Source organism: Paenibacillus phoenicis (assembly GCF_034718895.1).
GTDB lineage: Bacteria > Bacillota > Bacilli > Paenibacillales > Paenibacillaceae > Fontibacillus > Fontibacillus phoenicis.
The window spans coordinates 688930-745921 of sequence record NZ_JAYERP010000001.1; the positions used below are offsets into that span (position 1 = coordinate 688930).

Here is a 56992-nt window from a genome sequence, read left to right on the forward strand (position 1 = left end):
GGAGCAGGCTGGCGACTGGCTGGTCTGGTCGGACGACCTGCCCGTCGCGTTTGGCTTGGAGCAGAGTCCGGCCGATGGTCGGACGGCGCTCCAAGCCTATGATGCGCGCGCGTGCGAATGCGCGCCGCCGGATTCGGCCGCGCTGCAGGAGCGCGCGCGGCAGTGGATCCCGCAGCAGGAATCGCTGGGCGTGCTTGCCTCGGCGATGATCCACTACAAGCAGGCTAACGGTGTATGGCCTGCTAGCCTGCAAGACCTGGTCGGGCCGTATCCCGACAACTGGATTGCCGGGACCGATCCGACCATGGTGCGGGCGTTTAAACCGCTGCTTGCGCAATTAAAACGCGAGGGTACAGGCGCAACGGGAAATGCGAATGCGCAAGAAGTGCTCGCGGAGGGGATGGCTCCGGGGCAGCGGCCTTTTTTTGCCGAACCTTATGAAATTATCGTCGATACGAAAACGCACACATTGGCGGTGGTCAGCGGGAACGTCTTGATTCGGAGTTATCCGGTTGGATTGGGCGGCTCGCGAACGCCGGAGGGCACGTTTGTCATCTCCGAAAAAGTGATCAACCCGAACGGAAGGGATAGCGGGGAATTTGGCAGCCGCGGCATGCAGCTGTCGGATACAAACTACGCGATTCACGGAACGAATGAGCCGGACAGTATTGGAAAGGATGAGTCGCTAGGCTGCATCCGGATGGGCAAGAAGGATGTGGAAGAGCTGTTTGATCTGGTTCCGAAGGGGACGAGGGTGAGGATTGGGAAGGGGATTTTGCCGAAGCTGAAGAACGTCCCGGCGGAGCGTTTCGCCCTGGGCGATAGACAGGATCAGACTAATCCCCACCGCACTTACCATTGGCTGAACTAGCTTAGGTTACGATCAATAGGACGGTAGTCACGATGACCAGCGCGGCAACGATGGAAATGGACCAGATGAGCGCTTTCTTGTTGACTTCGTCCTTTTTCTTCTGGAGTGTAGGCGGTTTGCGCTTGGCAGACATGAACATTTCCCCTCTCTAGCCTAGTTTAAAGCGATATTAGAGATGCTTTCTCCCTTATTGTAACGGCTTTCACAGCAAAATTCCATCACCCTGTTGTTTCTTTCACGTGCGGTTTAGGTTAAACTTTTCTTTTCTAACAGAAACAGCTAAACTGATAATAGCAAAAATGCAAAGCGTAAGATCGGAGTGAATTGTACAACGTGTTGTATCGCGCATTGGGAAAACCGGTGTTTTTCCGGATGGATCCGGAGAATGCCCATCATCTCGTTATCAACGGATTACATACTGCCGCTGCCGTCCCTGGAGTGTTGCCGCTCTTACGCGGAATGTACGGCGTGCCGGAAGCGCCGGAACTGGCGACGGACTTATTTGGAATTCATTTTCCTTCCCCGGTGGGGTTAGCTGCCGGTCTTGATAAAAATGCCGACGCGGTGCCAGGTTTCTCCGCGATCGGATTCGGATTTATGGAAGTGGGTACGGTGACGCCGCTGGGACAGCCCGGCAATGACCGTCCAAGGTTGTTCCGTTTGCCTTCCGACGAAGCGTTGATTAACCGGATGGGCTTTAATAACCGCGGAACAGAGGCGATGGCACAGCGTCTGAAGGCGCTGAAGCACCGCCCGATTCCGATCGCCGTCAACATCGGCAAAAATAAAATCACGCCCAACGAAGAAGCCTACCGTGATTACGAGAAATGCATTTCGGACTTATATGAATACGCCGATTTTTTCGTTGTGAACATCAGTTCACCAAATACGCCGGACTTACGTAAATTGCAGCATGGTAATGAGTTGGCTTCGCTGCTGACTGCTGTAAAGGACCGGATGGCGGCCGAAGCAAAGCGGCATGGCAAATCGAAGGCAGTGCTGGTTAAAATCGCGCCGGACGTGAGCTTTGATGAGCTGGAATATATCGTCGACACCATCCGCAACAGCGGCGTTTCTGGCTTAATCGCCACGAATACGACGTTGTCGCGGGACGGGATCACACACAAGAACGCCCGGGAAGCCGGAGGCCTAAGTGGGAAGCCGCTGAACGCGCGGTCAACGGAGATCATCTCGCGCGTCTATCGGCAAACGGAAGGCCGCTTGCCGATCATCGGATCGGGCGGGATTTTCACGGCGGAAGATGCCTACGCCAAAATCCGGGCTGGGGCCAGCTTGGTTGAAATCTACACTGCGTTGATCTACGAAGGCCCGGAAATCAATCGCAAGCTGCATCGCGGCCTGCGGGAATTGCTGCGCCGGGACGGCTATCGCCATATCTCCGAGGCGGTTGGGGCGGATCACCGATAAGCGGGCCGGCATAGATTTAAGCCGGGGGACAGAAGACAGGAGGCATAAGGATGGACAGTAGGGATTGGGGAACATTTTTGCTTCCATATGAACAAGCCGTAGAAGAACTGAAGGTTAAATTCAAGACGATGCGCTCCGAGCTGAAGAAACGCGAAGAGTATGCACCGATCGAATTCGTGACCGGACGGGTCAAGAAAATCTCCAGCATTTTGGACAAGGCGAAACGGTTAAATGTGTCGATGGAGAATCTGGAGACCGGGATCGAGGATATCGCGGGCATTCGCATTATGTGTCAGTTCGTTGAGGATATCCGCCGGGTTGCGGAATATATTCGCATGCGTAAGGATCTTAAGGTTCTTTACGAAAAAGACTACATCACGAACTACAAAGAAAGCGGCTATCGCAGCTTCCATATGATCGTGGAATACCCGGTGCAAACCGCGCTGGGTCAAAAGCAAGTGCTGGCTGAAATTCAGATTCGTACGCTGGCGATGAATTTTTGGGCGACGATTGAGCATTCTTTGAACTACAAGTATCGGGAAAGTCTGCCTGAAGAAATGCGGGGCCGGCTCAAAAAGGCTGCCGAAGCTGCATTCGTACTGGATAACGAAATGTCCAGCATCCGCCAGGAGATTTTGCAGGCGCAGAAGAGCTTCGAGGATGAATCCAACGTGGTTTCCTCCGTGCTTGCGTCGATTCATCAATTATATTTTTACCATCTGGTCTCAGAAGCCATCGAAGCCCAGGATCGGTTTAACCGGCTGTGGGAGGCGAAGGATTTTGATGGGCTGAAGCAGCTGCAGGTCGAACTGAAGGATCTGATCAAGCTGCACAAAAAAGTGGAGGAGCCCGGGGATGAGCTATGAGCCGCTGTTTGTGGCGTATCTCGTTTACTTCAACCGTGACCGCGATTACTTCGAGTGCCATGAGGTGCTCGAGGAATTGTGGCTGGAGCAGGGGTATGATCCGCTGTACAAGGGGCTGCTGCAGGTCGCTGTCGGCTTGTTCCATGCGCGGCGCGGCAATTTGTCCGGCGGGCGGAAGATGCTTTGTTCCGCTTTAGAGCGGCTAGCACCCTATCCGGAACACACGCTTGGTATTGACCTGGGGAAGCTGCGCCGGGACACGGAAGTGTACGTCCGGCAGCTGACGGAGGGGGATCCCCAAGCCTTTACTTATTACGACCTCACGATCCATGTGCTGGACCCGGAGTTGGTTCGCCTGGTGGCGGAGGCCTCGAAAAACATCGCCCCGAACATTCCGCAGCGGCGCACGCCGCAGCGCGGGGAGAAGCATGAGGAACGACAGCAGAAGCTGGAGCAAAGGAAAGCGCGTGAACAAGGCTGAGAGCGGCCCGTCCCCCGGTGTTGGGGAGACGGGCGTTTTGCGGTATGCCGTATGCTGTTTGCTATTTGCCGTTTGCGCAAGGCTGCAATAGGATTGAGATAAAGATTGGATGGGACAGGCATGGCGGTACAACTACCAAAGGAATTTATAGAACGGATGCGCGAGCTGTTGGGCGAGGAAGAGTTTGCGCACTTTTACGCTTCCTATGACAGTCCCAGGTTTGCAGGAATCCGGGTCAATACGCTGAAGATCGATCCGGAGGCATTTAAGGCGGTGGTGCCGTTTGATTTGCGGCCGATCCCTTGGTGCCAGACAGGGTACTACGTCGAGGAGCAGGCAAAGCCGGGCAAACATCCGTATTATCATGCCGGGCTATATTATATTCAGGAGCCGAGTGCGATGGCGCCGGTGGAGCTGCTGGACGTCACTCCCGGGGAGCGGGTGCTCGACCTTTGCGCGGCCCCCGGCGGGAAGTCAACGCAAATCGCGGCGAAGCTGCGCGGACGCGGTATGCTGGTCACCAACGACATCAACGCGGAGCGGACGAAGGCGTTGGCCAAAAACATCGAGCTGTACGGCGTCCGAAACGCCGTCGTGCTGGGTGAGTCGCCGGAGCGGATCGCGCGGGCGTTTCCTTCTTTTTTCGATAAAATTCTGATCGATGCGCCTTGCTCCGGCGAGGGCATGTTCCGGAAGGACGAGGATATGGCGCGGCATTGGGAACCGGAATGGGTTCGGAAATATGCCGGCATGCAGCAGGAGATTTTGAAATCGGCTGCGTCGATGCTGGCGCCGGGCGGGAGAATCGTGTATTCCACCTGCACGTTTGCGCCGGAAGAGAATGAAGCGACGATCGCCGAGTTCCTGCTGGAGCACCCGGAATTTCGGGTTGTGCCTTTGCGCTTAGATGACGGCATCGCCCCCGGGCGGCCGGAGTGGCTCACTTGGCTCGCTGAGTGGGGTGAGGGCAAGATGTATCCGCCGGAAATCGCCGCACAAACCGCCGGCTGCGGCAGGCTCTGGCCGCACAAAGTGGAGGGCGAGGGACATTTTCTCGCTGTGCTGGAGCGGCATGGGGCGGAGAAGATCCAGAAGGAAGCCGAAGAAGATCGTAACGTCTCCTCGAAATGGGAAGGGGGCGCTCGAGATAAACGGAATCCCCGTCACCCCCATCGGTCCCGTCCCGGTACTGGTCGTGATTCGAAGGCTGTGGATGATCGGGAGGTGCTGGAGAGCTGGCGGACTTTTGCCCAGGAACAACTCGATGGAGCGGAATTGCCGGGGGAACCGTTGCTATTTGGCGGCAACGTCTATCTGTCCCCGCTGGCTAAAGAGCGGCTGGACGGCTTAAAAGTCGTGCGCCCCGGCTGGTATGTGGGAACTGTGAAAAACGGGCGTTTGACGCCTGGACAACCTTTGGCAACGGCGTTGTCGCCAACCGAAGCGGTGCGGGTGCTGGATCTCCCTTCTTCGGACGGCGGGGTGATCCGATACCTGAAGGGAGAGACGCTGCAGGTGGACAAGGAGCGGATTCGCTGCCGGGAAGGCGCCAGCCCCAAAGGCTACGTGCTGGTCACGGTCGACGGCTATTCGCTGGGCTGGGGCAAATGGCAGGATGGCTTGCTGAAGAACGAATATCCCGCCGGGTGGAGGTGGACATAAGATGAGTAAGGGCAAGAAGACGCAGCGGCTGGACAAAATTTTAGGCCATCTTGGTTATGGCACCCGATCGGAGATTAAAAAATACGTCAAACAAGGCCGGGTCACGATCAACGGTGTGGTTGTCAAGGACAGCGGCATTCAATGCAATCCTGATGTCGATGTTGTGGAGCTGGACGGGGAGCAGATTTTTTACCGCGAATTCGTCTATTTGATGTTACATAAGCCGCCCGGCGTCATCTCAGCTACGGAGGATATGAGGGAGAAAACCGTCATTGATTTGCTCCCGGTGGATTTTCAAGTGTTCTCCCCATTCCCTGTCGGTCGGTTGGACAAGGATACGGAGGGCCTGCTGCTGCTGACCAACGATGGTCAGTTGGCACACGACCTGTTATCTCCGCGCAAGCATGTGCCTAAAACGTACGAAGCCGTTGTTCTCGGCCATGTCGGCGATGAGGAAGCCGCCCGGTTCCGGGAAGGCGTAGAGCTCGACGACGGCTATGTTACCTTACCCGCCGAGCTGAAGGTGCTGGAGCACGGCATAGATGCCGACGGAACCCGCATTTCGCGCGTCCAGCTGACCATCTCGGAAGGGAAGTTCCATCAGGTAAAGCGGATGTTCGAGGCCGTCGGCTCGCGGGTCACCTACCTCAAGCGCCTATCGATGGGCCCGCTCGTGCTCGACGAGAGCCTGCCGCTTGGTGCTTTCCGCGAGCTGACCGAGTCCGAGCTACAGTCGCTGCGAACATACAAAAGCCCCGGAGCGACAAAAAAGTAGCCCTCAAAGTAACTCAAACTTAGCACCACAGTAAGCGAATCCCGCAGGGAGAGCGCCGGGTTTGCAGGAATGAGGCAAAGAAGCACGTAGTAGCCCCAACAAACCAGCGGTTTGCTGTACAGTAAGCGAATCCCGTAGGGAGAGCGCCGGGTTAGCAGGGATGAGGGAAAGAAGCACACAGTAGCATCAACAAACCAGCGGTTTGCGCTACAGTAAGCGAATCCCGAAGGGACAGCGGTTTGTTTGCACGGAGTAGAAGGATAAAAAGCCCTACGTCGCAGTGTTCGCCAGTTAGCAGGAGCGCCCCCAAGCAGAGCATGCCTGCAGGGCGACAAGCGGCTAAACGCACGAAGTCTGCCCGGGTGCGCCGACAGGAGCAGAGTTGAGCAGCACGGTTCACCAGGGAACCCGGGAGCGCCAAAAGTAAGACGTACCCGAAGGGGGAAAAGCGTTCCACGAGCCAACCTAAGCGATTCCCCAAAGGGGAGAGCGTGCAGGAGCGCCTCTGTGCCTCCCACGTTCCTCGCCATTGCGGGAGACCAGAGGGCAGCAGGCCCTCGGGCCCCCTCCCTTACGGTAAGGGAGGGATGGGGAGGGTTGAGACAGAAAGGAGACACCACCATACATGAAATATAAACTGATTGCTTTGGATGTAGACGGCACGCTGCTGACGGATGACCATGTTCTGACGCCGGGAACCATCGAGACGATCCGCGCCATCGCGGAGCAAGGGACGGAGTTCGTGTTGTGCACCGGCCGGGCTCCTCGGAGCTCGATTCCGTATATGCGCGAAATTGGCTTGGACGGTTACGTGATTTGCCATAACGGCGCGGCCACGGTGGATGTGCGGACCGAGGAGGTCGTCCACGAATTTGCGATGAATCCGCATGGGCTGGAACCGTATATGGAGTATTGCCGCAAACACAACGTCCATTTTGACGTGAATACTACCTTTGCATTGTATGTGGAAAATTTGGCTGGGCTGACCCAGGAGACTCTGGACGTGTACCACCAATTTTTTATGGAACCGGAGGATATGCCGGCTTGGGCGGATTTCAGCAAACCGATCGTAAAGTTCACCGCGGCCGGCGGGATGGAGGAGCTGGATCGGGTGTACGCCGACTGGAGCCAGTGGACGCAGGAGTTTAATATGCTGCGCAGCGGCGATTTTTTCATCGACTTGATGCATAAAGAGGCCTCGAAAGGAGCGGCTCTGCGGAAGCTGGCGGAAAAACGCGGAATCCCGGCGGAAAACGTCATGGCGATCGGTAATTATTATAACGACTTAACGATGCTCACCTATGCCGGACTGGGCGTGGCGATGGACAATTCTCCGCTCGAGGTGAAAGCTGCCGCCAATGCCGTAACTGCCTCGAATAACGAGGAAGGCGTGAAGCGGGCGTTGGAAAAATATTGTTTAGAAGTCTAACTGCATGAAGATAGATCAAGCCGAGCCCGGAAACGGGTTCGGCTTTTTTGGGTGCTCATAAATGGTCAGTCTAGGGAGATTCGCGGCTGCTCGGCGTCCGGCAGGGGACGGGATTTGGGGCGGTGCAGCAGCCAGACGAGGCCTAGGCCAAAGCCCAGCAAAGCGAGGAACGTTCCCCCGGCGAGTCCCAACGTTCTAGGGGTCACGGCTTCCAGCAGAAAACCGGAAGCGAGCATGGCGACGCCCATTACGGTATTTTGCAGGGTGGCCAGGCCGCCGAAGAACCGGCCTTGCCATTCGCTTGGAATCAACTGCATCAGAACCGTTTCGTTGCAGGCGTTGCCTACGCTGGTGATGACCGCTGAGAAAGTCAGCAGCCCAAGCAGCAGGAGAAATGAAGGCGATTGGCTGCTGATCACTTGAAAGATTCCTTCGAGCCCAAGTGCAAGAACCGCAGCAGTTCGCATATGACGGGCCATCTTGCCAGCGAGTCCGGAACCGATCAGCATCCCGGCCCCCAGCGCCCCATACAACAGCCCAATGCCGACGTCTCCCATGTGGAACACTTCAGAGGCGTATACGCTGATCAGCACATTAAAGATCCCGTCCCCGATCGGCCAAATGGTAAAGACAATCAGCATAATTCGCAAAAAGAAGGATTGGCTCACCAGCCGGCGAAATGCGGTGGACGGGTGAATCGCGGGTTTCGGGCTTGGCTTAGCGGTATTCGTTGCTGTCGCGTCTGCCCGTGCTGCGGGCTGCTCGGCAGGATTCAAACGAAGAAGCAGCAGGCCGGAGACGAGGAAGGACAGGGCGTTAAGCACAAAAGACACCTGGCTGCCAACCGCAGCGGCTAGGATGCCGCCCGTGACAGAGCCGCCGATGAGCACAAAGCCCACCATGGCCTGCTCCAAGCTGTTTACTGCTAGTAAGTTCTCCCGACGGACGAGCCGGGGAATCAGCGACATGCGGGCCGGGGCGTAGATGGCTTCGCCCGCAGACAAGGCAAACGAGCTGACATAGATGATCCAGACGTCTCCGGCATCGTGGACAAGAAGCGGTGTTAACGCAAAGAAGATCCGGATCGCGTCGGTGAAGAGCATGATCGTTCTTTTGGTGAAACGGTCGGCGAGCCACCCGCCAAGCGGTCCGAAGACGAGGTAGGGAACCAGGCGAACCGCAAAGGTGATGCCGACGGCCAGACCCGAGCCGGTCAACGATAATAGCAAGCCGAGGACAGCAACCTGGCTGAATCGGTCGCCGATGCCGTTGACCAGACCAGCCGCAAACAGGCGGCGATAGGAGGGTTCCTGGCGCAGGATTCGTAAAGATTTCATGGGATGAGGCCAACTCCTTTTATATATCAATCTAATTAAATAGTCATCTAATTACTAGTGCAAAAAAAGGCAACAAGGCGAAAAGGCACTGCCTTATTGCATGGCGAGATATAACCCGATGCGCTGCTGCTGCGATCAGGATGGGCTCTTGTCCCAGAGCTCCGGCGGGTTCAGCTCGTAAATATCATTTTCGCGGTACATAAAATGGTTCATGATAAACTCGCGGCGAATCGTAGCATAATCCTCGTGGTATTGCCGAATATATTCGTTGATTTCTTTCTCCGTATATTTGCGGTGCGGCTCCAGGCCCTTGACGAGACGCTCAAGCACGATCAGCTTCTTCTTGCGTTGGGCCGGCAGATGCTTTAAGGTACCGTCTCGATTAAAGAAGTTGTCCTGGATGGCAGCTTTACGTGCCGCCTCATCGTGCTTGTCCTCGGCTGCGGGATTCGCCTTGCCGACTTTCAGAATCGCTTGGGCTTGTTGGGTGAGGCTTTTTTCGTTCAAATAAAAATAAATCGTATTCTTATCGCGGCGTTCGTACACCAAATCCGCCTCCCTTAACTTGGTCATATGATGGGTAATCGTCGGCGGCGTGACGCCAAGCTTTCCAGCCAGCGCCTGACCGTGCAACGGGCCGTTCTGAAGCAAGGCGATAATCCGGATGCGGGTCACATCGCCAACGGCTTTATGAAAATTAACTAACCGGTCGAGCTGCATACTCATCCCTCGCTAATTCGATAATCGTTTAATTAGATGACTGTATTATTTCATCCTCAGCTGTTTCTTGTCAAGGGATAAAAAAATAGCGGTGGAATCCAGGCCGGATTCCAACCGCTTTACAGGCTCATTGCAGCATTAAACCAGAAGCGAACGGGAAACGATAACGAGCAAGATGAAAAGGACCAGAATGGCTGCCGTTGAAGTGAAGCCCCCTCCGTAGATTCCACTCATTGTTATTCCTCCCTTACGTCAGGATGGTTTCCCGTTTAAAAACGAGATAGTGCATTGTATGTTGCCAAGGAGGTATACGTTTGGACATCCGGCAGGAGTGACCTGCAAATAGGCAAATCCGAAATTTTAATGCCGCAATCCTTTGGGCAGGTGATTTTTCAGCTGTCCGCCGCTGGCTTTGCCCCAGCCCAGCGGGTATTGGCCGTCGCCGCAGGCGACGGTCACGAGGTGCCAGCCGCGCAAGGAGGCGGGCACTTCGAGCGTCTCGCCGCGCAGGTAGGCCGCGACGAGAGGCGAATTCTCGTCCAGCGTCCACAGACGCGGGTCGGCTTCGTTCGCGCTCAGCGCCATGGCCAGCGCATGGGCGGGCTCAAACCGGCCTTTGCGGACGTCGCCGAGGTGCAGCCCGGCGCGTGGAACCTTCAGGCCGGTCAGGTGTTCCGGCGTCAGCGCCAAACCGCCGCTGGCTGGCAGCAGATAAAGCGCCTCGCCGAACAGGAGCGGGGTGCCTCCAGCGGGAGGCGCGAAGGCAGGCAGCTCGTCCGCCGCCCAAGCGCGGAAGCTGTCCCAGGCCGCGGCGGCGCTTCGCTCGGACGGACCGGAGCGGGCGCCGCGCTTGCGGTCGCGCTCACGTCCGCCGCTGCGAACTCCGTCTGCCCCCGCCCGTCCGGCGCCGGCAAGTGTGATCGCGCTGTCCCTCTCGTCATTATCCCGTTCGATCAGGGCGACGTAATGGCCTTCCCCTTGCTCGCGGTGCGGCCAGATCCGTTTCTCGGCAATCAGCCGCAGGAACGGGTACTCCGCTAACAGACGGGCGATGGTGTCCTCGTTCTCATGGCGGTTAAACGTGCAGGTCGAGTAGGCGAGCCGGCCGCCGGGCTTCAGCATCGCGACCGCGTCCTGAAGGATGTCCCATTGCCGGGCAGCGCACAGCTCCACGGCCTCCGGCGACCACTCGCTGATCGCGTTGGGATCCTTGCGGAACATCCCCTCGCCGGAGCAAGGGGCATCCAGCATGATGCGGTCGAAGGCAAGCGGGAAGCGGGCGGAGAGCGCCGGCGGTGCCGCCTGCGTCACGACGGCGTTCCGGATGCCCAGGCGCTCCACGTTTTCCGCTAGAATGCGCGCGCGCTGCGGGTGAATTTCGTTGCTGATCAGCAGGCCTTGCCCGGCCATTTTTGCAGCGATTTGGGTCGTTTTGCCGCCGGGCGCAGCCGCTAGATCCAGCACCGTCTGACCGGGCTGCGGGTCAAGCAGCTCCACGGCGGACATCGCTGACGGCTCCTGAATATAATAGAGACCGGCAGCATGGTATGGGTGTTTCCCCGGCCGCGTGGATTCCTCGTAATAATAGCCCGTCCCGCACCAGGGCACCGGACGCAAGGCGAACAGCTCCGCGAGCTGGTTTGCCGCCGGGGAGGACGGGGTGATTTTTAGCGTATTTAATCTTAGTCCATAGGTGCGAGGCGCATCATAGCTTGCCAGAAACGCCTCGGTCTCGGCCGGGCCGAGCAGGGCCGTTACCGCCTCAAGGTATGCGGCCGGCAGGGATGGATGACTCATCGTTGTTGCTCCTTCCAAAATCTAAAAAAGGCCATCGGAGGCCGGATCATCTCTACTTCAGCAGTTTATCATATCGCTTTTTATTCACAAAAGAGGCAGTTGATAAAGCAGTGACTTTTTGATGACTCGCAAAAAAGGGGAATGGATGTTCCTTCCTGCCTATGGCATAATGGAAAAAGAAGCGGACTTTTCGCCAAAACGTAACGACATGCAAAGGAGAAGCACAATGAAACTGCTGCAGGCTTTATTTTTTCCACCGGAACAGCCCGGGGGCGTATCGTCGATGATTCCGTACCTGCAAGACCGGTTTAATCCTCCTCATTGGGAGATGGAGTTGTTTTCTCTGCCAAAACGGATCCGTTCGAAGGGGAGCGATCCCGTTATTTTTCATACCTTTGATTGGCAGCAATACGGGGACAGCCCGATCGTGCAAAAATACGTGCAAACCTATCGCGACTATCTGTGGTGGACCAAGCTGCGACTGAAGCAGCCGTACGATCTCATCCATGCCCATCACCCGATCGCGGGGCTGGCGATGAAGGAAGTGTTTCCGCAGACGCCGGTCATCCAAAGCATTCATTCGAGTTATGAAAAAGAACTTATTCTAAACGGCCGCATCCGGGAGAACGGGCCGGAGCACCGGTTTCTTACGTCGCTGTATCGCGAACTGGAGCATCGCACCGACCGGTTGTTCACCGTATCGAAATCCTTTGCCGAATATTTGGCGCCGTACGTGGACGATCCTGCGGCCATCGGCGTGATTCCCAACGGGTTTGACGAGAAGCGGTTTAAACCGGTCCCTCATGAAAATGAAGTCGCTCAGCTCGTCACCGTCTGCCGTCTCGTGCCGGCCAAAGGACTGGATACGTTGCTGCATGCATGCGCGGAGCTGAAGAAGCGCGGTCATAACTATGTGCTGCACATCATCGGCGACGGTCCGATCCGTCAGGAGCTGGAGCAGCTGGCGCAGCGATTGGGCATTTATGACGAGACGATTTTTTACGGGTATACGTTGCATCCCGAGGAATTTATGCCGTTCTTTGATATCTTCGTGCTGCCTTCCCGGGCGGAGGCATTTGGCAATGTGTTTGCCGAGGCGGCGCTGTGCAGTCTTGCGCTCGTCGGAACGCGGATCGGCGGGATTGCCGAGCAAATTGAGGACGGTGTGAACGGTCTGCTGGTGCCTCCGGAAGATCCGAAGGCCTTAGCCGAGGCGCTGGAGAAAGTGATCGTGGATCCGGATTACCGTTATCAGCTGGCCCGTAGCGGCTCGGAGAAGGCCAAAACTCATTACTCGCTGAACCGGGTGGTCCACGAGTTGAAGAAGCTGTACCTGCAATTCAAATAGGAAAGAGTTGTTGTGCGGATGAAAGCCTTTCGTTTTCTACACGCGGCCGATTTGCACCTGGATACCCCATTTTCGGGGATGTCCGGTGTGCCGGATCGGCTGCGCGAGTTATTGCGGGAATCTACCTTTACCGCGTTCGAGCGGTTGATTCGGCTTGCGATCGAGGAAGCCGTTGATTTCGTGGTGATCAGCGGCGATATTTACGACGCTTCAGATTCTTCGCTGCGCGCACAGCTGCGCCTGCGAGAGGGCTGGGACAAGCTGGGGGAGCACGGCATTCCGGTATATTTGATCCGGGGGAACCATGACCCTTTGTCCGGCCGGAGGCTCAGGTTAGCCTTGCCCGATCATGTGACGGAGTTTGGTCCCAAGGCGGAAAGCGTGATCGCTGTACGGCGCAGCGACGGGGAGCCGGTGGCGGTGCTGACCGGGGCTTCTTATCCGACCCCGGCGGTGCATGAGAATTTGGCGATCCAGTATCGGCGCGAGCCGGGCTCGGCGCTCTACCACATCGGGCTGCTGCACGGCAACGTGGACGGCCAGGAGGGGCATGACGCTTACGCGCCATGCTCGCTTCGCGATTTACAGGCCTCGGGATACGACTATTGGGCGCTGGGTCATATCCATAAGCGGCAGATTCTTTGCGACTCGCCGTGGGTCGTGTACCCAGGCAACATTCAAGGGCGCAGCTTAAAGGAAACCGGCCCGAAGGGCTGCTATCTGGTGGAGGTTGCGGAGAACGGAGAAGCGGAGTTGTCCTTTCGGCGCCTCGATCAAGTGTTGTGGCTGGAGAGCGGCCTGGCGATCGACGGTCTGGCTACGGAAGAAGCGTTGAAGGTGAGCGTCGAGGAGCGGCTGGACGAGCTGCGGGAAGCCGAGCCTGATCGGATCACGGTGGTTCGGTTGATTTTTACCGGGCGCGGGCCGCTGCATGGGATGCTTCAATCAGGACCGGAAGCGGCGGAGCTGCTGCAGGAGCTGCGGCGCAAAGAATTGGGACGCTTCGAGGCTGCAGGGCTGGGCGAAGGAATCGTATGGCCAGCGGGCTTCAAGCTGGAAACCGGGATGGAGCTGGACCGCGAGGGGCTGCTTGCGGAGGACAGCTTCCTCGGTGAGCTGTTCCGGTTAGGAGAACGGACGGCAGCGGAGCCTGAACGGGTGGAGGAGCTGGTTGGCACCGCGTTGGCCCCGCTGGCGGACAACCGGCAGCTGCGGCGTATATTGCAGGAGCTGAATTCGGAAGCCAAGCTGGAGCTGGTACGCCGGGCTGAGGAGCTGGCGGCTACCTTGCTGAATGAAGATACGCCGTCGTCGCGGGAAGGGAGAAGCGTCTCATGAAGCTGGAACGGATGCAGATCAGCGGCTTCGGCCGCCTGAACGGGCTCGACGTGGAGTTGCCCGGCCAGGTGACGGTGCTGTACGGCCCCAATGAAGCGGGCAAAAGCACGCTGCTTGGCTTCGTCCGGGCGATGCTGTTTGGCATCCCCACCCGGGCAGCGGCGGCCGAACGGTATGAGCCGCTGCGGGGCGGAGCGCATGGCGGGGTGCTGACGATCCTGGGCGACGACGGGACGCGCTGGATGATCGAGCGGTATTCGCAGCCGCCGGAGGGGCGGAACCTGCCCGGCACACGCGGCGACCGGCTGCGGATCACGCGCAGCGATGAACGCGGCGGCGTGCGGGAGGCGTCGCAAGAGGAGATGCAGCGGGAGCTCCTCGGCGGTCTGTCCAAGGCGATGTTTAAGCAGCTGTTCGCCGTGTCGTTGACGGAGCTGCAAGAAGTTGGCGCCTTGCAGTCGGAGGAGCTCAGCCGCTACCTGTTCCACGCCGGGATCGGCGGCGGAGCGGCGGTGCTGCGCGGGGAGAAACGCTTGGTCCAGGACATGGACAAGCTGTACCGGCCGCGCGGGCGCACGCAGGAAATCGCTCAGCTCCTCCAGGCGGTGGAGCGGCTGGAGCGCGAGGCCGAGGCGGCCAAAGCGCTGCTGCCGCGGTACAACGACGTGCTGGAGGAGCTGGAGCGGCTGGCCGCGCAGCTGGCGGAAGCCGAAGCCGCCCGCGCGGCGCGGGGCCGGGAGACGGCCCGGCTGCAGCGGGCGGCGGCCAGCCGGGCCGATTGGCTGCAGCGCGAGGCGCTCCGCGCGGAGCTGGCGGCGCTGCCGCCGGTCGCCCGCTTCCCCGCGCAGGGGGCGGCGCGCTGGCAGGCGCTGCAGGCGGAACGCGAGCGCCTGCAGCTCGAGCGCAGCGAGTGGGCCCGGCGGCGGGAAGCGCTGCAGGCGGAGCTGGCGCGGCACCGCCCGGATGCGGCGGTGCTGGCGCAGGAGCCGGCGCTGCGGCAGCTGGCCGGCCGCCTGCCGGGCTACGAGGCCCGGCAGGGCGAGCTCGCCGAGCTGGCGGCGGAAGCGCTCCAGCTCGAAGGGCGGCTGGCCGAGTGCCTGCGCAGCATCAACCCGGCATGGGGCGCGGAGGATCTGCGCGCTTTTGCCGGGACAGTGGGCGAACGGGAGAGCGTTCGCCGGTTTGCGTCGCGGTTTGCCGCGTACGACAAGGAGATGGAGCTGCTGCGGAGCGAGCGTGCCAAGCAGGAGCGGGCCGCGGCAACCGCGGAGAAGGCCGCCGCGGCGGCGGTCGCGCGGGTTGAGGCCAGCGCGGCGGAGGGGCGGCGGCAGTTCGCCATGCTGGTCCCGCAGCAGCCGAGCGAAATCCGCGCGCTCTGGAGCGAGCTGCGCGGCGAGCTGGACCGCTGGCGGGAAGGCCAAGTGCGGCTCGCGTCCGAGCAGCGGGCGGCTGACGCCAGGGCGCTGGCCGCAGCGCAGATGCGTGCGCTGTACCGCAAGCTGCTCGCCGGCTGCGGCCTGCTGACGGTGGCGCTGCCCGTCATCCTGTGGCTGACGGCGGACGCGCCTTGGGCGGCCGCAGCCACAGCGGCGGCGCTGCTGGGCCTGGACGCGGCCCTGGCGCGGGCCGCCTTCCGCAGCGCACCGCCTGCCGGCGAGCGGCGGCTGCGCCGCGGTGCGGCCGCGTTTGGCGCCGGGGACGACGCCGGCCCGGAAGCGCGCCTTGGCGCGCTCCTGTCCCGGCTCGTCCGCCATCCGCAGAGCGCCGCGGCCGCTTCCCGGTCGCGCAGCGGGGCCGCCCCTTCGTCCGGTCCGGTGGACTGGGACGAGGAGGAGCAGCAGCTGCGCCGGCTGATGGAGGCGTGGCAGCTGTGGGATCAGCGCCACGCCGCGCTCCAGGGCGAGGCGGAGGCCGCCTTGAGCCAGGCCTCCGCCGCCCGGGATGAGCTCGCGGCTGCCGAACGCGAGCTGGCGCGCCGCGAAGCCGCCTTTGAGGAGTTGGCCGGGCAGTGGGAGACATGGCTGACCGAACGAAAATTGTCTGCCGATCTGTCCCCGGAGGCGGCTGCGGACGTGTTCCGCCTCGCGGAGCAAGGCCGGGACTGGCTGGCCCGCTTGGATGGGCTGGCGGCCAAGATGGCCGCGCTCCGTGCGGAGAACGAGCGGTTTGAACAGGAATGCTTGGCTTATGGCGACCAAGCAACCTCCGATCAAGCCGCGGCAGTTCTGCGAGCAGCCTTATCTCACCTGGACGGCGCGCTCGAAGCGAAAAAACATCACGACCAGCTTTCCGCCCAGCTGTTACCGCTGGAGGAGGAAGGACAGCGCTTAGACGACCGCTTGCGGCAAGTGCTTGAATCGGAGCAGGCGTTGCTCGCCGAAGCGGGCGCTGCAGACGGCGAAGAGTTGCTGCGTCTTGGTGCTGCGAAAGAACGGCGGGAGGCTTTGGAGCGGGAGCTTCGGCAACTGGAGCTGATGTTGTTCGCGGGACTTGACGACGCCAAGCAGGAGGAGTTGGAGCAGCTTCTGCGGACGACGGAGGAATCGGAGCTCCGCCAGCGCTTGGAAACGGTGGAGCAGGAGTTGGCGCAAGCGGAAGCCTGGCTTGGACAGCTCCAGGAACAACGCGGACGCTTGCTGCAGGAGCAGGAAAGCTTAGCCGCCCGCTGCTTGCAGGACGATCTGATGCAGCAGTTAGAGGAGCAGCGGGCGGCCTTGCGCGATCGTCTCGATCAGTATGCGGTGATGGCGGTTTGCCATGAACTGATCGGCCGCGCACGGCGGGTTTATGAGGAAGAGCGTCAACCAGCAGTGCTGCAAGCCGCCTCGGGATACTTTGCGGAAATGACCGGCGGCACCTATCGCCGCATCGTCATGAAAATCGGCACGCAGGAGCTGATGGCCGAGCATTCGGAGCTGGGTCCGCTCGAAAGCGCGCTGCTCAGCCGAGGGACAGCGGAGCAGCTGTACTTGTCGATGCGGCTGGCATTATCCGAAGCGGTATCGGGTCAAACGCCGCTGCCGTTGCTGCTGGACGACCTGTTCGTTAACTTTGACGAAGGCCGCTTAGTCGGGGCGATATCGGTGCTGCGGAAGGTTGCGGAACGCCAGCAACTCATTATGATGACTTGCCATGAGCATGTGGTTCGGCATGTCCAAAACCTGTTGCCGGAAGCGAAGGTCGTGCACATGTAGACCCATCACATAAGTTAGGCAGCGAAAGCTGCCTGGAGCCCCCGGGGTTAACCCCGGGGGGTTTCTTTTTGCCGATACAACCCGAGTATCAGCGCCCAGATCAAACTGAACAAGCCAAACACGGGATACAGCACCGATAGCAGGGAGCTAAAACCAAATTGGCTGGTGATATAACAGATACACAAAATCGTAACCGAAATCAGCATCGGCGGCACTTGAACCCGCTGCTGCAGCTGGAGGGTCACCCCATACACGTCGGCGACAAAGGTGCTGAAGATTTCCATGAAAATGAGCAGGACATAGATCAGTTGGATGGTTGTCCCCAACTGCTGGGCAATGTTGCCCATCGGGATTTCGTATTGTACGATCCCCGGCATGTAAGCCGACAGGGCAAAATGACCGGCCATTAACATAAAGCCAACGCCCAGCCCGCCGAGAACGCCGCCCAGGACAATGACCCGGCGGCTTTCGGTATGGCTGCCGATCGGCACGAGCACCGCCTGAGCCATGGACAGGTTAAAGGCTGCATACATCAGCGGCGACGCCCAAGCTGCGATCAGCGGAGTATCCGTCTCCAACGTCAGGAAACGGGCCGCCCCCGGCGAGCCCGCGGTATTTATAATGATCGCGAGCGAGAGGATCAGCATCATCGGCACCACGATGGAGTTTAACTGCAGCACTCCGTTGATTCCCCGGCCTAGCAGCAAATAGGTAGCAATCAAAGTGATCCATAGGCCTGTCTGATAATGCAAGCCCAAGTGTTCCATAAAGACGGAGCCGGCTCCCGCCAGCATCACGCTGTTGACGCCGATGAGCACGATCAACGTAAATATGCTGAGCGCACTGCCGATCCGTTCGCCAAACAAGCGGCGGTTCAGGTCTTCATAGGAAGCTGCTTTAATGCTTCGAGCGAGCAGCATCATTTTGGTGCCAAGCCAAACGAACAGCAGCGTGGACAACAGGATCGTCAATACGCCCCATTTGCCGTACCGGGTGAAAAACTGGAGAATTTCCTGTCCCGTCGCGAAACCGGCGCCAACGACGGTGCCGATGTAGGTGAAGGCGATCTGCAGAACTTTTACGGCATTTTTCATGGTTTTCCCCCCGGTTCTTGTGCTATATATAGTACAAGGTATGTTGTCCAAGAACTGGACATGACTTAAAACCTATAGGTCGTCCAAAAAGTCATCTTTCGAGCGCGGCAGGTTTGCTCGCCGTCAATGTAACGGAACTGAGAGACGTTATTCGCCGGAGAATGGGACTATTCAGATTCTAACGGAACGAGCTGACCTTATTTGGGACAAATTCAGCTGATTGACCGTCAAAATGGTCCAATAAGGCCTCTAGGTTCCGTTAGCGCGGGAAATAGCCGGGAAATGGGCAAATAAGGGCCGTACGTTCCGTTACGCCCAGCCGCACACCGCTCCCGCATGAACTCGAAATCTGACTTGTTGGACGAAGCTATAGATCATGATCTTTGGAGGAAATGATATGGAATTGTTAAAACAAAAGATCGTCGAGCAAGGGGTCATCGTCTCGGACCAAGTGCTGAAGTTGGACGGGCTGCTGAACCATCAGGTGGATCCGCAACTGACGATGGAGATGGGCAAGGAATTTGCCAGACGGTTTCGCGACCAAGGGGTTACCCGCGTCATTACGGTGGAGTCGTCGGGGATCGCGGTGGCGTTTGCGACCGCTTATGAGTTAGGCGTCCCGCTTGTATTTGCGCGGCGGAAGAAAACGCTGCTGGCCGAGCCGGACATGCTGTGCGAGCGTGTCCCTTCGTTTACGAAAGGAATCGTGACGGACATTCTGGTGTCACGCGATTTTCTTGGGGAGAACGACCGGGTGCTGTTCATTGACGATATTATCGCGAATGGCGACGCAGCCCGGGGATTGATCCGAATTATTGAAAGATCCGGGGCGGAACTGGTTGGAGCGGGAATCGTCATCGAGAAATGCTTCCAGCCCGGAGCCCAGGCGATTCGGGAGCAGGGGATCCGTCTGGAGACGCTGGCCCGCATCGCATCGTTGGAGGGCGGACAAATCACGTTCGCTGACTGAGGACAAACGGGCGAAGAAAATGCAGCCAAATTACGGTTAATCCTTTGCAGGCCTCCGTTTTTTCGCTATAATGAGGATTACTAGGGAGAGGAGGCTAAAAGAATGGGGAAAGAATTGGCAGTAGACGCGGAGTTTTTTCTTTCGAAATTGTCCGAAGCGAAGGTAACTTTTGAACGTGCCCTGGATTGCAAACATACCGAGTTTGATGACCTTTATCCCTATATGCTTGAACATCCCCAGTTTTTCTGGTACAAACGCTATGTAGCATGGTCGCAATTGTTAACGATAGCCGGGCTGTGCCAAGAGCTCGATGTGCCTTGGAAGGAACAGTTCAGCCCGCAACAAGTAGGGTATTTGGAGCAAAGAGTCATGTCGGCCAAAGTGCTTGATTTCTGGTTTGAAACGAATGACAGCAGGGAGCACGCTTCGCGATAATCCCCTGCGCAAGGTCCAAAGCGACCTGATACTGTCCGGTGCTGCACCGGCTGCTTAAAGCATTCAAAATGATCGAAGTCCCGCTGGTTCGCCGGCGGGGCTTTTTCTTGCATTTCCCTAAGGCGAAGGATGGACGGGACCTGCAACTGTTGTATAATGATTCCCAGGAGGTGGGGTATCCGATGATCTCGGATGAATTATTGGACCAATACCGGCTGTCCGGAGAAAAAATACGCGTCGTACGCGACGGCCTTCCGGAAAACGACGTGCGGGGAATCGTCGTAGCTTGGGACGACACGCATGTGTTAATCCGCAAACCGAACCGCAACGTGGTGAAGCTGGACCGCAATTACATTTATCAGCCTGCGAAAGAGCCTAGAATTTCGCCGGTGGATTAAGATATGAGGGAAAAGGGGAACTTAAGGAAGGAGATGTGCCTTGAGGTTCCCTTTTTCCATGCGTTCTCTCCGGGACGAACCTGCCGCCTGGGCGGTTCCGTTCAAATAAGCGCGCATCCGGGAGGATACCTCCTGTTGCAGGCCGGCCCACAAAATCCTCATCTTTCCGCGATAGCCCCGGCAACGGTATTCCGCCTGAATGCCGTTCTCATCCTGGTGAATGCGTTCGATAGCGATGTTCCGCTCGCGGAGATTGCCGTGGATTTCCGAGAGAACCAGCGCCGCTCGCCGCTCGCCGTTGCGGATGAGTTCAACGTAAGCTTCGGGGCTCTTCAGCAGCCCGCTTTGCTCGAGAATTCGGGCGTCCCTTTGAAATACTTTTTGCAAAAAACCAAGCAGCAACGCGCTCTTGATCAGCGCGAGTTCCTCTTCCTTAATGCCGGGAACGGCCATAGGTCAACACCTCTTTATGCGAACTTATGTTCTTATCATAACCCAATAGATTATTTTTAATCAAGGGGGCTTATCCGAAAGTTGGGCATTGACTTTTTTGGGTTGGACGTGGTATGATCTATCTTGTCGCTGCAAAATATGATTTTGTACGATACCGATTATGCGGTCGTGGCGGAATTGGCAGACGCGCACGGTTCAGGTCCGTGTGGGCTAACCCCCCGTGGAGGTTCGAGTCCTCTCGACCGCATTGATTTTAACGAAGAAGAGCTTTTGATTTGCCTTTAGGGTGAATCAGGAGCTTTTTTTGTTTCATTTTGTGGGGAATCGCGTTGACAAATCGAAAAAGCTAGCCTAATATCGATTTAAACTTAAACGTATAAGTTATAGAGCTTAATCGTTTAAGTTGAAATTGTCTATCGAAGGGGTGACTAGGAATGGGAGCGAAAATCGTCACACTTGCCAACGTGCACTCCAAGCTTTTGGGGAATTCGCGGGAGGTTTACGTCTATTTGCCCCCTTCTTATGCGGAGTCGAAGAATCGTCGGTACCCGGTGCTTTATGCGCAGGATGGACAGCATATGTTTGCGTCCGACGCGAAGGGAGATTCGTGGGAAATGCATCAAACGGCGGAGCGGTTAAGCCGGGAAGGCCGGATGGAAGAAGTGATTATCGTAGCCGTCTCGTCCATTTCGGATCAACGGGGCTCGGAGTATTTTCACAATCATCCGGGAGTTCGGGAAGCTTTCCATACGACCTGTAAGGGGGAGTTGTACGAAAGGTTTCTCATCGAGGAGCTGAAGCCGATGATCGATGCTAGGTTTCGTACTTTGACGGATCGGGAGCATACGGCGATCATCGGTTCGTCCGCGGGGGGACTTGTCTCGTATCATATCGCGTTTCGCCGGCCGGACGTATTCGGGCAGGTGGCGATCCTGTCGCCATTTCTGGTGCATGCGGTGGTGAATAAGCAAGGGGACGGTACGAACAAACAGGAGCCGCTGATCGAACAAAAAGTATACCATTCCTTCCCGGTGAAACCGCCGTCGTTGCGTGTTTGGGTCGATATCGGAGGAGCGGAAGGGCTTATCATGCCTCGTCACGTACGGGCGTTTGTGGATGAAATGATCGAAAGCGGCTTTACGCCGGGCGAGGATTTGATGTTTTTGCTCGACGAGACGGCAGGCCACTCCCAAGCCGATTGGGCAAGACGGTTGCATCGTCCGCTGATGTATCTGTTTGGCGAGATTGGACGCCCTTGCAGCCTGAGGCTGGCCGGGAGAAGGCAAGTCGGGCTAGAAGGATACCGGGTTCGGCTGTATCCGAAGGTGACCTATGACACGGGCTTCGAAATGAGTTTACTCACGGCGGAATATAAGGTGGACTGTCCGGAAGTGTTGACGGTGGGATCCAACGGCTTGATTGTTCCGCTAGCCTCAGGGAAGGCCGACGTAGCGGTTCAATTCGGCGGCCTTACAGGAACGGCAAACATAGAGGTGATTCCGGAATTATCCGATCACGTGCAGGTCGAAATCAGCGTGACCGTTCCTCCGTCTACCCCGGCGGATGCTCAAATCCATGCGGGGTTCGAAATCCCGAAAGTTCGGGACGGTTTCTACCAGGGAAGCTTTTTGCTGCCCAGAGATCTGGCGTTTGATGTGAAGGTATCCCGGGGCTTTGGTTGCCATGAGCGCAGAAAAACGAGTCGACGCTTCGACACCTCCGAGCCGGTTCGTCTGCATTTCAATGTGGAGGAATGGGAGGATGATTCAACTTCCTGATTCTATGCGGGACAAGTCAGTAGCAGTTGCCTTCAGGGATATGCTGTCATCCTACCAGAGTGCTAGTGAATCGATGAGGTGTTAGATGTGAAAAAAGCAACGATGAAAGACATCGCCCGTGAAGCGAAGGTTTCGGTGGCGACGGTCAGCTACATTTTAAATAACGTAGACAACCAGAAAATTACGGAAGAAACGCGTTGCCGAGTGTTGGAAGCCGCGAATAAGCTGAATTATATCCCAAGTCTTGCGGCACGTTCGCTTGTCCGGGGTAAATCCGGCATGGTAGCCTTGCTCTTTAGCCGCGGCGAGCGGGACGGGGTATGGAAGCAGCTGTATTACGGCAGGTTGGCCGAACGGATGGAAGCGCTCTGCAAGCAGGCAGGTTATCACCTGCTCGTGCTGGGGATGGACGCTGAGCGACCCAATCCAGAGATCATCCGGCAGCGGGAGGTGGATGGGGTGCTGTTGGCCGGAGTAAAGCAGGAAGTATTCCGGGACATCTCCATCCACTTTAGCTTTGGGGTGCCGATCGTGCTGCTCGACACCCCTATAGACGATCCGCTGTTTCATAAAGTTGTGATTGATTACCGGAAGGCGTTCACCTTATGGAGAGAGCGATCGGCCACTAGCGAACGGCGCTTTTTGGTGCTGGACGACTTCACGAACGAGAACACGATGAAGACGATCATGGATGCGGCTCAGCTCGAACCGAAAGCGGTTTTCGTGCTGACAGCCGATAACGTGGACAAGCTGCCCGATTTTTTGGCGCGGTTTCAAGGGGGCAGCGGGATCGTGGTAAATGAGTTTGTTGGCATGATCGTTGCGAATGCCTCACATGGAATGGAGCTTGAGTTGACCGTCCTCTGTACGAGCGGATGTCCTGAACTGCTGTCTCCCGCGGTCCGCAAGTTAACTTCGGAAAGAAATCGGGGACAGGTTGAAGTTGCTTTTGAGATCATGCAGTTTTATATCGAATCAAAGGATAAGGCCTCCCAAAAAGTGAGCTCCAAAACCGAAGCGGGATATGAAGAGTATGTTTTGATCCCGCTGCAGTGAGTGTGTTTCCATTCAGGGGCACGCCCCTCTATCATACGGGATAATCCTGCAAAAGCCCCCAGCCAACGAACACTGCACACGCGGCTTTAAATCGATTTCCGAATGTTCCCCGGCGAATGCGCAGACTCAGCTTCCCGATACTGCCCCGGCGTCATACCCTCTACCTTTCGGAAGGAACGGATAAAGTTCTGCGAGTTGTTGTATCTCAGCTTGGCTGCGATCTCCTTGACGGGCATTTCCGTGTTGCGCAGCCATTCTTTGGCCATCTTGAAGCGGTACATCGTGAGGTATTCGCTGAAGGAGTAGCCCGTTTCTTTCCGGAAAATGCTGCTGATGTAGTTCGCGTTGTAATGAAGACGGGCGGCGCAAGCCTCCAAGGTCAGATCCGTGTCGTACTCGTGGTGAATCAAATCGATAATCTTCTCCGAAATGTTCTGGTATTGGGCGTTTTGCCGGTTATTAAAGATGCGGATCATCGGTTGAATGACCGTCGTCCAGAACCAATCCTCGATTTCCGCTTTGGTGTGCAGCCCCAGCATCTCTTCAAATAATGAGCCGCTGCCTGCAGGCCGGATCTGGTGCAAGGCGATCCCCGCTTCCTGCATCATCACCAGCAGATTGTTCAGCAGGCGGGTCAGCGGAATTTGATATTCCTGCGGCGACAGCTCCTGGCTAAACAAGGAGTTAAACAACCGCGCGTTCACTTCCTTGGCTTTCTCCGTTTCCGCCAGCTTGATGGCGTCTAGCAGCTTGCTTTCCTTATGCGTCGGGTAATTGACGTTCAGGACATGCTTGCCGGAGTTGAGGTTCTCGTATTGAATAATGACCCCGGTCCCCAGCTTCATTCGATATTTCAATGCTTCCATCCCTTCGCGGTAAGCGATGGGCAGCTTCGCGATAGACTGGAATGGCAGGCTTAAGCCAATGCTGACATGGACCTTCAGGCATTGATGGATTTCGTGCTGCAGCTTCTCCGTCCAGGCATAAACGGCTTGGCGAAACGAATCGGGCCCCTCTTCAGGACTTCCGATCAACGTCACGATCGTCTGATCCATAATCACGGGAGTGAACCGGCTTTGGGGATCCAGCAGTTCCTCGATGATATTTTGCGCGGCGAACAGAAGCAGGTTGAGATCCTTTTTGGCATAGGCCGAATCCTCCGTAAAATCCAGGGCTAAGGTGAATACCGCCATCGTTCGCCAAGCGTGGATCTGCTCCTGGTAGCCGTATTGTTCAAGCTTCTCCAGTAATTGGCTTTTGGTGTAATGCCCTTGGTACGCTTCAATCAAGGAAAAAGCCCGCACTTGTCGGATATGCTGACGAACTTCCGTTTCGAGCTGCGATTTGGACTGGAACAAACGATGATACTCTTCGCCAATGAGCTCAAATTCATCGGCATGCCCCCGGCGGACATCGGTTTTGCGCCGGCCGATCAGATGCAGAAGGCGTTCAATCGGCGAGTACATCCGACGCGAACCAAACCAAGCCAGCCCGATCGACAGCACCAGCATGAATAGGCAGACATAGAAGGTGAACAGCCCGATTTTTCCTGCTTCCCGGGTCAGGCTGCCGATGGAGGTTACCGAGAGATACATCCATCCGTTCAGCTGGGAGCGCAAGTAGGTGACGGCATAGGCCTTCTTGCCGATGTTTGTCTGAAACTGCCCGGAGGGCTGGGCCTCGTCCGCTAGCAGGGAGGTATCTTCCCATCCGGTCTCCTCCAGCTGCTGCCCGATCTGCGACGGATCGGGATGCATCAGGATTTGCCCGCGCTCGTCTACGACAATGACGATGTCCTCCGTCTGGATGTCCGTCGCCACAACGTCCTGCAGGCTGCAGGCGGGAAAATTAGCCAACGCCAGCCCGTATTTGTGCAAGCTGGAGACCGGCAGCTTCTTGATCAGGCTAATGCTATAATGGCAAGGTGCGGAATCCGCATTCTCCTCGCTGTAAAACCAGGAGGACGGCGTTAACATCCAGGTGGTGTCATTAGGCGTGTCCATCAACCGTTCAAGGCCTTCACGGTCCTTATATTCGCTCATCCGGTACAAGCCGGAGTTCTTCACCATCCAGTCTTGCTGCAGGTTAATCAGAACGACGTCCTCCAGCCTCGTGTCGAAGGATTGCATGTTTCGGATTTCATTACGCAGGTCGTTATATAATTTGAAATCGCTTTCAGTTAACGGGTTTTGAAGAGCCCTTTTGAGTACGGTCGAGTTCACGACTTGATTTAACGTTTGGTTGACAGTTGTTAACTTCCGTTCTACATTGGAGTTAATTTGCGAAATTAGCTCAATTTTGCTTCGGTTTACATTTTTTTGGATTTCCCGGGTTGAAGTCAGATAGGAGAACGTACCGATGAACAGGACGGGCAGCGTACTTACGGCGATTGTAAAAATCATCAGTTTGCTTAAGAAGCTTAAAGGTTTCACCAATCTCAGCACCTGACCTTATCGTTAAAAAGTCGTTATTTCCAAGTGTATGACGTCTGTCAAATAATAGCAATAATCATCTCGTGAGGCAATAATCATTTTGTATTATTCTTCGGTTTGGGGGGGCTTTGACCAATGATTAGAACAAAAGACGGGGGCCGCGGATTATCCGCGATTGCGCTACTCTTACTCGTGCTCGTACTCTTGGTTTCCTTGCTAAGCGGGTGTATGAACCGGAACACGCAACTCCAGGCATCCGATCCTGATCGGCCTTATTTGTCCGTTTTGGTGCCGCTTCATTTTCCTCAGCCGCCATCAAAGGAGATTGTAGCCAAGATCGAGGAGTTAACCGATGTTCGGCTGGATCTTAGATGGGTGCCGGAGGGCGTCTATACCGACAAAATGATGACGGGGTTAACCACAAACTCCCTTGCCAAGGTCAGCTTTGTGAAATTTTCTGATTATCATCTGGTAAAGAATGCGATCCGCTCCGACGTCTTTTGGGAAATTGGGCCGTATTTGGCGGAGTTTCCGAACCTGAGCAAACTGGATCCGGACATATTAGATCAGGCGGCTGTAGACGGAAAGATATATGGGCTTTATACCGAACGACCTTCCTCACGGCAAGGGATCATTTTACGCAAGGATTGGCTGGAGCGACTTGGTTTGGAGGAGCCCAAAACGCTGGATGAGCTTTATGAAGTGCTACGGCAGTTTACATATGGGGATCCGGATGGCAATGGGAAGCAGGACACGCTTGGCGTCGTGGATCGGAACGATCTGGTGTACGGTATTTTTAAGACGCTCAGCTCTTATTTCGGTACCCCAAACAACTGGAAGATCGAGGATGGCCGGGTCATTCCGGAATTTATGACGGATGAATATCTGAATACGATGAATTTTATGAAAAAGCTATACGACGAGAAGCTGATTAACTCGGATTTTCCGCTGACAAGCAAAGAGGTGCAACGGGATCGGTTCATCCGCGGCGAGGCGGGCGTTTTGATCGGAAGTATGACCGACGTTCAGCGCCTTGCCATTGAAGCGCGGGCCATCAACCCGGATGCGGATTTTACGCTGGTGAACCGGATCAAAGGTCCGTACGGTTATAAAGTATGGTCGATTCCGAATTTTAACGGCCTGTATCTATTTTCTAAGAAGATGATTCCAACGGAGGAGGATCTGAGAGATGCGCTGCGGTTTTTCGACCGGACCATGGATCGGGATGTGGCCAATTTAATGAAATATGGCTTCGAAGGCAGACACTACCGGACGGAGAACGGGATGGTCATTCTGCCGGAGGAAACGTCGCAGCTGCGGGTGAACGAGGTGAATCCGTTATATTCGCTGATGATCGCCGATATCAGTAACCCCAATTTGATGGAGGTCGCGCAAAAAGAGCATTTGACTCAAATCGCCGAACAGCTTAGCAAAGACAACGAAGCGTTCCTGGTGGACGATCCGACGGTTCGGCTCAGCTCGCCGACTTATGATGAGAAGAGTGCGGAGCTGTCCACGATCATTAGCGATGCCACCTACAATTATATCCTGGGGCGCATCGACGCCCACGGCTTCCGCCAAGAGGTTGAGCGGTGGAAGCAAAGCGGCGGTCAAGCCGTAATCCGCGAATTTGAGGAAGCGCTATCACGCCGATAATCATTAGTTCAGGTTCAACGCTTAGCAGCTGCCGTTATGAGGAAATGATTGTTTCCGTACTGCCGCCATGACGATACCGTGGAAGAGTAAGCAATCCAAACCATGGGAGGTCCAAAGGTTATGAAGAAACGATCCTTCATCCTCATTCTGACCACACTGTTATCGTTAAGCGTTGTGCTGGCCGGTTGTGGAAGCGCTAACAATAAGGGGGGCGGCAGTTCAGCTGCGACAGAGCCTGCCGCGTCTACTTCTGACAACGGCGGGAACACAACCGCAGAGGCGGAGAAACCAACGGAAATTACGATTATGCTGCCGTTAAATACGTCGGAGACGCCGCCGGATACGATCAAAGCTGAGCTGGAGAAGCTGACGAACACGAAGCTGAACTATCAGTTTTTCCCGGCGGACACCTATGAAGAAAAGCTGAACACCGCGTTTGCCACGGGCTCCTTGCCTCAAGTCACCTACCTCAAAAACCAAACCACGTTTATTCAAATGAAAGAAGCGATTAAGGACGGACAGTTTTGGGAAATCGGCCCGTACTTAAGCGAATTTCCGAACCTGAACAAATTAAAGCCGGAAATTCTGAACAATACGAAGGTGGAAGGCAAGCTGTACTCCCTCTATATCGGCAGACCGCTGGCACGCCAAGGGATCATTTACCGCAAAGATTGGGCCGATAAGTTAGGCTTGTCCGCACCGGCCAATGTGGACGAATTGTTTGAAATGGCCAAGGCGTTTACGGAACAAGACCCGGACGGAAATGGCCAAAAGGATACGATCGGAATCGCTGACCGGAACGAGCTGGTCTACGGAGCGTTCAAGACGGTATCCGCTTGGTTCGGTACGCCAAACAACTGGGGCGAGAAGGACGGCCAGCTGCTGCCGGAGTTTATGTTCCCGCAATATATCGATACGATGGATTTCTTTAAGAAGCTGCGGGATAACGGCTACATTAACCAGGACTTTGCAGCGACCAGCAAAACCGATGCCGTCAATATGTTCACAAGCGGCAAGGCCGGGCTCTATATCGGCGGGTCCATGCAGGACATCGATTCGCTGAACAAGGATCTGATCAAAAATGTGCCGGACGCCGTACTCGACACGCATAGCATGGTAGCCGGTCCCGACGGGAAGTTCGCCCAGTGGATGATTCCGGGCTACAACAATATCATTCTGTTCCCGAAATCGGCGGTGAAGGATGAAGCGGAGCTCAAGAAGATTTTGGCGTTCTTTGACAAGATGATGACGCCGGAAGTAGCCAATTTGATGTACTGGGGCATTGAAGGCACGCACTATACGGTCGTAGAAGGCAAAGCCAAGGCTGCGGATAACAAAGAATTGATCGAGCGCGAAGTGAAGCCGTTTAAGGACAGCGTCATCGGGGAACCCGAAACCAACGGCATGTACGAAAGCTACAATACGCTGCCAGGCCGGATCCATGCGGAAGAATTAATCAAGGAAAACGTCAAGGTGGGCGTGCCTGACCCTACGGCGGCGCTGGATTCGCAAACCTACGCGGAGAAGGGCGTGGAGCTGCAGCAGTTGATTACGGACGCCACGTATCAATATATTTACGGTCAAATCGACAAGGCGGGCTTCGAGAAAGCGATCGAGCAATGGAAGAGCCGGGGCGGCTCGAAGATTATCGAGGAATATAACGCAGCGAGATAAGAGAGGAAGATTCGTATGAGAGACGCAACAGCTCCTAGTTCACTCGCGCCAAAGCTTCCACCGCCCGAAAGACGTGCGAAGGCCGCACAGCTCCGCAAGCGGCTGTGGAGAAATAAATGGCTGTATGTGATGCTGCTGCCCGGCGTGCTGTATTTCATCATCTTCAAATATTTGCCGATGTACGGGCTGATCATTTCCTTTCAGAACTACAAGCCGTATAACGGCATCCGGGGCAGCGAATGGGTAGGATTGGAGCATTTTCAGCGGCTGTTTACGGAACCGGACTTTATGGTCATTTTGAAAAACACGGTGATTTTGTTTGCGCTCAACTTGTTTATCTATTTCCCGGTGCCGATCATCCTGGCGTTGATGCTAAACGAACTGAGAGGGAACTTCTTCAAAAGGCTGTTCCAGACATTCGTTTACTTGCCGCATTTTATGTCCTGGGTCATCATCGTGTCGATTACCTACGTGATGGTGACGATGGATGGCGGGATTATTAACGAGCTGCTGGTGTACTTCGGCTTTGAAAAGATCAACTTCCTGTTGAATCCCGACTGGTTCCGACCGATGTACATCCTTCAGGTGATTTGGAGGGAGGCTGGCTGGGGGACGATCATTTACCTGGCCGGCATGGCGGCCATCGATCCCGGATTGTATGAGGCGGCACGGATGGACGGAGCCGGCCGGATGCGTCAGGTGTGGCATATTACGCTTCCGTCGATTCGGGGCGTGATCATTACGCTGTTTATTTTAAAAATCGGGCATGTGCTGGATTTGGGCTTCGAGCATGTCTATCTGCTGCTGAATTCGATGAACCGGCAGGTTGCGGAAATTATCGACACGTATGTGTACACCGCGGGGCTGCGGCAGGGGCAATACAGCTACAGCACGGCGATTGGGTTCTTCAAATCCGTCATCGGCCTGATCCTGGTCATGCTGGTCAATAAACTATCCAAGAAGTTCGGGGAGGAGGGCGTTTACTGATGGTAGAGGACCGATCGGTCAGCGGCCGTATTTACGCGGCAATCAATTTTACGCTGCTGGCCATCATTGCGTTGATAACGGTGCTGCCCTTCGTGCATGTCGTGGCCGGTTCATTTACGACAAACGCAGAGCTGGCGGCGAACAAATTCGTGCTGATTCCCAAAGTGTGGAGTCTGGAGGCTTATCGGTTTATTTTTTCAACGAATACGATCTTTAAGGCGATGGGCGTCTCGATTGGCGTCACGCTGATCGGTACGTTGTTCAGCATGCTGCTGACGGCGCTGATGGCTTACGGGTTGGCCCGTAAAGACCTCGACGGCCGGAGAACGATCAATTTTCTGGTTGTCTTTACGATGCTGTTTAACGGTGGGTTGATACCGACGTTTCTGGTTGTGAAGGAGCTGGGGATGATCGATACGTACGCCTCACTGATCATTCCTTCCTCGATCAGCGCGTTTAATATGATCATTCTGAAGAACTTCTTTCAGAACATTCCGGAGGGCTTGGAGGAGTCCGCGCGGATCGATGGCTGCAACGACTTTGGCATCTTGTTCAAAATCGTGCTGCCGCTGTCGATGCCGGCGATCGCTACGATCTCGCTCTTCTATGCGGTTACGTATTGGAATACGTACATGTCGGCGATTTTGTATCTGAACGACAGCGCCAAATGGCCGATCCAGGTGCTGCTGCGGCAAATCGTCGTGCTCGCGAGCGGGCTGGACCACAGCGCTGAGCTGGATGGAACCGTACCGCCGCCGGATCAGACGATCAAGATGGCGGTCATCGTGGTTGCCACTCTGCCGATTCTGCTGGTGTATCCGTATCTGCAGAAGCATTTTGCCAAAGGGGCTTTGCTGGGGTCGATGAAAGGTTGAGTGATCCATGGCGATGAAATACGAAGCGGAAGGAGCTGGGAAAAGATGAGGCAACGTCCAGACACTCCCTTGGAATGGGCGAAGAAGGCATGCGATTCGATGATGGACATTTACACGGATGCGGGAACTCTCCCTCCCGACCATCGCTGGCATTATCATCAAGGCGTCTTTCTGTGCGGCATGGAGCAACTGTGGGAGGTCGTTCAGGATGAGAAGTACATCAAGTACATTCAACAATACGTGGATGATCTGGTGGATGAGCAGGGCAATTTGATGTTTGCTCGCGATGAGCTGGATGCCGTGCAGGCCGGATTGCTGCTGTTCACGTTATACGAACGGACCGGGAAGGCCAAATACCGGATAGCAGCCGATAAACTGCGCTACCTGTTGCTGACGCTGAACCGCACGAGCGAGGGCGGTTATTGGCACAAGGATAAGTATCCTTATCAGATGTGGTTGGATGGTCTCTATATGGCCGGTGTGTTTTCGCTGAAATATGCGAATGCGTTTGGGGAAGCAGGGCTTCGGGCAGAGGTGCTGCACCAGGAGAAGCTGATGCGCAAACATATGCGCGATGCCAAGACGGGTTTGCTGTACCATGCCTGGGATGAGAGCCGGCGGATGCTTTGGGCGGATCCGGAAACCGGCTGTTCACCGGAATTTTGGAGCCGCTCGCTGGGCTGGTATGGTTTGGCGTTGTCTCAATTCCTCGATTTGCTGCCGGCAGATGAGCCCGGGCGGGAGGAGCTCGCGGGGGCGTTATCGAGTTTCGTGGATGCGCTGATCCGTTATCAGGACAAGGAGAGTGGGCTTTGGTATCAGGTGGTCGACAAAGGCGATCGGCCGGATAACTGGCTGGAAACGTCAGGCTCCTGCCTGTTCGTATACACCCTGGCGAAGGCGGTGCAGCAGGGCCTTGCCGGTGAAGACGCCGGGCAAGCCGCATTGAGGGGATATGAAGGGCTGACCCGGGTGGTGGAATGGGACGATAAAGGCCGTTTGGTGCTGCCGGATATCTGTATCGGCACATCGGCCGGGGATTATGACCATTACGCTGCGCGCCCGAAAGTGAAAAACGATCTGCACGGGGTTGGCGCGTTTGTGATGGCCTGCACCCAAATGGAAATGTTCCTCAGCAGAATGGAGGATCCCGCGGATGTGCACATATAATATCGTTGATTATGGTGCGGTGAAGGACAGCGGGGTTCCGGCAACCGCGGCCATCGAGGCCGCGATTACGGCGGCAAGCGAAGCCGGAGGAGGCACGGTGGTCGTGCCGGCCGGGACGTTCGTGACCGGAGCGATTTTCCTGAAGAGCCATATCGAGCTTAGGTTAAGTCCCGGGGCGGTGTTGTCCTTCAGCACCAACCCGGATGATTATCCGGTCGTAAAGTCAAGATGGGAAGGGGTGCAACGGGAGGTTCATGCCTCCTGTATCTACGGGGAAGATCTCGAGAATGTGACCGTCACGGGGAGCGGCTGCATCAACGGGAACGGCCAGCCCTGGTGGGAGAAGCAGCGCAACCGTCCGGAGGAGCTGCACTATCCGCGTCCGAAGCTGATCAGCTTCGACCGCTGCCGGCGGGTGACGATCAGGGACGTTTCGCTGGTCGACTCGCCCAGCTGGACGGTCAACCCGATTCGCTGCCACAACGTGACGATTGACAACGTATCGATTCTGAACCCGGCGGATTCCCCCAATACGGATGGAATTAACCCGGAATCGTGCTCGAATGTGCGAATCAGCAACTGCCATATCGATGTCGGGGACGATTGTATCGCGATCAAGGCAGGCACCGAAGAAACGGCGGAGCGGGTTCCCTGTGAGAACATTACGATCACAAACTGCACGATGATTCATGGTCACGGCGGGGTGGTGATCGGGAGCGAGATGAGCGGAAATATCCGGAACGTGACGATTTCGAACTGCGTCTTCCAGCACACGGACCGCGGCATCCGGCTCAAGTCCCGACGCGGCCGCGGAGGTATCGTCGAGGATATCCGCGTCAGCAACCTCGTCATGGAAAACGTGATCTGTCCGTTTATTATGAATCTGTATTATTTCTGCGGTCCACGCGGCAAGGAGAAATACGTGTGGGACAAAAATCCTTATCCCGTTACGGAGGAAACTCCGCAGTTCCGGCGGATTCATTTCTCCGACATCACGGCGCGCGAGGTGCACGCCGCTGCCGGCTTCTTGTACGGGTTGGCGGAGCAGTACATTTCCGAAGTCACCTTCGACCAAATCGAGATTTCCATGGCGAAGGACGCGGTTCCCGGCCGCCCCGCCATGATGGATGGAATCGAGGAGACGGCACGGCGCGGGTTCTACCTGGGAAATGTGCGGGACGTACGATTTAACCAAGTGTCGATTGAAAACCACGAGGGTCCGGCTTTTTATATCGAAAACGGGGAAGACGTTGAACTGACGGCGTGCCGCTCGAAGCGGACCGCCAAGCCGGAACCCTTAGTGGAGCGGCACTAGAAAAAGTTGGACAACACCCGTTTGATTTCGCTTGGGCTGACGATTTCCGGGCCAAAGAAGGTTTTGGCACGCTGGCTGTCCGACCAGGGCTCGATCGTCATGGCATCTTTGATGCCGGGAGTCTTCCAGGTTTTTACTCTTTCAAAGGACATTCCTGTGTTTAAAGCATGGATATGATTGATCCAAATCGGTTCTTTGACATGGATAAACTCATGGGGCACCTTTAGCGCGTCACGCCAGCTGAAATTCGGCCGCTGACCTTGCAGAAACTTCCCGACATCATGGATTGTCGCGCCGTAGCTCGGCAGCCAGAAGAAAAATTTGCCCAGCCGGTGTTGCACCGAATCGTAAATGTAGCCGTATTGGGGGACCAATGCGGCTGTATTTTTTTTCGGCGTATAAGCGTGCAGTCTGCGGATGAAATCTTTGTGGTACATATCGTCGCTCGATAGATACACCCGGTAGTAGCAGTCATAGCCTGCGATATCTTCGGAAACATGGGCATAATAACCCCTTGGCGTCACAAACTGAATATTTCTAGGCAGAGGTACGTACCGGTCGAGGATTTCCCGGATTATTCGCTCGGAGGCGGGATCGTAGATGACATAGCAGGAAAAATCTTGCGAGGTTTGCAGCTGCAAGCTTTTTCGCGTGTAGGTCATGAACAGAGCCAGCCTTTTCTCAATCCAGTTTCGAGTTGTCCGTTCCGGCGTTCCTCCCCAATCGTTAAAATGAATCTCAATGATTAGTTTCTTCTGTTTGCCCCCATTCTCTGGCATAACGGTTCAGCCTCCTTCAATTTCACGCCGCGAAGATTTATTTCAATCTTCTAGCATCTTATGCGAGAATCTGATTTTGGTATGGACAGGAGGTGTGCACTTTTCGGGTCGATGGCGCAAATATCGGGATTCCCCTCCCAAGCAGGAATAGGGTGCTATAATGATTGGCGTACAAACCGATCTACAGGGGGAGGACATGAACGATGCTCGAACAAACGGATCGCTCGCGGGTGAAAGGCTTTCTCCGCGCAGAGGGAACAAAAATCGTCAACGGGGATGGAGAAGAGATCCTGCTGACGGGCTGGGGACTGGGCAATTGGCTCTTGTGCGAAGGTTATATGTGGTTATCCCATCACTCCCGGTTCGATCGCCCGCGGCGGATTGAGGCCGTCATTCAGGAATTGGCCGGAAGGGATTATGCTGAGCAGTTCTGGAAGCGTTTCCGAGAGAACTATGTGACCCGCGAAGATATTCGGCGGATGGCGGAGCAGGGATATAACTCGGTCCGCATTCCTTTGAATTGGAGAGTGCTGATGGAGGATGAACCGGGCATTCGCTGGAAAGAGGACGGATTTGCATTGATCGACCGTTGTTTGGATTGGTGCGAGGAGTTTGGCCTCTACGCCTTCTTGGATTTGCATGGTGCGCCGGGCGGACAGACCGGAGCCAATATTGACGACTCGGTAGACGATTTCCCTCGCCTGTTCACCGATGAGGACAGCTGGAGCAAAGCGATCGAGCTGTGGAAGGAGCTGGCCCGGCGGTACCGTGATCGCTGGATCGTCGGCGGATACGACCTGCTAAATGAACCAGTTCGTCCCGGTCTGATGGAAGGCAAACACGAGGATTTTCTCGTTCGGCGGCTGGCGGCGTTTTATGAGGAAGTGATCGCGGCGATTCGGGAGATTGACGACCGGCATCTGCTGTCAGTGGAAGGGCATCATTGGGCGACGAATACGGCTGTTTTTTATAAACGTTACGATCCCAATATGGTCATCCATTTCCACCGGTATGCCTGTAAACCTGGCAAAGAAGCGTATGAGGAGTTCCTGGCGCTGTCTGAGGCGCTGGACCAGCCGTTATGGCTTGGCGAGACCGGGGAGAACGAACTGGAGTGGTTTGCGGCGATGTATCCGCTATCCTTGTCGCTGGGGATCGGCTACAACTTATGGCCGTGGAAGAAGATGGAGCGAGCGAACTCGCCGTATTCGGTTAACAAACCCGAGGGCTGGGACGAGCTGCTTGCTTATGTCGAAGGTGGAGCACGGCCCAGTTATGAACGTGCGCGGCAAATTCTTGATGCTTATTTGGAAAACATTAAGGTAGAGAACTGTACTCCCCGTCCAGAGGTGACAGCGGCGGTGTTCCGCAAGCCGGGCTGCCGGGTTCGCGGCACGGATTATGATGAGCTGCCAGGCAGAGGCATCTCGTTCAGCGGACGCCGCACGGAAGGGAACATTTATAAGTACCGGGCCAAAACGGGCATGAAAATTGTGCCGATCTCGGATGAGCCGCAACCTAAGAAATTTGGGTTTGACTGCGGCTGGCAAAATCTCGCTCTGGAGCTTACGGACGGCGAGTTTGCCGCCTATTCGTTCTGCGGCATCGAAGCGGGCAACACGGCGACGCTGGAGTTGATTTGCCGGGAAGATGCGGTGATCACTCTAAAGCAAGACGGGGTTGAGAGAGGGCGTATGACGCTTTCTCCAAGCCGTGATGTCGGCCGCTTCAGCGTCGTGCTTGGCGAGGCAGCGGATACCACGCTGACCGTCAGTGTGGAGGCGGGCCGAATCGAATTACATGCCATCACAGTGGAATAAAATGAAAAAAAAGGCTTGACTCTTTTCGCGGTGCATGATATTTTATATCTTGTCGCCGCGAAAAATGGTTTAACGGCTTTCGCGGAGAGGTAACACTAAGCGGTCGTGGCGGAATTGGCAGACGCGCACGGTTCAGGTCCGTGTGGGCTAACCCCCCGTGGAGGTTCGAGTCCTCTCGACCGCATTCGTTCAACTGTAAGAAGCTCTTGAATTCTCCTGTAGAATTTAAGAGCTTTTTTGCATACTAGGCATGAACAGCGGATCTGCCCCTTTCGGTCCGTTCTTTTGCAGCCTGATCCCGTTGGATCAGAGGGGAAGAAGAACCAAGGTGAGCATTCTGATCGAAAGGGATAATCATTCAAGAAGTGCGGGCAGGAGACCAACGATCCAAGCGAGGTGAGGCCGAATTGTTCCGAGTGGCGGTTTGTGATGATGAAGAGCGGCAGCGTGAGCAGATCAAGCAAATGTTGCTTACGTTAATCCGGGAGCTTCAGCATCTGGATGAGCAAATCATCGAAGATCACCATTCAACCGAGCGGCCAGGCAAGATGGTTTAACATTCAGCCTTCCTTGGCCGGGCGGACGATTACCGTGAACACGGAAGGAAGCGGCGGCTTCATCGTATATGACGAACAAGGGTTGATGGTTCACTCGTCGATCATTAGTAAGCAGCCTTCCATGAAACTGCCGGCCGGCGGGAAATAACCTTATTGAACTCAAAAGCCGCTAGCCGGGCATATGTTGCCGGGCAGCGGCTTTTTTCAGCGCTTAGGAGGGTTCCGGGCAGAAGGCAGGGTTTACGGTGGATAAATATTGTGCGTAACCCGGATCAAGCCTAGCCAATTCGGCAAAATAGCTGCCGATCCCATGATTGGTAGATAATGAAGTATCGGCGAAGTACAAGGGGTAAGAGGCGGGGACATGTCGGTAGTAGTAGGTTTTCGCTTGTTTGGGCAGCTTGAACACAGTCGGAGGGATGTGGGTCACCGCATCAAATTCGTTATGAATTCGGTAACTGTTCGGGACGTACTGAGTAAAAGCTTGAACGAAATCCGGGTCTCCAACGCGGGGAGAACCAAACGTAAACAGGATGGGAACCCGGTTTGTATTGGCGGCGATATCCATGGCACATAGCGTAGCTAAAGCGGCCCCGAGGCTGTGACCGGTGAGATATAACGTTTTGTCCTCTGGCAGCCGGCGCAGCGCCGAGTGAATCTGGCGGCGGGCCGATGCATAAATCCCGGTAAATCCCCGGTGCGTGCTGCCGGCATCCTTGGCCCATTTGAATTTCTGCTGGGTTGCGATGGCATCGGCGATCCAATTGGAGGCCGAGCTTGTTCCCCGGAAAGCGATGATGATCTCATCCGGCGAATGCCAAATAAATCCGAAGCGTTCCCATACTCCGATCAAAGATTTCGCTTCAAGCGTATCGTACAGCGCATAGGGAGGCGGAAGGACAAATGAACCGTCCGGATTTTTGAATTGCGCATAGGTCTGGCTGCACACTGCGGCTAAGAACATCGCGCGCTGGACTTGATTCTGGTTAAGTTCCATATTCCACCCTCCCTGCGTCTTCCTGATTTCAAATATATTAAGCGCAAGGAAGGAAGATGCTATAGTACGCCATTGACCCGGTCTTATATAATAGGGACGACGACTCCTATAGGAAGGTAAGGGTGGCAGTATGGTGTGGTTAATTCTAGTCATTATTCTAATCTTGGCATTTGGTTTGATCGCGACGATAAGGATCGGGCAATCGCAAAGCAACCGGGAGGAAAATCCGCGTTATACCCAACAAACGGGCCGAAATTGGCTCCGGCTGGGCGTGATGTACGCCATCGGCGTGCTGGCGGTTGTGCTGGTCTTAATCCTGTTTATTTAGAGGCGGAATACGCCGTGAATTATCGGCTGAACCTGCGGTGACGTTGAAGCGGCGGGATTTCGCCGTTTCAACTTTTTATGTAACCGCTGTCATCAGAAGTGAACATTTATGGTTGCTGGGGGGATCGAAATGAGAGAGCTTTGCCGGGTTCTGATCGTTGATGACGAACTGTTGGTGCGACAGGGCATTAAGCACCATTTGGATTGGGAGCAGCTAGGATTTCAAATTGTCGGCGAGGCGGCCAACGGCAAAGAGGCGTTAAAGCTGGTGGAGCAGCTGTCCCCTCATATCGTCATTACGGACATTGTCATGCCGGTGATGGACGGGGAGGAATTTACCCGCGTGCTGAAAGCCCGCTACCCGCAGGTCGAGGTGATCGTGCTTAGCAGCTTCGGGGAATTCGAATATGTGCGTTCGACGTTCCAAAGCGGCGTGGCGGATTACATTCTCAAGCCCAAGCTGGAGACGGAGGAGCTCTTGCAGGTGCTGCAAAGAACCGCCCGCAAAATCCCCGGGCTTACGCTCCAGGAAGCAGCGCGCGGAGAGCTGCCGCTTGACCGTCTGCTTGACCGGCTGATTGACGGATACGAGCCGGAGGAGCCGGATAAACGGCTGGCGGCGGCTTTCCCCTACGATCGGTTCCTGCTGACCGGCACGGATGCCGGGCCGATTGCTGGGGAGCCGGAAGGGTATCTGGAGGGGCTTGCGACAGGGCTGGAAAGCCGATTACGCGAACTGTCAGTTCCGGTGCGGTTCCAAAGTATTTTTACCGGGGACAAAAGGTTGCTGATGCTGCTGAATTTTTCCGGTGCGTACAGCCAGGAAGTGATCGAGGCGATTCGCGAGTACGCGCGGAACAAGGCGGAGGCAATGCCGGAGACAACGTGGGTTATCGGCGGCGAATTTACAGAGCTGAGCGACTTGGGGAAAGTGTATCGGGATGATTGGCAGAAGCTGCTGGGCTTTCGGTTTTATTTTCCGGGGAAAACCGTCCTACAGGCGGATGAGCTGCCTCCGGCTCGCGCGCTTCCTGCGTTCGACATGAAGGAACTGCTGTCCGGACTGAAGCGGGGGCAGGCGGAGGAAGTATTCGCGAGATTGCGGGAGCTCGCCGCCGAAGCGGCCGGCAGTTACTTGCAAACGCCTTTTGAATTCAAATCGTTCCTGGGGAACGCTGTCTTCCATGTCACCATTGCCACCTTGGAGCTTCACCGTGAAGCGAAGGAACTGGACGGATTAAAATACGCTTATTTCAAAGCGATCGATGAAGCCCGGGATGCCGCCGGTGCTTTACAGGCGTTTAACGCGTTCCTAAGCGAAGTGGAACCGCTGGTAGCCGCCCGCGTTCCGCTCCCCAGCGACGGCAACATGAAGCTGCTGCTCGACTATATCGAGGAGCACTATGGCGAACCGCTCACCTTAAGCTCGCTTAGCCGGCATTTTCACTTTAATCCGTCGTATTTATCGAGCTATTTCTCCGCCCACAACGATGAGGGGTTCAGCGAATATTTGAACCGAGTTCGGATTGCCAAGGCGAAGGAACTGCTGCGTTCGGACGGTTTGCCGATCTCGGAAATCGGCAGCCGCGTCGGCTATTCGGACCCGAGTTATTTCACCAAAGTGTTCAAAAAACAAATGGGGTTGTCGCCGCGGGAATACCGCCGGCAACAGCTCGCCAAGAGGGGATGACGGATGAAGCTGATCGAAAAATTTCGCCGCAGCCGCCTGATATCCAAGCTGTTCGTCGTAATGACGGTCAGTATTGTTGCCGTGTGCCTGCTCACCTCGTTGATTACCATCCGTATGGCGGAGCGGCTGTTCGCTGAGACGTTCAGTATCACCAATGGAAAGGTGCTGAATCAGATCAATACCGGACTGGAATCATTTAACGACTCTGTCGTTAACGCCGTCACTTTTGCCTCGCAAAGCGGCTCGGTCAAGACGTATCTCACCGGCGGGGATACGAATTCGGTGGCGATGTCGAAGGTCTACTACCGCATGGCGGAGCAGATGGAGCAAATCTCGTCCAATCTGGGGGCATATGACGTGGCTGTCACCATTATCGGGGTAAATGGGCGCAGCTATTCCACCGATCCGAACTATTGGCCGGTGTCTCCGCAGGATCTTGCCGATGATCCGTTAACCCGCCAAGCCGCGGCCGAGCCGCTGCGGGTACTGTACCAATACGATGAACGGGACGGGAAAGCGGGCAAGGAACGGTTTATCGTGGCTACGAAAGCGTTGGTCGACCGAACCGGCGGTCTTAGTTACGGGATGCTCTATATCGCGATTCGGGAATCAGAGTTTCGGCGTTTTTTTGCCAACTTTACCAGCAACGGCAACGATGTCCTGGTACTCGACCCGACAGGCGTCATTGTCTCCAGCAACCGCGCGGAGCTGATCGGCGGCAAGTCGCCGGAGCTGCTGCGCGATGTTGAGACGCTGAAGCGCGACCGGCTGGATTATTTAAACGGTACAGCGTTTGGTCAAGATGCCATCATTCTGGCGAATGAGCTTCCGCCCTATCGCTTCTATCTGGTAAATCTGATCGACCGGCAGTACACCGCCGGGCAGATTATCAACATCCGCCAAGTGGCGCTGATCTGCTTGACCATCATTGGCGTTGCGCTGTTAGTTCTGTTCGTCATATCACGCCGGTTGACGCTGTCGTTAACCCGTTTGGTTCGGCTGATGTCGACGATCACGAAGAAGGATTTCCGCAATTATATCTCCGTCAGCGGCAGCTATGAGGTGAGAGAGCTCAGCAAGGCGTTTAACTATATGCTGGACGAACTGAACGATTATGTGCAGCGGCTGTTGGAGACGCAGAAGGAGCAGCGGAACGCCGAACTCGCCGCATTGCAGCGGCAGATCAACCCGCATTTTTTGTACAATACACTGGCTTCGATCAAGCTGCTGGTCCAGAAGGGCAATAAGGAGACCGCCGCCGAGACGATTAATGCGCTGATATCCTTGCTGCAAAATACGATCAGCAATGCCAACGAAACGATCACGATCGAGCAGGAACTGGAGAACTTGAAAAACTACGTATTCATCAAACAAGTCCGGTACGGTGACCGAATCAAGGTGAGCTATTTCGTATCGCCTGACTGCATGCATTGCAAGGTCCCTAAGCTCATGCTTCAGCCGTTTATCGAAAACGCCTTTTTCCATGCGTTTAACGTGAAAACCGAAGGCACGATCTACATTCTGATCTCGAAAACGGAGCACTCGCTTGTTTGTGAAGTGGCGGACAACGGGGACGGGATGGATCATGGCGGGCAGGAGCTGATGCTGGAGCAACGAACCTTTGAGGAATCGGTTCCGGACACTTCCAAGGGGCGGAGACGGAAACTTGCGGGCATCGGCATTCAGAACGTCAATCACCGGATCAAGCTGTTGTACGGAGAGTCCTACGGTGTGCAGATCTCCAGTGTCAAAGGAGAAGGGACCCAAATTCGCATTGTGCTCCCGTTGATAGAGGAAGCGGAGGTCACCGGGGATGCGGTCTAAAGATTTTCCCATTTTCCAAAGAAAAGACTACTGTCGCTAAAGCGCCTTCCCAACATGGACAAGAAAATCACCAAACCACACAAAGATATTCCTAACGGCCGGTTCAACCGCAATGCTATCCTAAAAGCGAATAAAAGGAAGCGCTTACTTCAAGGTTGAAAGCGCTGCCCATCATTAAACACGAGGGGGATGAACCGAAATGAGAAAAAGCTTGATTGTGTTGCTTGCCAGCTTGCTGCTGACGCTGGTGGTGTCCGCTTGTTCCGGAGGCTCCGGAAATTCCGGCAACGCTGGGAATGCGGCGAATACGGGCAATTCGGCCGATCCGGGTGCAGGAAGCGGCGGTGGGGAGTCGCAAGGCAGCCAAGAAATTACGGTTTGGGCTTGGGATCCCAACTTTAACATTGCGGCATTGAACCTGGCTAAAGAACGTTACGAAGCGAAGCATCCGGACGTGAAGGTGAACATCGTGGAATATGCGCAGGACGATATCGTTCAGAAGCTGAACACCGGGCTCAATTCGGGAACGACCAAAGGGCTGCCGAACATCGTGCTGATTGAAGACTACCGGGCGCAAAACTTCCTGCAGGCTTACCCTGATGCGTTCCGCGATATGTCCGACGTGATCAAAGCAGAGGATTTCGCCGAGTACAAAATCGGGCCGACCAGCTATAACGGCAAGCAATACGGCGTTCCGTTTGACTCCGGGGCGACGGGGCTGTACGTGCGGACGGATTACCTGGAGCAAGCGGGATATACCTTGGACGATGTGACGAATATCGATTGGAATCAATACATCGAAATCGGCAAGAAGATCAAGGAAGTCACCGGCAAAGACATGCTGACCCAAGACCCTAACGACCTCGGGTTGATCCGGGTGATGGCGCAGTCGGCGGGAGAGTGGTATCTGAAGGAGGACGGCAAAACGCCAAATTTGGCAGACAATCCGGTGATCAAGGAAGCGCTGGAGACGTACAAAGCGATGTTTGATGCGAATATCGTCAAGATGAATTCGGACTGGAGCCAGTTCCTGGCAGCCTTTAACAACGGGGATGTGGCGACAGTGCCTACCGGTAACTGGATTACGCCGTCCGTCAAAGCCGAGGCTTCCCAATCCGGTAAATGGGCGGTTGTCCCAACGCCGAAGCTGGCGGGAAGCGCCGCATCGGTGAACGCCTCCAGCCTTGGCGGCAGCTCCTGGTACGTAATGAACCTGGATGGTAAGGACGTGGCAGCGAATTTCCTGGCGGAAACGTTTGGTTCGGACAGCGAGTTCTACTCCCTGCTTCTGGAGAAGATCGGCGCGATTGGTTCGCTGAAGGCAGCGTCCAGCGGTGCAGCTTATGATAGATCCGACGAATTCTTTGGCGGCCAGAAGATTTACGCCGATTTCGCCAAATGGACGGAAGAAGTGCCAAAGGTCAATTACGGCCTGCACACCTATGCGATTGAGGACATTCTGGTGATCGAAGTCCAAAATTACTTAAACGGCAAAGACGTGGACAGCGTCATGCGCGACGCCCAGGCCCAGGCCGAATCCCAGCTGCAATAAGCGAAGCTTGAAGGAACCGACGACAACCTTGGGCTGTTCCAAGTTCAAGGTTTCGTTGGTTCCTGACGGCCTTATGGACTACAAAGAGAAGGAGATGAAATCAATGAGAGCATCCGGGCCTGCGCTGCGCTTACGCTGGAAAACTTCGATTGTCGGTTGGTCATTTGTCATTGTAGCTGTGCTGATGATTGCTTGGTTTTATTTTTATCCGATGATCCAAGCCTTTCTCCTGTCGCTGCAAACCGGCACCGGTTCGAACCTGACCTATCACGGGCTGGGGAATTACCGGCGGTTGTTCACGGACTCCATGTTCCTGACAGCGGTCAAAAATACGTTGATCTACCTGATCGTACAGGTGCCCATCATGGTATTGCTGGCGTTGGTACTGTCTGTCGTGTTAAACGACCGGAATTTGAAGTGGAAAGGCTTCTTCCGCACGGCGATTTTCCTGCCCTGCATTACGTCGTTGGTCGCTTATTCGGTGATTTTCAAATACCTGTTTGCAGGCGACGGACTGGTTAACCTGATGCTGCTGCATTTGCACATCATATCCGAACCGATCCCCTGGATCACTGACCCGTTCTGGGCGAAGGTGACGATCATTATCGCTATTACTTGGCGGTGGACCGGATACAACATGATTTTTTACCTGTCGGGGATTCAAAATATCGAGCCAACGATTTACGAAGCGGCCAAAATCGACGGGGCGTCGGCGGTTACACAGTTTTTCCGAATTACGATTCCGCTCCTGAAGCCGATTATTTTATTTACCTCGATCACCTCGACGATCGGCACGCTGCAGCTGTTCGACGAAGTGATGAACATTACGCAGGGCGGACCCGGGAATGCCAGTTCTACGATCTCGCAATACATTTACAATCTATCGTTTAAATACTCGGCGAATTTCGGGTATGCGGCAACGGTGTCGTATTCCATCGTAGTGATGATCGTTCTCTTATCCATCATCCAGTTTAAAGTAGCAGGTGATCGCGATGCTTAGGGCGGCCAAACGAATTTCCATGTACGTATTCCTTGCCGTAGCGGCGTTTGTCTCGATTTTTCCGTTTCTATGGATTATTGTGAGCTCGACAAACCCGTCGGTGGACGTCACCCGGGGCAAGCTGCTGCCGGGCTCCCATTTTGGGGCAAACCTGCGCAACCTGCTGGATTCCGTTGATATCCTAAATGCGCTTAAGAATTCGCTGGCCGTCTCCGTCTCCACGACGCTGCTCGCCCTGCTGATCGCTTCACTGGCGGGTTATGGCTTCGAGATTTACCGCAGCAAAGCGAAGGACATGGTATTTAACGTGCTGCTGCTGTCGATGATGCTGCCTTTTGCGGCTTTGATGGTGCCGCTCTACCGCATGTTCGGCCGAATTACCAATCTATTGCCCTTGATCGGTATCGACACGCTGGCCGCGGTTGTGCTGCCGACGATGACGACAGCGTTTCTGATCTTCTTCTTCCGCCAGAGCACCAAGATGTTCCCGAAGGAGCTGCTGGAAGCGGGCCGGATCGACGGTTTATCCGAGCTGGGGATGTTCTTCCGCGTTTATGTGCCTACGATGAAGACAACGTATGCGGCAGCGGCGATTATCACGTTTATGAGCAGCTGGAACAACTATATGTGGCCGCTGATCGTGCTGCAAACACCTCAGAAGCAGACGGTGCCGCTGCTGATCTCCACGCTGGGTTCCAGCTATTCACCGGATTACGGGCTGATCATGCTGGCGATTGTCATTTCGACGCTCCCGACGGCCATTGTTTTCTTCGTGATGCAGAAGCATTTTGTGGCCGGGATGATCGGGTCGGTGAAATAACGAGGGGCTCGCCATTAATGATAAGTTGGCAGCCAATCCCCATGCGCTTCGATCAAGTCATCACACATCGCGATAATATCGTCGATGGACAGCTCAGCGGACGTGTGGGGATCCAGCATGGCGGCATGGTAGATATGCTCCTTCTTGCGGGTGATCGCCGCCTCGATCGTCAAGAGCTGGGTATTGATGTTCGTCCGGTTTAAGGCAGCGCATTGCGGCGGCAGATTTCCAACATAGGTAGGAGTTACGCCGCTGGCATCCACGAGGCAGGGAACTTCCACGCAGGCTTCGGCCGGGAGGTTCGGAATCAGCCCCGTATTCATGACGTTGCCGCCGATTTTGAACGGGACATTGGTTTCAATGGCTTCCATGATGTACGAAGCATATTCGTGTGTGCGCTCATGCGTCAGTTCCCGGTTGCCGACGAGCTCCTCGCGCATGCGCTCCCAATTCGAGATTTGCTCGACGCAACGGCGCGGGTATTCATCCAGCGGAATTTGAAAACGTTCGATTAGTTCAGGATAGTTCCGTTTGATGAAGTAAGGATGATATTCGGCGTTATGCTCGGATGATTCCGTAACGTAGTATCCAAATTTCAGCATCAATTCGAACCGAACCATATCATGATGCGGCTGTTTTTGCTTCTCTGCCGCAAGGCGTTTGATTTCGGGATAGAGGTCAACGCCGTCCCGGGTAACTTCGAGCAGCCAAGCCATATGGTTGATGCCCGCGATTTTCGCCTGAACACCTGTAGCGTCCAGCCCCAGGCTGCTGAACAATCCTGGCACGCAAACCTGCACGCTGTGGCAGAGACCAACGGTACGGACCTGTCCATACGTATTCATGACGTTGGTTAGCACAGCCATCGGGTTCGTGTAGTTGAGGAATAAGGCGTCCGGGCAAACTTCACGGATATCCGCGGCAAAGTCCAGCATGACAGGAATCGTCCGCAGGTTGCGGAAAATGCCGCCGATCCCCACTGTATCGGCGATCGTTTGGCGCAGCCCGTATTTCTTCGGAATCTCAAAATCCGTAATCGTACACGGATCGTATCCGCCGACCTGGATGGCGTTGATCACGTATTTCGCCCCTCGCAGCGCTTCCTTCCGGTCGGTGTAGGCTTTCACGACGCATGTGCTGCCGCTGCTGTGCTTCAGATTGTTTAGCATGTTCTCCGAATCTTTGAGGCGCTGCAGGTCGATATCGTACAAAGCCAGCTCGAAGCCCTGCAACGCGGGAGTCAACATGCAATCGCCTAACACGTTTTTGGCGAATACCGTACTTCCAGCCCCGATAAATGTAATTTTGGACATGTTAGATCTCCTCCTTTTTCCTCCTCAATATAGCTCTCCACCTGAAAGAAAGGTATGGAGGAATGAAAGGGAAGTATGGAGGAATGTTGTATTTTGGCCTGCCATCCCTTACGCTAGGGAGAGCAGGCCATTATGCTTTCAGGAGGTTGTGGTGATTGATTCCCGAGCACGACTTGTTTGAAGTCCATATGAACCCTGATGACCGGGAGCGGGACATCACGGTCTTGTTTAGCGGACAAGGGCGGCCGCACCCGAACCATCGCATCGGGCCGTCCGTGCATGACTATTTTTTGCTGCATACGGTGTTTGAAGGGAAGGGGACGTATACCTGGGGAGGACAGGAATATTCTTGCCGGACGGGGGATACCTTTGTCATTTTTCCAGAGGGATTGTTCACTTACGAGGCGGATTCCCTAGATCCGTGGCATTACGCATGGGTTGCGTTAAGAGGACCGGGGGGCCTTCGGCAGCTGGCGGATGTCGGCATTACGCCGGATAAACCGGTGGTTAGCTCCGGGGAGCCGGAGGAATTACGGGAGCTTTACGCTCGCCTGCGATCATCGTTCCGCCAAAGCGATCACCCGCATTTGGAAAGCCTCGAGGCGGCAGGCTGGGTGACGCTGCTGCTTCATCATTTTGGGGTTGCGAACCGGGAACACCTGCCTCGTTCCGCTGCGAAGGAGCCGGCAATGATCGACCGGCAGGTGGAGCAGGCGATCCGTTGGTTCCAGCTGCAATATCCGCAGCAAATCGGCATTGAAGAGCTGGCGCGCAATTTAGGGTACCATCGGGCCCATCTGTTCAGCGCCTTCAAGGCCCGGACAGGACTGTCGCCGAAGCAGTATTTAACGAAGGTAAGGATCGAAAAAGCGAAGGAGCTGCTCGCCGGCCCGTTAACCATCGACCAAATCGCTTCCTCTGTTGGTTTTAACGATGCCTTGTACTTCTCGCGGCAGTTTAAGAAATCCACGGGTATGTCCCCTAGTGAATATCGCAGCGGGAGCAGCAGGGGATGAGAGGGCAGGCGCTCTAAATACATAAAAGGCGTTGTGCGAACAACGCCTTTTGGGTTTAGCTTTATTCACCTGACCAACGCTGCAGCACCATCAGCGCGGCTCCCGTGGCTACGGCGGATTCAGTCAGCTGCCCTTGGGTAAAGAGCGGATTGTACTCGGGGTAATGGTAGGCATTTTGCTTGGCGACCTCAACCGCGGTATCGAAGACGAGCGGGTGGGCGCTGATCAGAGGGCCGCCTAGCACAACGTATTCGGGGTGCAAAGCATTAATCAAATTGGCCAATCCGGTTCCGAGGCAAACGGCCGTTTCCTGAAATTGTTCCTTAACCAGCGGATCATCCTGCGACAAAGCGTCCACAAGGGTGGCGAAGTTGATCTGCTCCGGGGCTAGGCCGGACAACACGCTGCTGCGGCCGGCTTTCAGCTCTGCACGTACCCGATCTTCCAGCGCAGGTACGGACACAAAAGCTTCCAACGCGCCGGAGTTGCCTTTATTGCGGAGCTTTGGCCCATTCATCTGAATGATCATTTGCCCAATCGCTCCCTCGGTATCGGCGGCGCCCCGGAGAATCCGGCCTTCCGACATGGCGGCTGAACGGATATTTACGCCAACATGCACATAAAGGGCATGCCGGATTGTATCCGAGCGCAGCGCCCAGTGTTCGCCGATCAGCGCTGTGTTGGCGCCGTTGTCAAGCTTGGCGGGGATTCCGAGCCTTTCTTCAAGCATGGCACAGATCGGGACATGGCTCCAGTAAGGTGCGGGGAACCACTCCGGTTCGAGGATGATGCCGTTTTGGTGATCCAGCGGGCCCACCGCCCCGATGCCGAGACCCAGAACGTCGGCGGATGTGATGCCGTGCTCTTGAAGAAACGTCTTGGCGGTGTCGGCAACAAGGTCAGACAGCACCTCCGGCGTCATGTGTTCGTCCATTTTCCAGCGGGCCCGCGACAACGGGGTCAAATGCATGTCATACAATCCGAGGACCGAGTAAATTCGGGAAATCTCCAGCCCCAAGATATACCGATACTTCGGATTGGTCTGGAACAGGATCGGCTTGCGGCCGCCGGTCGAGTTCCCCAGCCCGGAGATGACGAGCAGCCCCCGGGAGGTCATCTCCTCCAGGAACCGCGTCATGCTGCTGGGGGTGAGCGGAAATTCGTTCATTAAATCGGCTTTGGAGACGGTGCCGAGAAATGAAATTCGATCATAAATCTGCTTCTTAATTGAAGGATTGGAATGAGTCAACATCGATAAAGGTCTCCATTTCCAAGTTCATACATCGGGATATTTTCAAGTATCAAGTATAAAGGGAGTTAGAGCTTAATACCAGCCCCTCTGAACTATCATCTGCATGTTGGACTAGGTATTTTTTTGTTGACTCTTTAAAAAATAAGTGATAATATAAATTCTGTTGCTGCAAACGATGCATCAACCCATATATATGCGGTCGTGGCGGAATTGGCAGACGCGCACGGTTCAGGTCCGTGTGGGCTAACCCCCCGTGGAGGTTCGAGTCCTCTCGACCGCATCTTATAAAGAACAGCCTCGCAAACTCGCTCTTCGGAGCGGTTGGGAGGCTGTTTTTTCATGGGTTCGTGCTAAGATACCCCGTTAGATTGTCCAGTACTTTATGGGATAACCGTCCCCTTGCTTCCCGGGTAAAACCCGACACTTTCGCGGTATAGATGATTTGGGGGTAGCGGTGAAGCTCAGCTTTGAACTCCCCGGCACCGTCCGCGTCAAAAATCGCATAGTTTCCGCTCGCTTGGACCCATTCCCGAAAGGCAGCGGCATCAAATGGTGCACCCAGAGAGGTATTCACCAAAATTTTACCATGCCCCAAAGCGGCGAATCTTCGGGCCCAAGGAGCTGGGTGTTTCTAGGCAAATGCATGGAGATGATTTCTGAGGTTTGCAGCAGATCGTGAAGCGGAGCATATGCATACCCTGCCTGCTCGCAATCCGGTTTGCGGCTCCGGCTGAAATATTGGACTTGCATGCCGAAGGCGGAAGCCCGATGCGCTAAAATTTAGCCGGTCGCGCCCATCCCGATGATCCCCAGCTTGCGCTGCTGCAGCTCAATCGGTTCACTTTGCCATTGGTGCGGGCCCAAGCCTTTGAGCAAACGGATGAGCTCGCTCAAAGTGAATTCGGCAACCCCTTCATCGCCGTAATCCCGGACGCCACGAACCTCGATGCCGCGGGCCCTTGCCGCAGGGATATCGACGTTGGCCGACCGCTCATCATACAGGCTGCAGCACATTCCGATATATCGAATCGCAGGGCTCTTTGCGATCACCTCATCATCGATTCTCGTTCTCCAGGATACCAAGACACAATCCGCTCCTTGGATCCTTTCCATTAACTCGTCTTTGCTTTGCGGATCGTGGTCAAACCGAAGGATGGGCTGTTTCGAGTGCTTTTGCAATTCCTCGAAGGCCCAGGCTTCGAGCCCAACGTTGTCCGCGCATACAATTTGGTTAAACATGATTTCTACTAAAACCTCCCTGATCCAGCAGCTTACGCACGTCACATGCTTGTTTTCTACTATATCACGAAGTGACGGTTTCTCGCTGAACCCTCCAGTAGAAACGCCATAAGGACCTTATTCCGGGAGGGTTTCCAGCAGTAGTTCAGCCAGTCGGCACCCCTTGGAAAGCAGGTCGGTTGCATCAAACGGGGAGGGGCCAATCGGCGGAAACCAGTCTTCTTGCTCCGCAAGCGTTCGCGGGTTTGGAACGCCATCCGGTTTGGCGGCGTCAGCTGGATCCCAAGGAACAGACCCCGCTTCCTCGACGAGGGGCCATACTTGCGAATCCCCGCTCATCGAGATGTATCTTACCATCGCCGCCGCTTCTGTCATGTGACGCAACAGACCGGCTGCCTCCTCGCTGAAACCGGAAACGACAAGCAAACGCAAGGCAAGCAGCGAGTTATGAAACCGGGTTAATCCCTGCAAGTAGGCATACGCCTTTACGTTCTGCGGCACCGGCAGCTCCAGCAGCGCCTCCTCCAACCGATCGGCTGATTGGTCCAAGAGCTGGAGCCATGCGGCGTGGCGCTGTTCCATTTCAGCGATCGTCTCCTCGTAACCATACATCGGTTCTTCACCTCGATTGTTCCGATTCATTATCTGAAGATACTTTAATCGATGAAATGCATTTCAGGTCAACCCTTTATTGGCGGAAAAAAGAGAAGGGTGAAGTGAACGATGGAGGCGGCTAAATAAGTGCGGAAAAAGGGTTGTTCCGTCAAGCTGCTGCGAAAGGGCTTATTCCTTCCAAGGCGAATGATGGATGCAGTCGCAGAAGTTAGTCCGTTTAAAGTGAATTTTACCCGCGGCATCCCCGCTTGCACCTCAAACTGCTGGGGGTCGAAGACGTCGTCGAATACTTGGTATCGGGGGAGGCGGACTTTGCCGTGACGATCCTGCAGGAGGAAGACGAACGGTTTGCGGTCATTCCTCTCTATCAAGAGCCGGTGGTGATGTTTCCCGAGACGCATCGCTGCCGCCAACTGGTTGATGCGGCTTGTGCAATCAAGGGGTTTACGCTGCACCCCCACATCGAAACAACCACCATCGATTCCTTGCTGCAGCTAGTCCGTTCCGGCGCAGGCGTAACGATCCTGTCCAAGACGCTGTTGGAAATGTACGATTTGGAAAAATTATGCCTCCTTCCGCTGCGGAATCCTTCTTTGACCCGGAAGGTAGGGATCGTGTACCTGAAGGATAAATACCTTGGTGCGGCGGCACGGGAATTTATTACGCTAATTCAAGAACGGGTCCAGACGTTGAAGAAGATCCAGGTGCAGGGCTGATGGGAAGAGAGCCGACCCCTGGGGAGAGAAGTCTGATTTAAGGCTTCACTCTCCGGGGGGCTTTTTTTATAGGTTGGATCAAGCTCAGGTAAGGGCGGCGTAGCGCATGTTTCCGGACAGGGACAGTCATACTAGCAGAAAGGAGGCTGGTGTGGATTGACGGCGGGAGAAATCGCTTTTTACTTTCTGCTGTATGCGTTATTTGGCTGGCTGCTCGAAAATGTGTACAACCTTTTTACGCAAGGCGAGTTCTGGAAGGAAGGTTTTATGAAAGGACCGTTTAAGCCGATGTACGGCGTTGCCCCAGTTCTGTTGCTGTGGCTTGTCCAGGTGGGTGGAGGACACCGGCTACTGCTTACCGGATTGCTGTGCTTAATCATCCCCACCGTAGTGGAAGGAGTTAGCGGCTGCTTGCTGCTGATGTTGTTTGGTCGGAGATGGTGGGATTATTCGGGGTTGCGCTTCCAGCTTGGCGGCCATATTTGTCTGAAGTTTTCGTTGTATTGGGGCGTTCTGTCGGTATTCACGCTGAAAGTGGTGCACCCGCTGGCGGAACAGGCCTATCGAAGCGTTTCTCCTGTATGGCCGGTGGTTGGGCCGGCGCTACTATTGTTATTTGCCATTGATCTGGCGTGGACCTGTCTTACGCGGCGAAGAGAATATCGCGGGAGCTTGATCTAGCCCATCGTTGCTTAAGAGAAAGGAGGAAGCCTCATGTCCTATTTCAAAAAACTGGTTCGACGGATCCCAATACTGGCTGCCGGTGGTCTTGCCGCGCTGTTGCTAACGGCCTCGATTAGCGGACAAGCCGCGCCGACAGCAAATAATTTAGCAGAGAACCCGGGCACGGAATCAAGTGAAGTGAAGTCAGAAACACAAGATCATAAGGCCGCCCTCAAACCACGATCCGCTTCCCACAAGGTGGCGGTGATTATTGACGATTTAGGGAACGGGATGGCCGGTACAGAGGAAATCCTCAACCTGCCGATCAAATTAACCGTGGCGGTCATGCCATTCCTGGAAACGACGCAGGAGGATGCCCGGCGGGCGCATGAGTACGGGCACGACGTGATCATTCATATGCCGATGGAGCCCAAGCAAGGGAAGGCGGAATGGTTGGGACCTGGGGCGATCCTCTCCAGCATGACAGACGAGGAGATCCGGCAAAGGGTTGAAGCCGCGATTGACCAAGTTCCCTATGCCATCGGGATGAACAATCATATGGGCTCGAAGGTGACTGAGGACGAGCGGGTGATGTCGGTGATTTTGGAGGTATGCCGCGAGCGGGGGTTATTTTTCATTGACAGCAAAACGAACTCTCGGTCCGTTGTTCCCCGCTTAAGCGAGAAGATGGGGCTGCCCCGGCTGGAAAACGATATTTTTCTGGACGATGTAGGCAGCGAAGCGCATGTTACGAAACAACTGCGGCAGGTCCTGAACATCCTAAATAAAGGTAAGCGCAATAGCTGCGTAACGATCGGGCATGTAGGGGTACAGGGTAAGAAAACCGCGGCCGCCTTGAAAAAGAACATCCCAATTTTACAGGCTGAAGGTGTCCAATTCATCGGGACGAGTGAGCTGGTCTGGGAACAAATTAGTCCCAGCCTTCAGCTGGGACCGGGGTTTACATTACCGTAAAGTATTCGGCGATGCCGCGATACAATGCTTCGGCAATCTTCTGTTGACCGCGTCTGTTCGTGAGGATAGCGCGGTCTTCCTCGTTGCTGAGGAAGCCCATCTCTACAATTACAGCCGGACAATCGATATGGTTCAATAAATAAAACGGCTTGCCAAGCTCCGGGGTTCGGGAAACGTCCAGCTGGTAAAACCGCTCCAGCGACCGTTGAATCGAAGCGGCCAGTATGGCGCTGCGTCCTTCATTCTGATGGAGCACAAGCGGTCCGCGTTTGGCCGGATTCCGTCCCCAGTTGACATGCAGGCTGACGACGATCGAAGCGGGCAACTGTTCGCTAAGTTCCTTGCGCTGCGCCAAATCCCGCAGGTGCCGCGAGCGGCTTGGAAGCCAGCGGTTGTCGTCGCTTAAGGCGTAATCACCAGTCCGGTTGAGAATCGCGCGGTAGCCGTGGCTTCGGAGGACGACGTAAAGCCGACGCCCGATTTCGAGATTGATGTCCTTTTCGAGATATTGTTTATAAGACGTGCCGCCGTCGATTCCGCCGTGGCCGGCATCGATCAGAATCACCGGCTCGGGGAAGGCATGCCTGAGGTCGTTGCCTTCATCCGCCGCGGCCGGAGCGATGCCGCTTCCCAAGGCAATGGAGACCGTCAACGTTAGCGTTAACAGGCATCGTATCATTTTTCCCATTTGTCTCACCTTTCAGGAGATACTTCCTCTATAGAGTAAACCTGCGGCGGGGAAATCATGCATTCCGCGGCTGCGGTCATACGTCTGGGGATTTGCGGGTTTAAGGTGGAGGGAATCGGCGCAAACTAGGGCTAACGAAGAACGACAATGCGAGAAAGGAGCTTATCTCCATGGCCAAAGGTGACGAATTGGTCAAATATATCACCGAACGGGTAGTAGATTACGTGGAAACCCCGCGGGAAATCCGCCGCGAGCGGTCGAAGGCGAAGGAACCGTGGAGCCGGCGCTGGTTCGGCATGATCCCGTCCTCCATCTCCCTGTGGGCCGGGCAGCTTCCCAAGCCAAAGAAGAAAGAAGCCCAGAGAAAAGAACAGGCTTCTCACTCACGGAAAGTTTGAGTAAGCCGAAGCTGAACCCGGTTATTGATGACAGCCGCCTTCTGTCCCGAAAGGGAGAGGGCGGCTGTTTTTAGATGCGCTTGGGAGCCGGGGATATTCTTTCTTTGTCATTGCCATCGTCATCTTCGCCTTCGTGCCCATTTGCCCTGCACCAACTCATCCCCCTCGCGCCAACTCATCCGCTAACTGGACCAACAGGTGAACGCCTTCACGAATTTGTGCCTCATTCTTAAACGAAAAGCTGAGTCGGATCCGGTCATCCATTTCCCCCAAGGGATCACAAATCGTTCCGGGGACGAACGTCAACCCGCGGCGGACGCCCTCGGTGAGCAGTTGATTGGAGCTTAAGCCTTCAGGAAGGCGGACCCACAAGTTTAATCCGCCTTGCGGACGGTACCACTGCCATCCGGTGCCGGCGGCAAGCGCTTGCTCCATCACGTCCCGGCGAATCTGCAGCGCCGTCCGAAGCTTCTCCAGGTGCTGCTGGAGCCGCTCGGACTCGAAGCAGTGCTGGAACAGCTTCTGGTTGACCAGCGGCGTGCCGTTGTCGGCCAGCGATTTGGCCGTCAGCAGCGGGGCCATTACCGCCGCGCGAGCGGCAACGGCGCATATGCGCAGCCCCGGCGCCAGGTATTTGCTGAAGGTGCGCAGGTATACAACCCAGCCTTCCGTATCGTAGGAATAGAGCGGCGGGGGAGGCGGCGCATCGAAATAAACGTCATGAACCGCGTCATCCTCGACGATCAGGCAGCCGTAGCGCTCGGCCAGCTCCACCAGCCGCTTGCGTTGGCTGGCCGGCACGATAAATCCCGTCGGATTATGAAATGTAGGATTCATATAAAACATCCGGGGTTTATGGCGCTTCATATAACCCTCAACAAGGTCGAGGTCATATCCGTCCCGATGAATCTCCACAGGGAGGAGACGCGCGCCCCGCTGACGGAAGCAATCGAGCGCCGAGCTGTAGGTTGGGCGTTCCACCAACACATAATCCATCGGACGAAGAAAAACGCCAGCCAGCAGGTCGATCGCTTGCTGGCCGCCGGTCGTGATCAGCAGCTCGTCGCAGGAGACTTGAAGCTTATCTTTTCGCTGCATATCCGCACAGAGCAGTTCCCGCAGCTCCTCGTCCCCCTGGACGGAGGAATAGGTGCCCAGCAGCTTAGGATAACGGTCGAACACCTGCTTCACGTGGTCTGACAGGAACAGATTCGGCAGCAGGTTCGGGTCGATGAGTACTTGGGAGAAAGAGTAGACCGCTGGGATCTGGTGAATCTCGCTTAAGGTATTCTGCAGATGACCGGTCCCGTGCCGAGCTAGAGCGTTAAACGTTGTTCCGCCTGCTCCGCCGGTGGTCAGGTTGGAACGGGTGTTGCTCGCATCCTCGGGTTCGGCGGGATCAGTATACGGTCGGCCTCCGGACACGTAATAACCGGATTTTTCCTTGACGTAAATGTATCCTTGCTCCTTCAGCAGCCCGTAGGCCCGGAAGACGGTTAACCGGTGAAGCTGCAGCTCGCCCGCTAACTCACGCACGGAGGGCAGCTTATCGTGCGCCTTCCAATCCCCCCGATGAATCCGGTCCAGGATATACTTATACACTTGCGTATACCGAATCCTCCCAGGCTCTGCCGGCTTTGGCCTTATGTTCATCGCCATCTCTCCTTCGCTTTGTGCCGTGAGTCTATTTTATCCGTAAAGCCCGAGTATCTGTTCTATGATGAGTCATCTGTTCTGTCCTCTTTCCTGTATGATACATTTCAACAGCTGAAAGGGGAAGATTTCCATGATTGTGGTCAACTATTTGATCGTATGTCTCGTATTTGGCACGACGTTTTTAGCGATAAAAATCGGGGTAGATCATGCGGCGCCTCCGTTTTTCTCCGCGGGGATCCGCTTCTTCGCGGCCGGGGCGATTCTGTTTCTGTGGATGGTTTGGAGAAAAAAAGCGGAGTGGACCCTGCTGCTGCGCAAGGAAATGCTGGTGACGGGAGCTTTGCTGACCTTCGGGACGTTTGCGTTACTTTATTGGGCGGAGCAATACGTCACGTCCGGCGTCGCTGCGGTATTATCGGCTACAGGGCCGCTGATGATCCTGCTGCTGCAGATGATGGTGCTGCGGCAAAAAGCGACGGGACGCGCCGTCCTGGGCATCATGATCGGTTTGGCCGGGGTCATGCTGCTGGTGCTGCCCAACATGGTGTCGGTACAGGCCGGACCCCGCTGGGTAATCGGTTGCGCGGCGATTTTGACCGGGGAAGTAATGTATTCGATCGGCGCTCTGTATACCAAACGAGTCACTGAGAATTTTGCAGCGGTGTCGCCGATTGCGCTGAACGCCGCACAAATGATTTACGGCGGCTTGCTGCTGTTCCTCCTGTCGGGCTTCACCGAGCGGGTGACGGCAGGGGACCTGCTAGAGCCGACTGCCTTAGGCTCGCTGTTATATTTAACCGTGGTGGGTTCGATGGTGGGGCACAGCTTGTTTTACTGGCTGGTGGCCAAGACCAACCCGGTGTTTCCGTCAACTTGGCTGTACGTATCGCCGCTGATTGCGATGACGATTGGCGTATTGTTTTACGGAGAAACGGCCGGATGGTTTGCGGTGTTGGGCGGGGTCGCGATTATCGCCGGCACGGTGTTGACCAATCTGGACAGTTTGCGCCAGCTGCTCAGCCGACCGGCACGATTGACGGCGCAGGCCGCCGCAGAGGGAGGTACGGGTTCGGCGGCGGGTTCATAGGGTCCGCCGGAGGTATTTGCCCGGAGAAAGCTGCAAAAGTGCAGTTTTTTTCGGGGAAATCCTGATTTTTCAGCGAAAGCCTGCAAAACTGCAGTTATTTTTCGCGAATTGGGGCAAATGGAGGATTTGGGGGCAAAAAGCCTGCACTTTTGCAGTTATTTTAGATAAAACGGCGATTCCGTCTCAAAAAACTGTATTTTTGCAGGAATCGCCTGAAAGGGTATGCGTGATTAAGCCAAAAAGAGCACTGCCAGCTAAGGGCAGTGCTCTTCTCTATAGGTTCAGCAGCTAGAAAGTGACGAATTTACCGCTGGCCATCAAGGCATCCAGCGCGATCAGCCGGAGGGTGGTGTCGGTGCCGGTGACAACGTAGACGGCCTCGGTTTCGGCCCCGGCTTCTGCCGATGGTGCGGTTGGCGCCTCGGACAAGCTGTCGCTCTTCCAAATTTGATAGCCGTAGACCGGCAGA

General features: G+C 55.4%; 53 protein-coding genes, 3 tRNA genes and 2 pseudogenes (2 of these 58 running past the window's edge). 39 read left to right on the forward strand and 19 right to left on the reverse strand.

The window, feature by feature from the left end:
• Positions 1-871, forward strand: partial view of a L,D-transpeptidase family protein gene (locus U9M73_RS03250; RefSeq protein ID WP_323076261.1) — the 3' portion only. It extends 590 nt beyond the left edge of the window; the window shows 871 of its 1461 coding nt (coding positions 591-1461); its start codon lies off the left edge, out of view; it ends in the stop codon at positions 869-871.
• A 1-nt stretch (position 872) separates the two neighbouring features.
• Here the strand turns inward: U9M73_RS03250 and U9M73_RS03255 are convergent, their stop codons facing one another.
• Complete coding sequence (locus U9M73_RS03255; protein WP_260070057.1) at positions 873-1004, reverse strand: hypothetical protein; 132 nt, start codon at positions 1002-1004, stop codon at positions 873-875.
• A gap of 200 nt (positions 1005-1204) precedes the next feature.
• Between U9M73_RS03255 and U9M73_RS03260 the strand changes: the two genes are divergently transcribed.
• The 6 genes from U9M73_RS03260 (at position 1205) to U9M73_RS03285 (ending at position 7512) form a co-directional block, all read left to right on the forward strand.
• A complete protein-coding gene (locus U9M73_RS03260; RefSeq protein WP_323076262.1) occupies positions 1205-2299 on the forward strand; it encodes a quinone-dependent dihydroorotate dehydrogenase in 1095 nt (364 codons plus the stop codon).
• Positions 2300-2349: 50 nt separating this feature from the next.
• Complete coding sequence (yjbM, locus tag U9M73_RS03265) at positions 2350-3165, forward strand: GTP diphosphokinase (protein WP_260070059.1); 816 nt, start codon at positions 2350-2352, stop codon at positions 3163-3165.
• On the forward strand, positions 3155-3646 hold the full coding sequence (locus U9M73_RS03270) for a DUF309 domain-containing protein (protein WP_323076263.1): 492 nt from the start codon (positions 3155-3157) through the stop codon (positions 3644-3646). Before yjbM ends, U9M73_RS03270 begins: the two co-directional genes overlap by 11 nt.
• Before the next feature lie 120 nt (positions 3647-3766).
• Positions 3767-5308, forward strand: a complete 1542-nt coding sequence (locus U9M73_RS03275; RefSeq protein WP_323076264.1) for an RsmB/NOP family class I SAM-dependent RNA methyltransferase — start codon at positions 3767-3769, stop codon at positions 5306-5308.
• A 1-nt stretch (position 5309) separates the two neighbouring features.
• Complete coding sequence (locus U9M73_RS03280) at positions 5310-6083, forward strand: pseudouridine synthase (protein WP_323076265.1); 774 nt, start codon at positions 5310-5312, stop codon at positions 6081-6083.
• 625 nt (positions 6084-6708) lie between these two features.
• Entirely contained in the window at positions 6709-7512 is an 804-nt protein-coding gene (locus U9M73_RS03285) for a Cof-type HAD-IIB family hydrolase (protein ID WP_323076266.1), read from the forward strand.
• 65 nt (positions 7513-7577) lie between these two features.
• Here U9M73_RS03285 and U9M73_RS03290 read toward each other — a convergent pair whose 3' ends face one another.
• The 4 genes from U9M73_RS03290 to U9M73_RS03305 form a co-directional block, all read right to left on the reverse strand.
• The gene (locus U9M73_RS03290; RefSeq protein WP_323076267.1) at positions 7578-8849 is read right to left on the reverse strand and encodes an MFS transporter; all 1272 of its coding nucleotides are present in this window, start codon (positions 8847-8849) and stop codon (positions 7578-7580) included.
• A 135-nt stretch (positions 8850-8984) separates the two neighbouring features.
• Positions 8985-9569 (reverse strand): DUF2087 domain-containing protein, encoded by a 585-nt coding sequence (locus tag U9M73_RS03295; protein ID WP_323076268.1) that lies wholly within the window; start codon positions 9567-9569, stop codon positions 8985-8987.
• Positions 9570-9707: 138 nt separating this feature from the next.
• Positions 9708-9803 (reverse strand): YjcZ family sporulation protein, encoded by a 96-nt coding sequence (locus U9M73_RS03300; RefSeq protein ID WP_260070065.1) that lies wholly within the window; start codon positions 9801-9803, stop codon positions 9708-9710.
• 126 nt (positions 9804-9929) lie between these two features.
• Positions 9930-11366 carry an RsmB/NOP family class I SAM-dependent RNA methyltransferase gene (locus tag U9M73_RS03305; protein ID WP_323076270.1) on the reverse strand — a complete coding sequence of 479 codons (1437 nt, stop codon included), beginning with the start codon at positions 11364-11366 and terminating at the stop codon, positions 9930-9932.
• 226 nt (positions 11367-11592) lie between these two features.
• On the opposite strand from U9M73_RS03305, the gene U9M73_RS03310 reads away from it, so the two are divergent.
• The 4 genes and pseudogenes from U9M73_RS03310 (at position 11593) to U9M73_RS03325 (ending at position 17246) form a co-directional block, all read left to right on the forward strand.
• Entirely contained in the window at positions 11593-12714 is a 1122-nt protein-coding gene (locus U9M73_RS03310) for a glycosyltransferase family 4 protein (protein WP_036643689.1), read from the forward strand.
• Positions 12715-12732: 18 nt separating this feature from the next.
• Entirely contained in the window at positions 12733-14052 is a 1320-nt protein-coding gene (locus U9M73_RS03315) for a metallophosphoesterase family protein (protein WP_036643873.1), read from the forward strand.
• Between the two features lie 11 nt (positions 14053-14063).
• A pseudogene (locus tag U9M73_RS03320) lies at positions 14064-14723 on the forward strand (AAA family ATPase); the annotation flags it as partial.
• A 300-nt stretch (positions 14724-15023) separates the two neighbouring features.
• Positions 15024-17246: an ATP-binding protein gene (locus tag U9M73_RS03325; protein ID WP_323079179.1), complete on the forward strand. Its 2223-nt coding sequence runs from the start codon at positions 15024-15026 to the stop codon at positions 17244-17246.
• A 47-nt stretch (positions 17247-17293) separates the two neighbouring features.
• Here U9M73_RS03325 and U9M73_RS03330 read toward each other — a convergent pair whose 3' ends face one another.
• Positions 17294-18340, reverse strand: coding sequence for a YkvI family membrane protein (locus U9M73_RS03330; protein ID WP_260071336.1), 1047 nt, complete (start codon positions 18338-18340; stop codon positions 17294-17296).
• Between the two features lie 397 nt (positions 18341-18737).
• Here U9M73_RS03330 and U9M73_RS03335 point away from each other — a divergent pair, with 397 nt between their 5' ends.
• The 3 genes from U9M73_RS03335 (at position 18738) to U9M73_RS03345 (ending at position 20143) form a co-directional block, all read left to right on the forward strand.
• Positions 18738-19310, forward strand: a complete 573-nt coding sequence (locus U9M73_RS03335) for a xanthine phosphoribosyltransferase (RefSeq protein ID WP_009222819.1) — start codon at positions 18738-18740, stop codon at positions 19308-19310.
• Between the two features lie 102 nt (positions 19311-19412).
• On the forward strand, positions 19413-19745 hold the full coding sequence (locus U9M73_RS03340) for a hypothetical protein (RefSeq protein ID WP_009222820.1): 333 nt from the start codon (positions 19413-19415) through the stop codon (positions 19743-19745).
• A 182-nt stretch (positions 19746-19927) separates the two neighbouring features.
• Positions 19928-20143 (forward strand): hypothetical protein, encoded by a 216-nt coding sequence (locus U9M73_RS03345; RefSeq protein ID WP_009222821.1) that lies wholly within the window; start codon positions 19928-19930, stop codon positions 20141-20143.
• A 21-nt stretch (positions 20144-20164) separates the two neighbouring features.
• Here the strand turns inward: U9M73_RS03345 and U9M73_RS03350 are convergent, their stop codons facing one another.
• Complete coding sequence (locus U9M73_RS03350) at positions 20165-20596, reverse strand: YhjD family protein (protein WP_009222822.1); 432 nt, start codon at positions 20594-20596, stop codon at positions 20165-20167.
• A 162-nt stretch (positions 20597-20758) separates the two neighbouring features.
• On the opposite strand from U9M73_RS03350, the gene U9M73_RS03355 reads away from it, so the two are divergent.
• The 3 genes from U9M73_RS03355 (at position 20759) to U9M73_RS03365 (ending at position 23430) form a co-directional block, all read left to right on the forward strand.
• A tRNA-Leu gene (locus tag U9M73_RS03355) sits at positions 20759-20843 on the forward strand.
• Positions 20844-21030: 187 nt separating this feature from the next.
• The gene (locus tag U9M73_RS03360) at positions 21031-22374 is read left to right on the forward strand and encodes an alpha/beta hydrolase (RefSeq protein ID WP_323076272.1); all 1344 of its coding nucleotides are present in this window, start codon (positions 21031-21033) and stop codon (positions 22372-22374) included.
• A gap of 87 nt (positions 22375-22461) precedes the next feature.
• Complete coding sequence (locus U9M73_RS03365) at positions 22462-23430, forward strand: LacI family DNA-binding transcriptional regulator (protein WP_260071338.1); 969 nt, start codon at positions 22462-22464, stop codon at positions 23428-23430.
• Positions 23431-23516: 86 nt separating this feature from the next.
• Here the strand turns inward: U9M73_RS03365 and U9M73_RS03370 are convergent, their stop codons facing one another.
• Positions 23517-25862, reverse strand: a complete 2346-nt coding sequence (locus U9M73_RS03370; RefSeq protein WP_323076274.1) for a helix-turn-helix domain-containing protein — start codon at positions 25860-25862, stop codon at positions 23517-23519.
• 135 nt (positions 25863-25997) lie between these two features.
• Here U9M73_RS03370 and U9M73_RS03375 point away from each other — a divergent pair, with 135 nt between their 5' ends.
• From U9M73_RS03375 to U9M73_RS03400, 6 genes are all read left to right on the forward strand, one after another.
• Complete coding sequence (locus tag U9M73_RS03375) at positions 25998-27518, forward strand: extracellular solute-binding protein (protein WP_260071340.1); 1521 nt, start codon at positions 25998-26000, stop codon at positions 27516-27518.
• A 120-nt stretch (positions 27519-27638) separates the two neighbouring features.
• Entirely contained in the window at positions 27639-29192 is a 1554-nt protein-coding gene (locus tag U9M73_RS03380) for an extracellular solute-binding protein (RefSeq protein WP_323076276.1), read from the forward strand.
• Positions 29193-29207: 15 nt separating this feature from the next.
• A complete protein-coding gene (locus U9M73_RS03385; RefSeq protein WP_009222828.1) occupies positions 29208-30179 on the forward strand; it encodes an ABC transporter permease in 972 nt (323 codons plus the stop codon).
• Entirely contained in the window at positions 30179-31054 is an 876-nt protein-coding gene (locus tag U9M73_RS03390) for a carbohydrate ABC transporter permease (RefSeq protein ID WP_323076278.1), read from the forward strand. Before U9M73_RS03385 ends, U9M73_RS03390 begins: the two co-directional genes overlap by 1 nt.
• A gap of 45 nt (positions 31055-31099) precedes the next feature.
• Positions 31100-32224, forward strand: a complete 1125-nt coding sequence (locus U9M73_RS03395; RefSeq protein ID WP_323076279.1) for a glycoside hydrolase family 88/105 protein — start codon at positions 31100-31102, stop codon at positions 32222-32224.
• On the forward strand, positions 32211-33539 hold the full coding sequence (locus U9M73_RS03400) for a glycoside hydrolase family 28 protein (RefSeq protein ID WP_323076280.1): 1329 nt from the start codon (positions 32211-32213) through the stop codon (positions 33537-33539). Before U9M73_RS03395 ends, U9M73_RS03400 begins: the two co-directional genes overlap by 14 nt.
• Here the strand turns inward: U9M73_RS03400 and U9M73_RS03405 are convergent.
• Positions 33536-34318 (reverse strand): glycosyltransferase, encoded by a 783-nt coding sequence (locus U9M73_RS03405; RefSeq protein ID WP_009222832.1) that lies wholly within the window; start codon positions 34316-34318, stop codon positions 33536-33538. The genes U9M73_RS03400 and U9M73_RS03405 overlap by 4 nt on opposite strands.
• Positions 34319-34521: 203 nt before the next feature.
• Between U9M73_RS03405 and U9M73_RS03410 the strand changes: the two genes are divergently transcribed.
• The 3 genes from U9M73_RS03410 to U9M73_RS03420 all read left to right on the forward strand — a co-directional run bounded on the left by U9M73_RS03410 (position 34522) and on the right by U9M73_RS03420 (position 36843).
• Positions 34522-36138 (forward strand): glycoside hydrolase family 5 protein, encoded by a 1617-nt coding sequence (locus U9M73_RS03410; protein WP_323076282.1) that lies wholly within the window; start codon positions 34522-34524, stop codon positions 36136-36138.
• 99 nt (positions 36139-36237) lie between these two features.
• A tRNA-Leu gene (locus U9M73_RS03415) sits at positions 36238-36322 on the forward strand.
• 317 nt (positions 36323-36639) lie between these two features.
• Positions 36640-36843, forward strand: a complete 204-nt coding sequence (locus U9M73_RS03420; protein WP_009222835.1) for a hypothetical protein — start codon at positions 36640-36642, stop codon at positions 36841-36843.
• 63 nt (positions 36844-36906) lie between these two features.
• Here the strand turns inward: U9M73_RS03420 and U9M73_RS03425 are convergent, their stop codons facing one another.
• Positions 36907-37692 (reverse strand): lipase family protein, encoded by a 786-nt coding sequence (locus U9M73_RS03425; protein ID WP_009222836.1) that lies wholly within the window; start codon positions 37690-37692, stop codon positions 36907-36909.
• A gap of 130 nt (positions 37693-37822) precedes the next feature.
• Between U9M73_RS03425 and U9M73_RS03430 the strand changes: the two genes are divergently transcribed.
• The 6 genes from U9M73_RS03430 (at position 37823) to U9M73_RS03455 (ending at position 44905) form a co-directional block, all read left to right on the forward strand.
• Entirely contained in the window at positions 37823-38020 is a 198-nt protein-coding gene (locus U9M73_RS03430; RefSeq protein ID WP_323076284.1) for a hypothetical protein, read from the forward strand.
• 129 nt (positions 38021-38149) lie between these two features.
• Entirely contained in the window at positions 38150-39709 is a 1560-nt protein-coding gene (locus U9M73_RS03435; protein WP_323076285.1) for a response regulator transcription factor, read from the forward strand.
• Between the two features lie 3 nt (positions 39710-39712).
• Positions 39713-41533, forward strand: a complete 1821-nt coding sequence (locus U9M73_RS03440; RefSeq protein ID WP_323076286.1) for a cache domain-containing sensor histidine kinase — start codon at positions 39713-39715, stop codon at positions 41531-41533.
• Between the two features lie 199 nt (positions 41534-41732).
• The gene (locus tag U9M73_RS03445) at positions 41733-43085 is read left to right on the forward strand and encodes an ABC transporter substrate-binding protein (RefSeq protein WP_323076287.1); all 1353 of its coding nucleotides are present in this window, start codon (positions 41733-41735) and stop codon (positions 43083-43085) included.
• 103 nt (positions 43086-43188) lie between these two features.
• Entirely contained in the window at positions 43189-44085 is an 897-nt protein-coding gene (locus U9M73_RS03450) for a carbohydrate ABC transporter permease (RefSeq protein ID WP_083791393.1), read from the forward strand.
• Complete coding sequence (locus U9M73_RS03455) at positions 44078-44905, forward strand: carbohydrate ABC transporter permease (RefSeq protein WP_009222843.1); 828 nt, start codon at positions 44078-44080, stop codon at positions 44903-44905. Before U9M73_RS03450 ends, U9M73_RS03455 begins: the two co-directional genes overlap by 8 nt.
• Before the next feature lie 14 nt (positions 44906-44919).
• On the opposite strand, the gene melA is transcribed toward U9M73_RS03455, so the two are convergent.
• Positions 44920-46218, reverse strand: coding sequence for an alpha-glucosidase/alpha-galactosidase (gene melA / locus U9M73_RS03460; RefSeq protein WP_323076288.1), 1299 nt, complete (start codon positions 46216-46218; stop codon positions 44920-44922).
• A 155-nt stretch (positions 46219-46373) separates the two neighbouring features.
• Between melA and U9M73_RS03465 the strand changes: the two genes are divergently transcribed.
• Entirely contained in the window at positions 46374-47234 is an 861-nt protein-coding gene (locus U9M73_RS03465; RefSeq protein WP_323076289.1) for an AraC family transcriptional regulator, read from the forward strand.
• A 61-nt stretch (positions 47235-47295) separates the two neighbouring features.
• On the opposite strand, the gene U9M73_RS03470 is transcribed toward U9M73_RS03465, so the two are convergent.
• Positions 47296-48486 (reverse strand): ROK family protein, encoded by a 1191-nt coding sequence (locus U9M73_RS03470; RefSeq protein WP_009222846.1) that lies wholly within the window; start codon positions 48484-48486, stop codon positions 47296-47298.
• Between the two features lie 195 nt (positions 48487-48681).
• Between U9M73_RS03470 and U9M73_RS03475 the strand changes: the two genes are divergently transcribed.
• A tRNA-Leu gene (locus U9M73_RS03475) sits at positions 48682-48766 on the forward strand.
• A 57-nt stretch (positions 48767-48823) separates the two neighbouring features.
• Here the strand turns inward: U9M73_RS03475 and U9M73_RS03480 are convergent.
• The 4 genes from U9M73_RS03480 to U9M73_RS03490 form a co-directional block, all read right to left on the reverse strand.
• Positions 48824-49063 carry a Rossmann-fold NAD(P)-binding domain-containing protein gene (locus U9M73_RS03480; RefSeq protein ID WP_323076290.1) on the reverse strand — a complete coding sequence of 80 codons (240 nt, stop codon included), beginning with the start codon at positions 49061-49063 and terminating at the stop codon, positions 48824-48826.
• Positions 49057-49236, reverse strand: a complete 180-nt coding sequence (locus U9M73_RS22135; RefSeq protein WP_407673876.1) for a hypothetical protein — start codon at positions 49234-49236, stop codon at positions 49057-49059. The genes U9M73_RS03480 and U9M73_RS22135 overlap by 7 nt, the downstream gene beginning before the upstream one ends.
• A gap of 30 nt (positions 49237-49266) precedes the next feature.
• Positions 49267-49725, reverse strand: a complete 459-nt coding sequence (locus U9M73_RS03485) for a Rossmann-fold NAD(P)-binding domain-containing protein (RefSeq protein ID WP_323076291.1) — start codon at positions 49723-49725, stop codon at positions 49267-49269.
• A 117-nt stretch (positions 49726-49842) separates the two neighbouring features.
• Positions 49843-50337 carry a hypothetical protein gene (locus U9M73_RS03490; protein ID WP_036643696.1) on the reverse strand — a complete coding sequence of 165 codons (495 nt, stop codon included), beginning with the start codon at positions 50335-50337 and terminating at the stop codon, positions 49843-49845.
• A gap of 239 nt (positions 50338-50576) precedes the next feature.
• Between U9M73_RS03490 and U9M73_RS03495 the strand changes: the two are divergent.
• From U9M73_RS03495 to U9M73_RS03505, 3 genes and pseudogenes are all read left to right on the forward strand, one after another.
• A pseudogene (locus tag U9M73_RS03495) lies at positions 50577-51056 on the forward strand (LysR family transcriptional regulator substrate-binding protein); the annotation flags it as partial.
• Positions 51057-51212: 156 nt separating this feature from the next.
• On the forward strand, positions 51213-51737 hold the full coding sequence (locus tag U9M73_RS03500; RefSeq protein WP_323076293.1) for a putative ABC transporter permease: 525 nt from the start codon (positions 51213-51215) through the stop codon (positions 51735-51737).
• A gap of 33 nt (positions 51738-51770) precedes the next feature.
• Positions 51771-52694, forward strand: coding sequence for a divergent polysaccharide deacetylase family protein (locus U9M73_RS03505; RefSeq protein WP_323076295.1), 924 nt, complete (start codon positions 51771-51773; stop codon positions 52692-52694).
• Here U9M73_RS03505 and U9M73_RS03510 read toward each other — a convergent pair.
• On the reverse strand, positions 52681-53391 hold the full coding sequence (locus U9M73_RS03510; protein ID WP_009222852.1) for an N-acetylmuramoyl-L-alanine amidase family protein: 711 nt from the start codon (positions 53389-53391) through the stop codon (positions 52681-52683). The genes U9M73_RS03505 and U9M73_RS03510 overlap by 14 nt on opposite strands.
• Before the next feature lie 161 nt (positions 53392-53552).
• On the opposite strand from U9M73_RS03510, the gene U9M73_RS03515 reads away from it, so the two are divergent.
• Positions 53553-53780 (forward strand): YqzE family protein, encoded by a 228-nt coding sequence (locus tag U9M73_RS03515; protein ID WP_009222853.1) that lies wholly within the window; start codon positions 53553-53555, stop codon positions 53778-53780.
• Positions 53781-53936: 156 nt separating this feature from the next.
• Here U9M73_RS03515 and U9M73_RS03520 read toward each other — a convergent pair whose 3' ends face one another.
• The gene (locus tag U9M73_RS03520) at positions 53937-55433 is read right to left on the reverse strand and encodes an aminotransferase-like domain-containing protein (protein WP_323076297.1); all 1497 of its coding nucleotides are present in this window, start codon (positions 55431-55433) and stop codon (positions 53937-53939) included.
• A 133-nt stretch (positions 55434-55566) separates the two neighbouring features.
• Between U9M73_RS03520 and U9M73_RS03525 the strand changes: the two genes are divergently transcribed.
• The gene (locus U9M73_RS03525) at positions 55567-56523 is read left to right on the forward strand and encodes a DMT family transporter (protein WP_009222855.1); all 957 of its coding nucleotides are present in this window, start codon (positions 55567-55569) and stop codon (positions 56521-56523) included.
• Positions 56524-56811: 288 nt separating this feature from the next.
• Here U9M73_RS03525 and U9M73_RS03530 read toward each other — a convergent pair whose 3' ends face one another.
• On the reverse strand, positions 56812-56992 hold the 3' end of the coding sequence (locus tag U9M73_RS03530) for a hypothetical protein (RefSeq protein ID WP_323076298.1). The gene runs 893 nt beyond the window's last position; 181 of the gene's 1074 nt are visible here — the last part of the coding sequence; its start codon lies off the right edge, out of view; the stop codon is at positions 56812-56814.

Excerpts from the sequence above, each read along its gene's own strand:
- U9M73_RS03255 (WP_260070057.1), bottom strand. The coding sequence starts at position 1,004 with ATGTCTGCCAAGCGCAAACCGCCTACACTCCAGAAGAAAAAGGACGAA.
- yjbM (WP_260070059.1), top strand. The coding sequence starts at position 2,350 with ATGGACAGTAGGGATTGGGGAACATTTTTGCTTCCATATGAACAAGCC.
- U9M73_RS03270 (WP_323076263.1), top strand. The coding sequence starts at position 3,155 with ATGAGCTATGAGCCGCTGTTTGTGGCGTATCTCGTTTACTTCAACCGT.
- U9M73_RS03275 (WP_323076264.1), top strand. The coding sequence starts at position 3,767 with ATGGCGGTACAACTACCAAAGGAATTTATAGAACGGATGCGCGAGCTG.
- U9M73_RS03280 (WP_323076265.1), top strand. The coding sequence starts at position 5,310 with ATGAGTAAGGGCAAGAAGACGCAGCGGCTGGACAAAATTTTAGGCCAT.
- U9M73_RS03285 (WP_323076266.1), top strand. The coding sequence starts at position 6,709 with ATGAAATATAAACTGATTGCTTTGGATGTAGACGGCACGCTGCTGACG.
- U9M73_RS03290 (WP_323076267.1), bottom strand. The coding sequence starts at position 8,849 with ATGAAATCTTTACGAATCCTGCGCCAGGAACCCTCCTATCGCCGCCTG.
- U9M73_RS03295 (WP_323076268.1), bottom strand. The coding sequence starts at position 9,569 with ATGCAGCTCGACCGGTTAGTTAATTTTCATAAAGCCGTTGGCGATGTG.
- U9M73_RS03300 (WP_260070065.1), bottom strand. The coding sequence starts at position 9,803 with ATGAGTGGAATCTACGGAGGGGGCTTCACTTCAACGGCAGCCATTCTG.
- U9M73_RS03305 (WP_323076270.1), bottom strand. The coding sequence starts at position 11,366 with ATGAGTCATCCATCCCTGCCGGCCGCATACCTTGAGGCGGTAACGGCC.
- U9M73_RS03310 (WP_036643689.1), top strand. The coding sequence starts at position 11,593 with ATGAAACTGCTGCAGGCTTTATTTTTTCCACCGGAACAGCCCGGGGGC.
- U9M73_RS03315 (WP_036643873.1), top strand. The coding sequence starts at position 12,733 with ATGAAAGCCTTTCGTTTTCTACACGCGGCCGATTTGCACCTGGATACC.
- U9M73_RS03330 (WP_260071336.1), bottom strand. The coding sequence starts at position 18,340 with ATGAAAAATGCCGTAAAAGTTCTGCAGATCGCCTTCACCTACATCGGC.
- U9M73_RS03335 (WP_009222819.1), top strand. The coding sequence starts at position 18,738 with ATGGAATTGTTAAAACAAAAGATCGTCGAGCAAGGGGTCATCGTCTCG.
- U9M73_RS03340 (WP_009222820.1), top strand. The coding sequence starts at position 19,413 with ATGGGGAAAGAATTGGCAGTAGACGCGGAGTTTTTTCTTTCGAAATTG.
- U9M73_RS03345 (WP_009222821.1), top strand. The coding sequence starts at position 19,928 with ATGATCTCGGATGAATTATTGGACCAATACCGGCTGTCCGGAGAAAAA.
- U9M73_RS03350 (WP_009222822.1), bottom strand. The coding sequence starts at position 20,596 with ATGGCCGTTCCCGGCATTAAGGAAGAGGAACTCGCGCTGATCAAGAGC.
- U9M73_RS03360 (WP_323076272.1), top strand. The coding sequence starts at position 21,031 with ATGGGAGCGAAAATCGTCACACTTGCCAACGTGCACTCCAAGCTTTTG.
- U9M73_RS03375 (WP_260071340.1), top strand. The coding sequence starts at position 25,998 with ATGATTAGAACAAAAGACGGGGGCCGCGGATTATCCGCGATTGCGCTA.
- U9M73_RS03380 (WP_323076276.1), top strand. The coding sequence starts at position 27,639 with ATGAAGAAACGATCCTTCATCCTCATTCTGACCACACTGTTATCGTTA.
- U9M73_RS03385 (WP_009222828.1), top strand. The coding sequence starts at position 29,208 with ATGAGAGACGCAACAGCTCCTAGTTCACTCGCGCCAAAGCTTCCACCG.
- U9M73_RS03390 (WP_323076278.1), top strand. The coding sequence starts at position 30,179 with ATGGTAGAGGACCGATCGGTCAGCGGCCGTATTTACGCGGCAATCAAT.
- U9M73_RS03395 (WP_323076279.1), top strand. The coding sequence starts at position 31,100 with ATGAGGCAACGTCCAGACACTCCCTTGGAATGGGCGAAGAAGGCATGC.
- U9M73_RS03400 (WP_323076280.1), top strand. The coding sequence starts at position 32,211 with ATGTGCACATATAATATCGTTGATTATGGTGCGGTGAAGGACAGCGGG.
- U9M73_RS03405 (WP_009222832.1), bottom strand. The coding sequence starts at position 34,318 with ATGCCAGAGAATGGGGGCAAACAGAAGAAACTAATCATTGAGATTCAT.
- U9M73_RS03410 (WP_323076282.1), top strand. The coding sequence starts at position 34,522 with ATGCTCGAACAAACGGATCGCTCGCGGGTGAAAGGCTTTCTCCGCGCA.
- U9M73_RS03420 (WP_009222835.1), top strand. The coding sequence starts at position 36,640 with ATGAGCAAATCATCGAAGATCACCATTCAACCGAGCGGCCAGGCAAGA.
- U9M73_RS03425 (WP_009222836.1), bottom strand. The coding sequence starts at position 37,692 with ATGGAACTTAACCAGAATCAAGTCCAGCGCGCGATGTTCTTAGCCGCA.
- U9M73_RS03430 (WP_323076284.1), top strand. The coding sequence starts at position 37,823 with ATGGTGTGGTTAATTCTAGTCATTATTCTAATCTTGGCATTTGGTTTG.
- U9M73_RS03435 (WP_323076285.1), top strand. The coding sequence starts at position 38,150 with ATGAGAGAGCTTTGCCGGGTTCTGATCGTTGATGACGAACTGTTGGTG.
- U9M73_RS03440 (WP_323076286.1), top strand. The coding sequence starts at position 39,713 with ATGAAGCTGATCGAAAAATTTCGCCGCAGCCGCCTGATATCCAAGCTG.
- U9M73_RS03445 (WP_323076287.1), top strand. The coding sequence starts at position 41,733 with ATGAGAAAAAGCTTGATTGTGTTGCTTGCCAGCTTGCTGCTGACGCTG.
- U9M73_RS03450 (WP_083791393.1), top strand. The coding sequence starts at position 43,189 with ATGAGAGCATCCGGGCCTGCGCTGCGCTTACGCTGGAAAACTTCGATT.
- U9M73_RS03455 (WP_009222843.1), top strand. The coding sequence starts at position 44,078 with ATGCTTAGGGCGGCCAAACGAATTTCCATGTACGTATTCCTTGCCGTA.
- melA (WP_323076288.1), bottom strand. The coding sequence starts at position 46,218 with ATGTCCAAAATTACATTTATCGGGGCTGGAAGTACGGTATTCGCCAAA.
- U9M73_RS03470 (WP_009222846.1), bottom strand. The coding sequence starts at position 48,486 with ATGTTGACTCATTCCAATCCTTCAATTAAGAAGCAGATTTATGATCGA.
- U9M73_RS22135 (WP_407673876.1), bottom strand. The coding sequence starts at position 49,236 with ATGCAAGTCCAATATTTCAGCCGGAGCCGCAAACCGGATTGCGAGCAG.
- U9M73_RS03485 (WP_323076291.1), bottom strand. The coding sequence starts at position 49,725 with ATGTTTAACCAAATTGTATGCGCGGACAACGTTGGGCTCGAAGCCTGG.
- U9M73_RS03490 (WP_036643696.1), bottom strand. The coding sequence starts at position 50,337 with ATGTATGGTTACGAGGAGACGATCGCTGAAATGGAACAGCGCCACGCC.
- U9M73_RS03505 (WP_323076295.1), top strand. The coding sequence starts at position 51,771 with ATGTCCTATTTCAAAAAACTGGTTCGACGGATCCCAATACTGGCTGCC.
- U9M73_RS03515 (WP_009222853.1), top strand. The coding sequence starts at position 53,553 with ATGGCCAAAGGTGACGAATTGGTCAAATATATCACCGAACGGGTAGTA.
- U9M73_RS03520 (WP_323076297.1), bottom strand. The coding sequence starts at position 55,433 with ATGAACATAAGGCCAAAGCCGGCAGAGCCTGGGAGGATTCGGTATACG.
- U9M73_RS03525 (WP_009222855.1), top strand. The coding sequence starts at position 55,567 with ATGATTGTGGTCAACTATTTGATCGTATGTCTCGTATTTGGCACGACG.